Source organism: Pseudomonas sp. W3I7, assembly GCF_030816095.1.
Classification (GTDB): Bacteria; Pseudomonadota; Gammaproteobacteria; order Pseudomonadales; family Pseudomonadaceae; genus Aquipseudomonas; species Aquipseudomonas salomonii.
In genome coordinates this window covers 4,455,185-4,512,080 of the sequence record NZ_JAUSXP010000001.1, presented here as the reverse complement: position 1 = coordinate 4,512,080, position 56,896 = coordinate 4,455,185, and the positions used below count along the sequence as shown (strand labels likewise).

Here is a 56,896-nt window from a genome sequence, read left to right as displayed (position 1 = left end):
GACCGTGCTTTCCTGCAGAGCCTGGCAACGCGCATCCTCGAACTGGACCGTGGCGGCCTGATCGACTGGAACGGCGACTACGCCAGCTTCCTGGTGCACAAAGAAGCCTCCCTGGCCGCTGAAGAAACCGCCAACGCGCTGTTCGATAAAAAGCTGGCCCAGGAAGAAGTCTGGATCCGCCAGGGCATCAAGGCCCGTCGCACCCGTAACGAAGGCCGTGTACGTGCCCTCAAAGCCCTGCGTGTTGAGCGCAGCGAGCGTCGCGAGCGCACCGGCAAGGCCAATATCCAGCTGGACACCGCCGACAAGTCGGGCAAGCAGGTGATGGTGCTGGAGAACGTCAGCTTCCACCACCCGGACGGCCCGTTCCTGATCAAGGACTTCTCGATGGTCCTGCAGCGCGGCGACCGTATCGGCCTGCTGGGCGCCAACGGCACCGGCAAGACCACCTTGCTCAAGCTGATGCTCAATGGCCTGCAACCGACCAGCGGCACCGTGGAAGAAGGCACGCGCATCGACGTGGCCTACTTCGACCAGTTGCGCCATCAGTTGGACCTGGAAAAGACCGTGATCGACAACGTCGCCGAAGGCCGCGACTTTATCGACATCGACGGTCAAAGCCGCCACGTGCTGAGCTACCTGGGCGACTTCCTGTTCAGCCCGCAGCGTGCGCGTACGCCGGTCAAAGCCTTGTCCGGGGGTGAGCGCGCGCGCCTGCTGCTGGCCAAGCTGTTCAGCAAGCCGTCCAACCTGCTGGTACTCGACGAGCCGACCAACGACCTCGACGTGGAAACCCTCGAGTTGCTGGAAGAGGTGTTGCTGACCTTTAACGGCACCGTGCTGATGGTCAGCCACGACCGGGCATTCCTCGACAACGTGGTGACCAGCACCCTGGTTTTCGAAGGTGAAGGCAAGGTGCGTGAATACGTCGGTGGTTACCAGGACTGGATCCGCCAGGGCGGCTCGCCGCGCCTGTTGGGCGTGACCGAGAGCAAGTCCGGCAAGGCCGACCTGACCTCGGCAGTCGTGGCGCCTGTGGCCGCTGCTGCTGCACCGGTTGCGGAAGCTGCGCCGGCGGCCAAGAAGAAGCTCAGCTACAAGCTGCAACGCGAGCTGGAAGCCCTGCCGGGTGATATCGACGCCAAGGAACAGCAGATCGCTGCGGTAGAAGCAGACATGGCTGACGCGGGTTTCTACCTGCGCCCGGCGGCGGAAACCGCCAAGGTGATTGCTTCCCTGGAAACGTTGAACCAGGAGCTGGAAGTGCTGATGGAGCGTTGGGCTGAGCTGGATGCCTGAGTGATTCGCTGGCAATAAAAAGCCCGGCGCTCGTTTCTATGAGCGCCGGGCTTTTTTATATGAAATGCGATTCAAAATGTGGGAGCTGGTTTGTGTGGGAGCTGGCTTGCCTGCGATAGCCTCACCTCGGTCTGCCTGAAGCACCGAGGTGTCTGCATCGCAGGCAAGCCAGCTCCCGCATTAGAGCTTCATCGGCCTTACGAGCTTTTTACCAGCTTGACCGCCAGCACATCACAGGGCGCGCCATGCAGCACGTCATTGGCGGTAGAACCCAGCAACAACGCCAGGCCATGACGACCATGGCTGCCGACCACGATCAGGTCGCAGTTCTGCTCTTTGGCCAGGTGATGGATTTCCTGGCGCGGCTGGCCGTAGGTGAGGTGGGAGTTTTCCTTGGTCACTTCCGGGTATTTGAGGATCAAGCGATCCAGGCGCTCTTTGGCTTGGTCAAACTGCTGTTGCTGCAACTGGGAAAGGTCCATGGGCACGTCGCCACCAAAGGCCATGGCCATCGGCTCGACGATATGCACGAGTGACAGCTTGGCGCCGTTGGCGATTGCTGAAGCCTGAGCGCGCTTGATAACCGGGTCGCACTCTTCGGTCAGATCGACGGCGACCAGGATATGTTTGTAGGAATGTTCGTTGGGCATGGCGCGTTCCTCCAGGAGACTGCAATAAGTTCAGTATGGCTGGTTTCAAGCGGATGGGGTTGCGTCAGCTCAAATCCGCGCATCTAGAAATTCGGGAGTACACATATGACGGTCTGGATAGTGGTGTCAATCCTTCTGGTGGTTCTGAGCCCCCTGGCATGGCTGCGCCCGTCGCGCCATCAGAGCGGGCGCATGGCCCTGCGTATGGAGGCGCGCCGCATCGGTTTGGCCATGCAATTGGCGCCACAGGAGTGGCCGCACTGGCTCGCGCAAGAGCCGCCGAGCCCCTGCGCGCAGTACTGCAGGCCACGGCGGGGCAGCACGCCGGCGCTGTGGAGTTATTGGCAAATGTCGCCAGGCGTGTGGGTCAATCAGTGGCGTGAAGTGTGTGAGGATGAAAAGTTGTTGCCGCATTTTGCGACGTTGCCGGCCAACGTCTACAAGGTCGAGGCCGACAAGCAAATGATCGCCTTGTATTGGGGCGAGAAGGGCGAGGCCAGCGTGCTGAAGGACATCGATGCGCTGCTCAAGGCCCTGGCATGACGCCATTGCGGTTATAAAAGCCAGGCATTAAAAAGCCCGACATCATCATCGGGCTGGAGTTGGCCAGGCAGGCCGGTAATTCTGTGTTCCTCGCGCCGGGTGTTCATCACGGGCGCTTTGCGGTTGTCGCAAGCCTAGCGGCCTATCCGATTCTGTACAGCCTTTTCCCACATCTTTTTTATTATTGATTCTGTGAATATTTGAATATTGACAGGGCGCAGGCGTGGGCGTGGAGTTCTGAACTGACTGGAAAGTCGCGTTTTTCCTGGCCTTTCGAGCGATTGACAATTGCCCTGAATTGGATGAAGGTGACGTACCCAAATCAAACGGGCGTATGAATTGAGCGTTTGTCTGTCAGACGACTCATACAGAACCCCGACTAGCGCATTGGCGGGTGTGCCTGGCGGATTGGCATGAGCATTGACCCAACTATCAATGTCCAACCAATAGGCCAGCGTCCAGTGTGTACTGTTCAGCTTCCATATCGTGGAGATCAGTTGATGATTTACGAAGGTAAAGCCATCACGGTTAAGGCTCTTGAAAGTGGCATCGTCGAACTGAAATTCGACCTCAAGGGTGAGTCCGTCAACAAGTTCAACCGTCTAACCCTGAACGAACTGCGTCAGGCCGTAGACACCATCAAAGCAGATGCTTCGGTCAAGGGCGTGATCGTCTCCAGCGGCAAGGACGTGTTTATCGTCGGCGCTGACATCACCGAATTCGTCGACAACTTCAAGCTGCCCGATGCAGAGCTTGTGGCCGGCAACCTCGAAGCCAACAAGATTTTCAGCGATTTCGAAGACCTCAACGTGCCAACCGTGGCTGCCATCAATGGCATCGCGTTGGGCGGCGGCCTGGAAATGTGTCTGGCTGCAGACTACCGCGTCATGTCGGCCACCGCCAAAATCGGCCTGCCTGAAGTCAAACTGGGCATCTACCCAGGTTTCGGTGGCACTGTGCGTCTGCCGCGCCTGATCGGTGCTGACAACGCAATCGAGTGGATCGCCGCCGGTAAAGAAAACCGTGCCGAAGATGCGCTGAAAGTCGGCGCCGTCGACGCTGTGGTCGCCCCGGACAAACTGGCTGAAGCCGCCCTGAACCTGATCAAAGGCGCCATCAGCGGCGAATTTGACTACAAGGCCAAGCGTCAGCCGAAGCTGGAAAAACTCAAGCTCAACGCCATCGAACAAATGATGTCGTTCGAAACCGCCAAAGGTTTCGTCGCAGGCCAGGCCGGCCCGAACTACCCGGCGCCGGTTGAAGCGATCAAGACCATCCAGAAAGCTGCGAACTTCGGTCGCGACAAAGCCCTGGAAGTGGAAGCCGCCGGCTTCGTCAAACTGGCGAAAACCTCGGCTGCCCAAAGCCTGATCGGCCTGTTCCTGAACGATCAGGAACTGAAGAAAAAGGCCAAGGCCTACGACGAGATTGCCCGCGACGTGAAACAGGCGGCCGTACTCGGCGCCGGCATCATGGGTGGCGGTATCGCTTATCAGTCGGCGTCCAAAGGCACGCCGATCCTGATGAAAGACATCAACGAGCACGGCATCGAGCAAGGCCTGGCAGAAGCCGCCAAGCTGCTGGTGGGCCGCGTTGATAAAGGTCGCATGACCGCCGCGAAGATGGCTGAAGTGCTTAACGGCATTCGTCCTACGCTGTCCTACGGCGATTTCGGCCACGTCGACCTAGTGGTCGAAGCGGTAGTCGAAAACCCGAAGGTCAAGCAAGCCGTACTGGCTGAAGTGGAAGCCCAGGTTAAAGACGACACCATCCTGGCCTCGAACACCTCGACCATTTCCATCTCGCTGCTGGCCAAGGCCCTCAAGCGTCCGGAAAACTTCGTCGGCATGCACTTCTTCAACCCGGTACACATGATGCCGCTGGTGGAAGTGATCCGTGGCGAGAAGTCCAGCGAGCTGGCCGTGGCCACTACCGTTGCCTACGCCAAAAAAATGGGCAAGAACCCGATCGTGGTCAATGACTGCCCGGGCTTCCTGGTCAACCGCGTACTGTTCCCGTACTTCGGCGGTTTCGCCAAGCTGGTCAGCGCCGGTGTCGATTTTGTGCGCATCGACAAAGTCATGGAAAAATTCGGCTGGCCTATGGGCCCGGCGTACCTGATGGACGTGGTCGGTATCGACACTGGCCACCATGGTCGTGACGTAATGGCTGAAGGCTTCCCGGACCGCATGAAAGACGACCGCCGCTCGGCGATCGACGCGCTCTACGAGGCCAAGCGCCTGGGCCAGAAGAACGGCAAGGGCTTCTACGCCTACGAGGCTGACAAGAAGGGCAAGCAGAAGAAAGTGGCCGACCCGTCGGTGCACGAAGTACTCGCGCCCGTCATCTACGAACAGCGTGAGGTGTCCGATGAGGACATCATCAACTGGATGATGATCGCCCTGTGCCTGGAAACCGTGCGTTGCCTGGAAGACGGCATCGTTGAAACCGCCGCCGAAGCCGATATGGGCCTGGTGTACGGTATTGGTTTCCCTCCATTCCGTGGTGGTGCGCTGCGTTACATCGACTCGATCGGTGTGGCTGAGTTCGTTGCCCTGGCTGACAAATACGCTGATTTGGGCCCGCTGTACCACCCGACCGCGAAGCTGCGTGAAATGGCCAAAAACGGCCAAAGCTTCTTCGGTTAAGCGCCCAGACGAATAGAGCGAGAATATTTATGAGCTTGAATCCAAGAGACGTGGTGATTGTCGACTTCGGTCGCACGCCAATGGGCCGCTCCAAGGGCGGCATGCACCGCAACACTCGCGCCGAAGACATGTCGGCGCACCTGATCAGCAAGTTGCTGGAGCGCAACGTCAAGGTCGACCCTAACGAAGTCGAAGACGTGATCTGGGGTTGCGTCAACCAGACCCTGGAGCAGGGCTGGAACATCGCGCGCATGGCGTCGTTGATGACCCAGATCCCGCACACCGCAGCTGGCCAGACTGTCAGCCGCCTGTGTGGCTCGTCGATGAGCGCGCTGCACACCGCAGCACAAGCGATCATGACCGGCAACGGCGATGTGTTCGTGGTCGGCGGCGTGGAGCATATGGGCCACGTCAGCATGATGCACGGCGTCGACCCGAACCCGCACATGTCGCTGTACGCGGCAAAAGCCTCGGGCATGATGGGCCTCACCGCAGAAATGCTCGGCAAAATGCACGGCATTACCCGCGAAGCCCAGGACGCATTCGGCGTGCGCTCCCACCAACTCGCCCACAAGGCGACCGTGGAAGGCAAGTTCAAGGATGAAATCATCCCGATGAACGGTTACGACGAGAACGGTTTCCTCAAACTGTTCGACTACGACGAAACCATTCGTCCGGACACCACCCTGGAAAGCCTGGCGGCCTTGAAACCCGCCTTCAATCCAAAGGGCGGCACCGTGACAGCCGGTACGTCGTCGCAAATCACCGACGGTGCTTCGTGCATGATCGTGATGTCGGCGCAGCGTGCCCAGGACCTGGGCATTCAACCGATGGCGGTGATCCGTTCGATGGCAGTGGCAGGTGTGGACCCGGCAATCATGGGCTATGGTCCAGTACCGGCCACACAAAAAGCCTTGAAGCGCGCGGGCCTGACCATCTCCGATATCGACTTCTTCGAGCTCAACGAAGCTTTCGCCGCACAGGCCCTGCCAGTGCTGAAAGATTTGAAAGTACTCGACAAGATGAACGAGAAGGTTAACCTGCACGGCGGCGCGATTGCCCTGGGCCACCCATTCGGTTGCTCCGGTGCACGTATCTCCGGCACTTTGCTTAACGTGATGAAGCAAAATGGCGGCAACCTTGGGGTTGCAACCATGTGCATTGGTCTTGGCCAAGGCATTTCCACCGTCTTCGAACGTATCTAAACGTTTCGCTGACGGAAGCCGGGGCCCAGTGCCCCGGTTTTTGTTTTTTGGAATTTTTAATATTTTTTTTCAACAAATTTTGCACGAGGGCCAAAGCATGAAAGTCGAACCAGGGCTCTACCAACATTACAAGGGCCCGCAGTACCGTGTTTTTAATGTGGCGCGGCACTCCGAGACCGAAGAAGAAGTGGTGTTTTACCAAGCACTGTATGGCGATTACGGCTTTTGGGTGCGCCCATTGAGCATGTTCCTTCAGACCGTCGAAGTTGACGGCGAGCAGGTCCCGCGCTTTGCTTTGGTGCAGGTCGAACCCAGTCTTTTTTCAGGGCAATAACGGCAGGCCGCGCAGAATGCTGCGCTTGACCTCACCTTGTTGCCACTATATATAGCGTTGCCGCGACAGGCGCCAACTGCCTTTCACTTCTCGAATTCAGGAATTTTCCGATCCATGGGCAAATCGCTGGTCATTGTGGAATCCCCGGCTAAGGCCAAGACCATCAACAAGTACTTGGGCAACGAGTACGTGGTGAAGTCGAGTATCGGCCATATCCGAGACCTGCCCACCAGCGGTTCGGCTAGCGCCAGCAAGGAGCCTGCCGCCAAGCGCGGCAAGGCCGCTGCGGGCGAAGGTCCGGTGCTCAGCCCTAAAGAGAAAGCGCGCAAGCAGCTGGTCTCACGCATGGGTGTGGACCCGGATCATGGCTGGAAGGCCAAGTACGAAATCCTTCCGGGCAAGGAAAAGGTCATCGAAGAGCTGCGCCGGCTCGCCAAAGATGCCGACACCATCTATCTCGCGACGGACTTGGACCGCGAAGGGGAAGCCATTGCCTGGCACCTGCGCGAAGCCATCGGCGGTGATGACAGCCGCTACAAGCGTGTGGTGTTCAACGAAATCACCAAAAAAGCCATCCAGGAAGCCTTCTCCAAGCCGGGCGAGCTGGATATCGACCGTGTTAACGCCCAGCAAGCGCGTCGTTTCCTCGACCGCGTGGTGGGTTACATGGTCTCGCCACTGCTGTGGGCGAAAATCGCCCGTGGCCTGTCCGCCGGCCGTGTGCAATCGGTAGCGGTCAAGCTGGTGGTGGAGCGTGAGCGTGAGATCCGTGCGTTCAACCCCGAAGAATACTGGGAAGTCCACGCCGACCTGGGCACTGCCAAGGGCGCCAACGTGCGCTTTGAAGTGGCCCGTGAGAAGGGCGAGGCTTTCAAGCCGCTGAACGAAGCCCAGGCCATGGCCGCGCTGGAGAAGCTCAAGGCTTCCAGCTACAGCATCGTCAAGCGCGAAGACAAGCCGACCAGCAGCAAGCCGTCGGCGCCGTTCATCACGTCCACCTTGCAACAGGCCGCGAGCAACCGCCTGGGCTTTGGCGTGAAGAAGACCATGATGATGGCCCAGCGTCTGTATGAAGCCGGCTACATCACGTATATGCGTACCGACTCCACCAACCTGTCGCAAGACGCGGTGGCGATGGCGCGTACTTATATTGAAAGCGAGTTCGGCAAGAAGTACCTGCCGGAGAAGCCGAACGTCTACAGCAGCAAGGAAGGCGCACAAGAGGCTCACGAAGCGATTCGTCCTTCCGACGCCAACACCGAGCCAAGCAAGCTGAGCGGCATGGAGCGTGACGCTGAGCGCCTCTACGAGCTGATCTGGCGCCAGTTCCTGGCTTGCCAGATGCTGCCGGCGCAATACCTGTCCACCACCGTCAGCGTGGGCGCAGGCGACTTCGAGCTGCGTGCCAAGGGCCGTATCCTCAAGTTCGACGGCTATACCCGCGTGATGCCGCAAATCGCCAAGCCTGGCGATGACGACGTGCTGCCGGACATGGCCCAGGGCGACACGTTGAAGCTGATCAAGCTCGACCCGTCCCAGCACTTCACCAAGCCGCCGGCGCGTTACTCCGAAGCCAGTCTGGTAAAAGAGATGGAAAAGCGCGGTATCGGTCGTCCTTCGACCTATGCGGCAATCATCTCGACCATTCAGGACCGTGGCTACGTAGCGCTGCACAACCGTCGTTTCTACTCGGAAAAGATGGGCGATATCGTCACCGAGCGCCTGTCCGAGAGCTTCTCCAACCTTATGGACTACGGCTTCACCGCCGGCATGGAAGAGAACCTCGATGACGTGGCCCAGGGCGAACGCGACTGGAAAAACGTGCTGGATGAGTTCTACGGCGACTTCAAAAAGAAACTCGAAGTAGCCGAAAGCCCTGATAGCGGCATGCGCGCCAACCAGCCGGTGATGACCGACATCCCGTGCCTGACGTGCGGCCGTCCGATGCAGATTCGTACCGCATCCACGGGTGTGTTCCTCGGTTGCTCGGGCTACAGCCTGCCGCCCAAAGAGCGCTGCAAGGCCACCGTCAACCTGGTGCCAGGCGATGAGATTGCCGCCGACGACGAGGGTGAGTCCGAGTCGCTGGTACTGCGTGGCAAGCACCGTTGCCCGATCTGCAGCACGGCGATGGACGCCTACCTGCTCGACGAGAAGCATAAGTTGCACATCTGCGGTAACAACCCGGATTGCAATGGCTACGAGATCGAAGAAGGCACCTACCGCATCAAAGGCTACGAAGGTCCGAGCCTGGAATGCGACAAGTGCGGCAGCGAGATGCAGCTCAAGACCGGCCGTTTCGGGAAGTTCTTCGGCTGCACCAACCCGACCTGCAAGAACACGCGCAAACTGCTGAAAAGCGGTGACGCGGCGCCGCCGAAGATGGACCCGGTGAAGATGCCTGAACTCAAGTGCGAGAAGGTCAACGACACCTACATCCTGCGTGACGGCGCTTCGGGCCTGTTCCTGGCGGCCAGCCAGTTCCCGAAAAACCGCGAGACCCGTGCCCCGCTGGTGATGGAGATTGTGCCGCACAAGGACGAGATCGATCCGAAGTACCACTTCCTGTGTGAAGCGCCGAAGAAGGATCCCGACGGTCGCCCGTCCGTGATCCGCTACAGCCGCAAAACCAAGGAGCAGTACGTGCAGACCGAAGTGGACGGCAAGCCTACCGGCTGGAAAGCCTTCTACGACGGCGGCAAGTGGAAGGTCGAGGACAAGCGTCAGGGCGCTTGATCGGCTGATCTTTCAGAGGTCTGGGGGCCGGCTTGCTGTGGCGAGGGAGCTTGCTCCCGCTGGACTGCGCAGCAGGCCCCGGCTTTAGGGGGGCGTTGCGCACTGGAGCGCCAGCCCGGCCCAGCGGGAGCAAGCTCCCTCGCCACAATGTTCAGCCAGCATCACGCTTATTTCGTTGTGGAGACTGCCGTTATGGCCAACGAACTCTATACCCGTACCAATCAGAAAATTTACTTCGCGGGTTTGTCCCTGGAAGCCCTTGGCCGTGCCGAGGAAGGGAAGGAGATGAATGCCATCGCACTGGTCCAGGCCGGGCGTGAGGCGGCGTTGTTCCACCTCTATGGCGCTTTGCTGGGCCTGTGCCATGAAATTGCCGGGTTCTACCGCTTGCCCCAGGCGGGCGCGCCCCGAGCAGAAATGATCATGAGCCGCGAAGTGCTCGAGGCAATGGCAATTCCGGAGTTGGCTGAGCTGGTGGAAATGGCGCAGAGCCCGGACAGCTGGGTCGCCCGCTTGCTCAAGGCCCACGCAGACATGTTCCAGCCGCCGCGTGTTCCCCATGTGCCCAAGGGCGATGTGACACAGCCGCTGATCGTGGCCGTTGCGCTGGAAGAGGATGAGCCCAAGCCGCTGAGCCGTGAGGAGCTGGAAAGCTGGCGTCAGGCGCTGAAGAAGATGGCTTTGCGGTTTCGCGAAGGTTTGAACGAGTGCTGAGGCGCTATTGCTGATGCACACGAATCAAAAACTGTGGGAGCGGGCTTGCTCGCAAATGCGGTGGGTCTGTAATGACTTCTTTACTGAAACTCCGCATTCGCGAGCAAGCCCGCTCCCACATTTGAACCAAGTAGGCAGAAAGTGCGGCGTAGGCCTCAATAAGCACCATTCATCAAGCCGTCAAGAAACCTTTCCAGATCCTCTGCGAGGCTGGGTGGATGACTGATATAATCCCGGCCTTTCGTGGAGAACAGACTTATATGCCAACGTCCTTTCTGGAAATTGTTGAACTGCCTGACGGCCGAATCGAGCTGCGTCGGGCTGAGGACGAGGGTTCTCTGGTTATTTTGGATTTTTCCGAGGACGCAAAAGCGTTCCTGCAAGGCCAGCACGTGGAAGTAGCAAAAGCCATGTTGAGCGTAGGTGTGCAGATGGCTGGTCGCCTGGCCGAAGGCGAGCCGGAGAAGGAAGATGGGCCGCGGGTGCTTCACTGAGTCTTCACGATGAGCGTGCTTGCGTGGTGAGCAGGCTTTTTGTGGCGAGGGAGCTTGCTCCCGCTGGGCTGCGGAGCGGCCCTGAATAGAGTTAATGCGCTGTATCAGGTATTCCACGGTGCCTGGTTTCTGGGGCCGCTGCGCAGCCCAGCGCGAGCAAACTCGCTCGCCACAACAAGCTCGCTAACCACAACAAGCTCGCTCGCCACATTAAGCTCACCTGCCACATTAAGCTCACCTGCCACAACAAGCTGGCCTGCATCAGACCCCATTACCCCAATCGAATATTCAAACTCTGCGCATCGCCCGTGCGCGCGGCGCTGACCAGCTGTTGTTTGGCGGCCGCATTCAGCGGGTTCAACCAGCTCACCACCGTATGGCTACGCCCCAGGCGCAAGGCCTCGCACGTCAGCTGCTGAGCACTTTGCGCGCCGCGTGGTTGCAGCAGCAGGATGCGCTCACGGTTGAGGCCGGCGTCCCGCAGCCAGGCCTGGGTCAGGCTGGCGGGTGGGGCGATCAGCGTCAGCCAGCGTGCGTCCTGCTCCTCGCTCAATTCGCGAAGGATCGGCGCCAGCAGGCTCAGGCAGCTCCCGGCAGCACCGCGCAACGACAGCTCACTGAACGCCTCAGGTTCGGAGCCCCACGGGGCTTCGACCGTTTCCTTGAGGATGGGCGCAAGGGGTTGGGCCATAAAGGCCTCGAACAGCGACAGTTGTGTGTGTTGCGGGGTGTGCACGAGCTGCATGGTGCCTCCTTTAGCGGCGAATGACGCCGACGCTCAAGCCTTCGATCACCAGGTCCTGATCTTTCAGGTTCACTTCAATCGGGGCGAACTCAGGGTTCTCGGCCATAAGCCAGACCTTGCTGCCTTCACGCTTGAAGCGTTTGACGGTGACTTCATCGCCGATACGGGCGACGACGATCTGGCCATTACGGGCTTCGCGAGTGGTGTGGACGGCCAGCAGATCACCGTCGAAAATGCCCACGTCCTTCATGCTCATGCCGTGTACGCGTAACAGGTAGTCGGCACGCGGATGGAAGAACGTCGGGTTGATGTTGCAGGACTCTTCGACGTGCTGCTGCGCCAGGATCGGCGCACCGGCAGCGACACGGCCGATGATCGGCAGGGTCGATTCGTCGGCCTTGGCTTCAAAACCAGGGATACGAATACCGCGTGAAGCACCCGGGGTCATCTCGATCGCGCCTTTGCGGGCGAGGGCCTTGAGGTGTTCTTCGGCGGCGTTGGGGGACTTGAACCCCAGTTCCAGCGCAATTTCCGCTCGCGTCGGCGGGTAGCCGTTGTCGTCGAGGCAGCGCTTGATAAAAGCCAGAATCTCAGCTTGGCGTGGCGTCAGTTTTAGCATGTTGATCGCTCTGTCTTTTTATACAGTGACTGGGATTATATACAGTGAACTGCGCTTGGCAATCATCCTTTTTTGGCACTCCGCTGGACGGTCGTCTGTCACGCTTCCTACAAGGCATAGACAGCGCTGCCTACAGGGCGCGAAGGATGTGATTAAATAGCGATGAGATAGATGACTGCCCGGCCGGAAAACGGACTCGCAGGCTTGACAAGACACACCCTGAAACGTATGTTTCAAACAAGTGTTTGTCAGGCGGAGTAGCCATGGCCCAGTCGGAAACCGTTGAACGCATTCTCGATGCTGCCGAGCAATTGTTCGCGGAAAAAGGATTTGCTGAAACTTCATTGCGGCTGATCACCAGCAAGGCTGGGGTTAACCTCGCCGCCGTGAACTATCATTTCGGCTCGAAAAAAGCCCTGATCCAGGCGGTGTTCTCACGCTTCCTGGGGCCGTTCTGCGCCAGCCTCGACCGTGAGCTGGAGCGTCGCCAGACCAAGCCGGAAAACAAGCCAAGCCTGGAAGATCTGCTGGAAATCCTGGTTGAGCAAGCGCTGGTGGTTCAACCGCGCAGCGGCAATGACCTGTCGATCTTCATGCGCCTTTTAGGGCTGGCCTTCAGCCAGAGCCAGGGCCACTTGCGCCGTTATCTGGAAGACATGTACGGCAAGGTGTTCCGCCGTTACATGTTGCTGGTTAACGAAGCCGCCCCGCGTATTCCGCCGATCGAACTGTTCTGGCGTGTGCACTTCATGCTCGGCGCCGCCGCCTTCAGCATGTCCGGCATCAAGGCCTTGCGCGCGATTGCCGAGACCGATTTCAGCGTCAACACCTCCATCGAGCAAGTGATGCGCCTGATGGTGCCGTTCCTGGCCGCCGGCATGCGCGCCGAAACCGGCGTGACCGACCCGGCCATGGCCGCCGCGCAACTGCGCCCGCGCAGCAAGTCGACGCCGGCCGTCGCCAAGGCGTGATTGCCCCAGGTGTGCGCGGCGGCTAAGCTAGCCGCCATGCCGATTTCAGCTATTTACTCGCAACCCGTTGTGCTCACCGCGCTTTTCGCGCCAGGTGAGGGCAACGGGTTGTGTGCGTTATTTAAGGAAGGTTTATGACTGCTGCCCTGCAAGGTTCGTTAATGGTCGATGTGGCCGGCACTTGGCTGACGGCCGAGGATCGCCAGTTGTTGCGCCAGCCTGAAGTGGGCGGGTTGATCATTTTTGCGCGCAATATCGAGCATCCACGCCAGGTGCGCGAGCTGAGCGCGGCGATTCGCGCGGTTCGCCCCGACCTGCTGCTGGCCGTCGATCAGGAAGGCGGTCGTGTGCAGCGCCTGCGTCAGGGTTTTGTACGCCTGCCGGCCATGCGTCTGCTGGCGGATAAGCCGAATGCCGAATACCTGGCCGAGCAGTGCGGCTGGATCATGGCCACTGAAGTGCTGGCGGTCGGCCTTGACCTGAGCTTCGCCCCGGTGCTTGACCTCGACTACCAACGCAGCGCCGTGGTCGGCACCCGTTCCTTCGAAGGCGACCCGGAGCGCGCTGCCGTGCTCGCGGGTGCCTTCATGCGTGGCATGAACAGCGCGGGCATGGCGGCCACCGGCAAACATTTCCCGGGCCATGGCTGGGCCGAGGCGGATTCCCACGTCGCGATTCCAAACGACGAACGCAGCCTGGAACAGATTCGCGCAAATGACCTGGTGCCTTTCGCACGCCTGAGCAAGCAATTGGCGGCGGTGATGCCAGCTCACGTTATTTACCCGCAAGTGGACGCCCAACCCGCCGGCTTCTCGCGTCGCTGGTTGCAGGACATTCTGCGCGGCGAGTTGCAGTTTGACGGGGTGATTTTCAGCGATGACCTGTCCATGGCGGGGGCGCATGTGGTCGGCGATGCCGCCAGTCGAATTGAGGCGGCGCTGACAGCCGGTTGTGATATGGGCTTGGTGTGCAATGACCGGGCGGCTGCGGAGCTGGCGCTCACGGCGGCGCAGCGCATGAAGGTCACACCATCGGCACGGATTGCGCGGATGCGTGGGCAGGCGATTGCGTCGACGGAGTACAAGCAGGATCCGCGTTGGTTGATGGCGCTTACCGCGTTGCGCGATGCTCAGTTGATCGACTGAACACCGCGTTGCTGCCATCGCAGGCAAGCCAGCTCCCACCTTTGATGTGTGAATGCATTCAAGGGTGGGAGCTGGCTTGCCTGCGATAGCGATCTAACCGTCAGCGCTTCTCTTGCTTGTTGGGCAACGGCGCAAACAACGCCTCAATGTCCTCATTACCCAACTGCCAATCCCCGGTCGTGCGCCCATCCAGCACACCCGCCGCCAGGTCAGACTTTTCCTTCTGCAGGTGCTGGATTTTCTCCTCCACCGTGCCTCGCGCAATCATCTTGTAGACGAACACCGGCTTCTCCTGCCCGATGCGGTACGCGCGGTCGGTCGCCTGGTTTTCCGTCGCCGGGTTCCACCACGGGTCATAGTGGATCACCGTGTCGGCCTCGGTCAGGTTCAAGCCGACGCCGCCGGCCTTCAGGCTGATCAGAAAAATCTGCAGTTTGCCGCTCTGGAAATCCTTCACCGGCGTGCGCCGGTCGCGGGTCTGGCCGGTGAGTAATGCGTAGGGCACGCCGCGTTTTTTCAGCTCGGCTTCGATCAGGCTCAGCATCGAGGTGAACTGCGAGAACAACAATATCCGGCGCCCTTCGGCGAACAGCTCTTCGAGCATCTCCAGCAGGCTGTCGAGTTTACCCGAGCTACTGCCACGGGCGGGCAGGGTGGCGTCGTTGACCAGACGCAGGTCGCAGCATACCTGGCGCAGTTTGAGCAGCGCCTCAAGAATGATGATCTGGCTGCGCGCCACGCCCTTGCGGGTGATTTCGTCGCGCACCTTCTTGTCCATGGCCAGGCGCATGGTTTCGTACACGTCGCGCTGGGCCTCGTTGAGGTCGACCCAGTGGATGATCTCGGTCTTGGGCGGCAGCTCGGTGGCCACCTGCTCTTTGGTGCGGCGCAGCAGGAAGGGTTTTATCCGACCGTTGAGGTGCTGCAGTCGCACCTCACTGGCGCGCTTTTCGATGGGCACGCGGTAATCGCGGTTGAAGCTTTTGACGTCTCCCAGCCAGCCCGGCAGCAGGAAGTGGAACAGCGACCACAGCTCGCCCAGGTGGTTTTCCAGCGGCGTACCGCTCAGGCACAGGCGCTGGCGCGCATTGAGCTCGCGCGCGGCCTGGGCAGCCTTGCTGTTGGGGTTCTTGATGTACTGGGCTTCATCGAGGATCAGCACATGCAAGGGCTGGGCGGCGAGGGTGTCGATGTCCTTGGGCAGCAGCGCGTAGGTGGTCAGCAGCAGGTCAAAGTCCTGCAGATGGGTGAAATGTTTCTTGCGACCAGCGCCGTATAGCGCCTGCACCCGCAGTTGCGGTGTGAAGTGCGCCGCCTCATCCAGCCAGTTGGGAATCAGGCTGGTGGGCATCACCACCATGCACGGCCGGTCGAGGCGCCCGGCGGCTTTTTCGCTGAGGATATGCGCCAGGGTCTGCAGGGTTTTGCCCAGGCCCATGTCATCGGCAAGAATCCCGCCCACATCAAGCTGACGCAGCGACTGCATCCAACTCAAGCCTTCCAGCTGATACGGGCGCAAGGTCGCGTTCAAGCCTTCGGGCGCCACGCAGGTGAAGTCCTTGATGTCGCGCAGGCGCTGGGCGAAGTTGCGGATCTTCTCGCCGCCTTCCCATTGCAGCGGCAGGTCTTCCAGCGGGTTCAGGCGAATGGCATCGGCCTTGGCCAGACGCAAGCTGGTGGTGCCGGTTTCCTGTAGGTAAAACTCGCCAAGGGTGGCCAGCACCGGCTTGAGCCGGCCGTAGGGCAACGCCACTTGCAGCGGGCCATGGCCGTTGGGCAGGCCGGGAATATTCACCAGGATCAGCTCGTCATCACGGCGCCGGGCGAGTTTCTCCGGGTTGAGGATTTCGGTGTGGGAGCGCATCAAGTTGAGCAAAATCGGCAACAGGCTCAGGCGCTCGCCATTGACGATAATCCCCAGCTCCAGGTCGAACCAGTCGCGCTCAGGGCCTTCATCGACGGTGGCGTACCAGTCATCGACGGCACTAAGGTCGAAACCGAAATCTTCTTCTATTTGCAGCTCCCAACCCTCGGCGCGCAAGGTCGGCGAGGCGTTGAGGGTGAAGTTCAGCCACGCACTGTCGTTGACCAGTTCGAACAGCTCGCCGGCACTCTCCGGCAACGCCTTGCTCTGGCGTGTGGCGATCTTGAAGCCCAGCAGGCGCAGTTGTTCGCGATAGGGTTGCTCCAGCTCCGGATGGCGCTTGATGCGCAGGCTCTGGGTTTCCTGGCGCACGATGATGTCAGCGTTTTTCTGCCCGCTGACATAGTTGCCCAAGTAATTGAACGACAGCGCCGCACGGTGCTGGATATAGCGCTGCATCTTGCCATTACGCGGTTCAAACGCACTGAACTCCACGCTGGCCAGCCACAGGCGCGGCACCGGCCGCACCTCTTCCATGACCACTTGTGGCAGCACCACGCGGTTATCCAGCACGGCCTGGAGCTTTTCCAACAGCTCGGCATCTTGCGCGGCGGCCGGGTAGGCCAGGGTTTCCTGGACCTTGAGCAGCACGGCCGCGATGTGTTTGCAGTTGGTGTGTACCGGGCAGGTGCAGCGGCTGTCCACCAGAATCAGCGTGCCCTTGGCCGATTCGCGCAGCGAGATGGTTTGTCGGTAAACATTGCCGCCAGAGCCTTCGCAGCTGGCAATGATGGTGCTGTCGCCGGACTCGACGATGCGCACGCGGTTTTCCAGGGCGTAGCGCCGCCCGCGCTCAAGGCTTTGCTCTTTAAAGCGATTGGCCCACGAAGGGGCCAGGGGTTTGGTCAACGACGACGTCAGGGGCATGGCGCTGGATCAGTCCTGAATGTCGGGCGGTGGCGCACTGGGTGGTTTGGCGGTCAGCGACGTGATCTTGATCAGCAGCGCCAAGTGGCCGCCATCCAGGTAATTGAGTTGGTTGTTCTTGGTGCGCACGTCTTGCTGGCTCAAGTGTTCGCTGGCAATCACGCTGCCGTTGGCGTCGAACCGGTTGATCCAGAAATCCGCGTCGATATCGGTAAAACGCCCCAGCTGCAGGTTCAGCGTGCCTTCGATGGGGAACTGGCCGAACTGCTCCTGGCCGTCGGTAATGGCCAGCTTCACCGGTTGCTCGCCGAGGTTCTGATCCCAGGCGCGGTGTAGCAATACGGTGTAACTGTTGTCCGCACTCAGCTTGTCGACGATGTTGCCCAGCCGCGGTGGGCTCAGTTTGTCGGTCGGCAGCCGCGCCGCACCGGCATCCCAATTTTCCGGCGCGGCGCGGCTATTGATCACCGGCTCGGCGTTCTGGCGCACCAGGATCATTTCCACCAGGTACGGGCTGTCGGCAAATGCCGAAGGAGCGACCACCACCAACATGAAGCTCAGAATGCGGAACAGGCGCATGGGGGCGTCCTTCAAGCAGATTTCGGGATGAGGCGCTCAAACAGCGCCTCCAGGGTATTGAAGCGTTCTTCGGCACGCTCCATCGGCACCATGAATTTGAACAGCGTAGCCCCTTCGAACTTGTAGCGGTTGGGTTGGCCCTGAATCAGTTTGATCAGCACCAATGGGTCCACCGGCGTTTGCGCCTCGAACTCGATGCGCCCACCCTGCGGCCCGGCGTCGACCTTCTTGATGCCCAGCTGTTCGGCCTGCAATTTCAGCAGCGTCAGGCGCACCAGGTTCTTGGTTGGCTCGGGCAGCAGGCCGAAGCGGTCGATCATCTCGACTTGCAGGTCCTTGAGGCCTTCTTCGTCGGTGGCCGAGGCGATGCGCTTGTAGAGAATCAGCCGCGCATGCACGTCGGGCAGGTAGTCTTCGGGAATCAACGCCGGCAAACGCAGGTTGATTTCCGGGCCGCCGCCCAAGGGTTGGTCGAGGTTCGGTTGTTCGCCTTTGCGGATGGCTTTTACCGCGCGTTCGAGCATCTCCATATACAGCGTGAAACCCACCGCCTGGATCTGCCCGCTCTGGCCGTCGCCGAGCAATTCGCCGGCGCCACGGATTTCCAGGTCATTGGTGGCCAGTACAAAGCCGGCACCGAGGTCCTGGGTATTGGCGATCGCTTCCAGGCGCTTTTCGGCATCGGAGGTGATCTGTTGGCGCGGCGGTGTCAGCAGGTAGGCATAAGCCTGGTGGTGGCTACGGCCCACACGGCCACGCAGCTGGTGCAATTGCGCCAGGCCGAACTTGTCGGCGCGCTCGATGATGATGGTGTTGGCGCTCGGCACGTCGATGCCGGTCTCGATGATGGTCGAGGCGATCAGCACGTTGAAGCGCTTGTGGTAGAAGTCGCTCATGACTTGTTCGAGTTCACGTTCGCGCATCTGCCCGTGGCCGATGGCGATGCGCGCTTCCGGCACCAGTTCGGCAAGGTCGGCGGCGCATTTCTCGATGGTCTTCACGTCGTTGTGCAGGTAGTAAACCTGCCCGCCGCGCAGCAGTTCACGCAACAAGGCTTCCTTGACCGTGCTTTTGTTCTGCTCCATCACAAAGGTGCGCACCGACAACCGCCGTGCGGGTGGGGTGGCAATGATCGACAGGTCGCGCATGCCCGACACGGCCATGTTCAGCGTGCGTGGGATCGGCGTTGCGGTGAGCGTCAGAATGTCGACTTCGCTGCGCAGGGCCTTGAGCTGTTCTTTTTGACGCACACCAAAGCGGTGCTCTTCGTCGATGATCACCAGGCCCAGGTTCTTGATCTTCACGTCGTCCGACAGCAGCTTGTGGGTGCCGATCACGATATCAATCTTGCCCTCGGCCAGATCGGCGATGGCGGCGTTGACTTCCTTGGCGGATTTGAAGCGGCTCATCACTTCCACGCTCACCGGCCAGTCGGCAAAGCGGTCGCGGAAGCTGTTGTAGTGCTGCTGGGCGAGTAGGGTGGTTGGCACCAGAATCGCTACTTGCTTGCCACCGTGCACGGCAATAAAGGCCGCGCGCATGGCCACTTCGGTTTTGCCGAAGCCCACGTCGCCGCACACCAGGCGGTCCATTGGCTTGGGCGCGAGCATGTCGGCGCGCACCGCTTCGATGGTGGTTTGCTGGTCCGGGGTTTCTTCGAAGGCAAAACCGGCGCTGAAGGTGGCGTAGTCGGCTTTCGGGTCGGCGAACGCATAGCCTTCGCGCGCAGCACGGCGGGCATAGATGTCGAGCAACTCGGCGGCCACGTCGCGTACTTGTTCGGCGGCTTTGCGCTTGGCTTTCTGCCAGGTCTCGGAGCCCAGGCGGTGCAACGGCGCCAGCGCGTCGTCGCTGCCGGTATAGCGTGCGATCAGGTGCAGGCTGGCCACTGGCACGTAGAGCTTGGCGCCTTCGGCGTATTCCATGGTGAGGAATTCGGCGGCCTGGTTGTCGATCTCCAGGGTCTGCAGGCCCAGGTAGCGGCCCACGCCATGGTCGATATGCACCACGGGCGCGCCTTCGCGCAGTTCGGTGAGGTTCTTGATCACCGCGTCGTTGTTGGCGTCGGCGCGTTTTTCACGGCGCCGGCGCTGCATCACGCGCTGGCCGAACAACGGGGCTTTCGGCGATCAGTGCCAGGGCCGGGTCGTCCAGCAACAAACCTTCGTCCAGCGGTGCGATGGTGATGGCCAGGCGCTCTTTGCTTTTGACAAAGTCCGGCCAGCTGTCGACGGTTTTCGGGCGCAGCTTCAAGCGTTCCAGCAGCTCCAGCAGCACTTCGCGACGGCCGGCGGATTCGGCGGTAAACAGCACACGGCCTGGGAAGTCGCCAAGGAAATTCGACAGTGCTTCCAGTGGCTGGGTGGCTTTGGCCTGAATCGCCAAGTCCGGCAACGTGCTCGCCGGGAAACGTTCGCGACCACTGCCGGCGTCCATGTCCTGCTGGCTGGCGACCACCCGTGGCCAGTTTTTCAGGCGGGCGAAGCAGTCTTCCACCGGCAGGAACAGTTCGGCGGGCGGCAATAAAGGCCGCGACGGGTCGACGCGGCGCTCTTCGTAGCGGTTGCGCACATCGTTCCAGAAGTTTTCTGCGGCCTGCTCGATGCCCGGCAGCGAGAACACTTGGGTGTCTGCGGGCAGGTAATCGAACAGCGTGGACGTTTCGTCGAAGAACAGCGGCAGGTAGTACTCGATACCGGCCGGGGTAATCCCGCTGCTTAAATCCTGAAAGATCGGGCAGCGGCGGAAGTCGACGTCGAAGCGTTCGCGAAAGCGTGCCTTGAAGCGCGTGACCGCGTCTTTTTGCAGCGGGAATTCCCGCGCCGGCAGCAGCTTGATCGACTCTACTTTGTCGATGGAGCGCTGGTTGTCCGGGTCGAAGGTGCGCAGCGTCTCGATTTCGTCATCGAACAGGTCGATGCGGTAGGGCAGTTTGCTGCCCATCGGGAACAGGTCGATCAACGCACCACGCACCGCAAACTCGCCGTGTTCGTACACGGTGTCGACGCAACGGTAGCCGCTGGCTTCCAGGCGCGTGCGCATCTGCTCCACATCGAGCTTCTGGCCGACGTCCAGCACCAGGCTGCTGCCGAGCAGAAACTTGGTCGGCGCCAGGCGGTGCAGGGCGGTGGTGATCGGCACCACCAGCACGCCGTGGGCCAGTTCCGGCAGGCGGTAGAGGCTGGCGATGCGCTGGGAGATGATGTCCTGGTGCGGCGAGAACAGGTCGTAGGGCAGGGTTTCCCAGTCGGGGAAATGCAGCACCGGCAAATCGGGGGCGAAGAAGCTCAGCTCCTGCTCCAGCCGCTCGGCACTTTGGCTGTCGGCGGTAAGCAGCAGGGTAAAGCGCTTGGCTGCGCTGGCAGCCTCGGCAATGGCCAGGCTCAGGGCGGCACCGGGCAGGTTGCCCCAGTGCTGTTTACCTGCCGCGGCAGGGAGAAGCGGTAGACGCAGAACGGGCACGGAAGGTTGAGCTCCAAGCGTTGCGACAAAGTCGGTAATTGTAGCGGTCCAAGGTGCCGCCTGTCAGTTGCTGACTGAGCCTATTACGGTTTGCGGGAAATGTAGTGGCTAAGACAAACAATGGCGGGTTTTGACTCAATATGTAGTGCCATTTTGCGTGGATGTTTCGGAGGGTTACGGACAAGTTGGCACAATCGCGGCATGGGCGGCCTGCTGAAACCCCCGTGTTTCCTGGCTTGTAGCGGGGTGGTATTTTTTTGCAAGGGCTTTTTGTTGTGCTCGGCGCATTGCTCAACGGGCAGTCGGACGACATAATGTAGCCCCTTTTTTCTGCCCCTACATGTGGAAGGTTCCCGTGACTCAGAAGCCCGACCAGTGTCTTGGTGAATGGATCGACCGTGAAGCACTCGCTGAAGCGATGATTCCGCTTATCGGTCAGCTGTACCGCAATAACAATGTGGTGAGCTCGATCTATGGCCGCAGCCTGATCAACCAGTCTGTCATCGCGATTCTCAAAGCCCACCGCTTTGCGCGTCACCGTTCCGCCGACGACAGCGAACTCTCCGTCCACGAAACATTCCCACTGCTCAAAGCCATGAGCGAGCTCAAGCTCGGCGCGGCTTCGGTAGACCTGGGCAAGTTGGCTTACAAGTTCCGCAAAGAAGGTGCCGGCCGCAGCGCCGAGCAGTTCGTGCGTGAAGAAATGGCCGACGTGGTTGGCCAGCAAAACGCCGCTGCCCGCAAAGGCACCGACGTGGTGTTGTACGGCTTCGGTCGTATCGGCCGCCTGCTGGCGCGCATCCTGATCGAAAAAACCGGTGGCGGCGACGGCCTGCGCCTGCGTGCCATCGTGGTGCGCAAAGGCGCCGAGAACGACCTGACCAAGCGCGCCAGCCTCTTGCGCCGCGACTCGGTACATGGCCCGTTCAACGGCACCATCGTCATCGACGAAGAAAACAACACCATCACCGCCAACGGTAACCTGATCCAGGTGATCTACGCGAAGAACCCGGCCGAGGTGGATTACACCCAGTACGGCATCAAAGACGCGCTGCTGGTGGACAACACCGGTGTATGGCGTGATGCCGAAGGCCTGGGCCAACACCTGGCCTGCCCGGGTATCGACCGCGTTGTGCTGACTGCGCCTGGCAAGGGCAAGCTCAAGAACATCGTGCACGGTATCAACCACGGCGAAATCACCGCTGACGACAAGATCGTGTCCGCCGCTTCCTGCACCACCAACGCCATCGTGCCGGTGCTGAAGGCTGTGAATGACAAGTTCGGCATTGTTAACGGTCACGTTGAAACGGTTCACTCGTACACCAACGACCAGAACCTGATCGACAACTTCCACAAAGGCGATCGCCGTGGCCGTAGCGCCGCGCTGAACATGGTGATCACCGAGACCGGTGCTGCCACCGCTGCTGCCAAGGCCCTGCCTGAGCTGGCCGGCAAGCTGACCGGTAACGCGATCCGTGTACCGACGCCGAACGTGTCGATGGCGATTCTCAACCTGAACCTTGAGAAAGCCGCCACCCGTGAAGAGATGAACGAGTACCTGCGCTACATGGCGCTGCACTCCGACCTGCACAAGCAGATCGACTTCGTTAACTCGCAGGAAGTGGTTTCCACTGACTTCGTAGGCTCGCGCCACGCCGGTGTGGTGGACGCTGAAGCGACCATTACCCAGGACAACCGCGTTGTACTGTACGTGTGGTACGACAACGAGTTCGGCTACAGCTGCCAGGTGGTTCGTGTGATGGAAGACATGGCCGGGGTCAACCCGCCTGCGTTCCCGCGCTAAGCCTTTGCGCTAAATGAAAAAGCCCCGACTGGTTCGGGGCTTTTTTGTGTCTGTTGGTTTTGTGGTGAATGTCAGGGCCTCATCGCAGGCAAGCCAGCTCCCACATTTGAATTGTCAACACAGTCAAATGTGGGCGCTGGCTTGCCTACGATAGCGGACTATCAGGCACTACCCACCACCGAAGCCTGCGCCGTGCGCAATTCATGCCGATTGCCTTTAAACAGCACCAGCGTCGCAATCAACCCCAACACCGCCGCACCACTCAGCCAAATCCCCGGCGCCGCTTTGTTATCCAGCACATGGATCAGATAAGTACAGGCCGCCGGCGTAAACCCACCAAAGGTCGCCGTCGCCAGGCTATAAGCCAGCGAAAACCCGGTGGTGCGCACTTCAATCGGCATGATCTCGGTAAGCGCCACCACCATCGCCCCGTTGTACGAGCCATACAGGAACGACAACCACAACAGCACGATCAGCAGATGGCTGAAGCTCGGATTCGCCACCAGCCACGACAGCGCCGGATACGCCGTAAGAATCGCCAGAATCGTCGCCCCCAGCAGTAAGGGTTTACGTCCGATCTTGTCGGACACCGCGCCCATCACCGGCAGCCAGATGAAGTTGGAAATGCCCACGCACACCGTCACCAGCAATGCATCGAAGTCGGACAGGTGCAGTTCGGCCTTACCGAAGGTCGGGGTGTAGGCGGTGATCAGGTAGAACGACACGGTGGTCATCACCACCAGCGCCATGCCGGCAATGACAATGCCGAAGTTCTGGCCGATCGAGCGCACGATTTCCTGCAGGGTAGGGCGGTGTTTGCGCGCCTGGAACTCAGGGGTTTCTTCCAGCGAGCGGCGAATCACGAAGATCACCGGCACAATCAGGCAGCCGATCAGGAACGGTACGCGCCAGCCCCAGTCGCCCATCTCTTCGGGGCTGAGCCAGTGGTTGAGGCCCACGCCGAGCAAACCGGCGAACACCACCGCAGCCTGCTGGCTGGCGGACTGCCAACTGACAAAAAAGCCTTTGCGGCGCGGCGTGGCGATTTCCGCCAGGTACACCGACACACCGCCCAGCTCGACGCCGGCGGAGAAGCCTTGCAGCAAGCGGCCAAACAGCACCAGCAACGGTGCCGCAACGCCCAGGGTGGCGTAGCCGGGCACACAGGCAATCAGGATGGTGCCCGCAGCCATCAAGGCCAGGGTGATGACCAGACCCTTTTTACGGCCGTGGCGGTCGATGTAGGCGCCGAGGAAGATTGCGCCCAGTGGCCGCATCAGGAAGCCGGCGCCGAAGGTCGCAAGCGACAGCATCAGCGAGGCAAAGGCGCTATCGCTGGGGAAGAAGGTTTTGGCAATGGCCGTGGCGTAGAAGCCATAGACCATGAAGTCGAACATCTCGAGGAAGTTGCCGCTGACAACGCGAAAAATCGCCTTGCCCTTGCCCGTGGTAGTGGACATGTCATGCACTCATTTTGGCTATCTTATTAATGATCCCTGGTCATCATTCGTCCTTGCTGCAGTTTTGTAACCATATGTGTATTAGCCACTACCGGCAATAAAAATTGATAGCAAGCTGACTAAATGCGCGAAGGTCATTGGTGCTGGAGATCACTGTGGGAGCTGGCTTGCCTGCGATAGCGGTGTGCCAGCCAGCAAATGAATGGCTGACCCACCGCTATCGCAGGCAAGCCAGCTCCCACATGGAGTTTTTGGGGTTTTTGAGAGGGGTGGTTAATTCAGGAGGGAATTGCGCAGGCTGTCCGACAGGCCTTTCGGTGCCAGCCAGATACCGAGGTAGGCTTTTGCCAATGCCTCGTCACGGCTGCTGAACACCACCTGCTCATTGATCTCCAGGTTCAGCCCACGCCCAGGGCGAAAATCCAGGGCATAACGATCGCCCGTGCGGATGTTGCGGAAGCTGGCGTGCAGTGGGTCCAGCTCTGGCTTCAGGCGGGCGAGGGTTGCAGCGGATTGCTGGCGTTCGAGGGTGGCCGTAGCGGCCTTGATCACATCATTGCGGTCGATGTCGCGAAAGTAATACAGCGCCAGGCGCACCTCGTTTCGCTGGGTCCAGGCCTGTTTGGCGCTGACGTCTGCCGGGGCATACAGCGCGGCCGCGTACACATCCGCCCAGAGATACACCAGCACCGCCTGGTTTTTCAGCGCCAGTTCATGAGACTGCGCCGGGAAGCCAGCCTGTTTGAGCCGGTCCGCCTCATTGGCATGCGCCGCAAACGAAAAAATCATCATTAAACACAAAACCACATGCCGCATAATGGCCCCGCCTGCGAAGGTGCGTGTCAGCAGTGTAATGCCAGTTTGCAGTTCCTGTAGTTAAGGCAAGACTGGCCTACGACGCGACCAAGGGTTAATGTGCGCGGCGTTGAGCCTTATATAGACTGTGCCCCGGCTCACACACTTGAGCCAAAAATTTCCTTCATGCCCGCTGGCCGCGGCATGATTTAGCCAGGCGTCCAACCGTACGCCTGGCCTGTTCTGAGGAGTACGCATGGCTGTCTACAACTACGACGTAGTGGTACTGGGTTCCGGCCCGGCTGGAGAAGGTGCGGCAATGAACGCCGCCAAAGCGGGGCGCAAGGTGGCGATGGTCGATAGCCGTCGCCAGGTCGGCGGTAACTGCACCCACCTGGGTACCATCCCGTCCAAGGCCTTGCGTCACTCGGTGCGCCAGATCATGCAGTTCAACACCAACCCGATGTTCCGGGCCATTGGTGAGCCACGCTGGTTCTCGTTCCCGGACGTATTGAAAAGCGCTGAAAAAGTTATCTCCAAACAAGTCGCTTCGCGTACCGGCTACTACGCCCGTAACCGCGTCGACCTGTTTTTCGGCACCGGCAGTTTTGCCGACGAGCAAACCGTCGAAGTGGTCTGCGCCAACGGCGTGGTCGAAAAACTGGTGGCCAAGCACATCATCATCGCCACCGGTTCGCGCCCGTATCGCCCGGCCGATATCGATTTCAACCACCCGCGTATCTACGATAGCGACACCATCCTGAGCCTGGGCCACACCCCGCGCAAATTGATCATCTATGGCGCCGGCGTGATCGGCTGTGAATACGCCTCGATCTTCAGCGGCCTGGGCGTGTTGGTGGAACTGGTCGACAACCGCGACCAGTTGCTGAGCTTCCTCGACTCGGAAATCTCCCAGGCGTTGAGCTACCACTTCAGCAACAACAACATCACCGTGCGCCACAACGAAGAGTACGAGCGGGTCGAAGGCCTGGACAACGGGGTGATTCTGCACCTCAAGTCCGGCAAGAAGATCAAGGCCGACGCCTTGCTGTGGTGCAACGGCCGTACCGGCAACACCGACAAGCTGGGCATGGAAAATATCGGGGTCAAGGTCAACAGCCGTGGCCAGATCGAAGTGGACGAGAACTATCGCACCTGCGTGCCGAACATCTACGGTGCCGGTGACGTGATCGGCTGGCCGAGCCTGGCCAGTGCGGCCCATGACCAGGGCCGTTCGGCCGCCGGCAGCATTGTCGACAATGGCAGCTGGCGCTACGTGAACGACGTGCCGACCGGGATCTACACGATTCCCGAGATCAGCTCGATCGGCAAGAACGAACACGAACTGACTAAGGCCAAGGTGCCTTACGAAGTCGGCAAGGCGTTCTTCAAGAGCATGGCGCGTGCGCAGATCGCCGGTGAGCCGCAAGGCATGCTGAAGATTCTGTTCCACCGTGAAACCCTTGAGGTTCTCGGCGTGCATTGCTTCGGCTACCAGGCCTCGGAGATCGTGCACATCGGCCAGGCGATCATGAGCCAGCCAGGTGAGCAAAATACCCTCAAGTATTTTGTAAACACCACGTTCAACTACCCGACCATGGCCGAAGCCTATCGGGTAGCGGCCTACGACGGCCTCAACCGGCTTTTTTGAGCGGCTCCGGCCGGTGGCCTGAGCCGGCCGGGGAGACCGATTTCAGTAATTCTCGAGGGTGGCAGTGGCCAAACCGGGAAAGTCTGTAATCAGGCTATCTACGCCGAAGTCGGCGAGCCTGCGCATCAGCGCAGGTTCGTTGACCGTCCACACGGACACGTGCAAACCCTGGCGCTGGGCTTTTTCCAGACGCTCGGGGGTGCACAGCGTCCAGTTCAATGCCAGGTATTCACAGCCGTAGTTCTGCGCGACCTTCAACGGGTCTAGCCAGGCGTATTCGGCCACCAGACCGCGTGACAGGTCCGGGGTGAGTTCCACCGCTGCTTTTAATACTTCCCGCGAACTTGAAGTGACGGTGACCTTGTCCATCAGGCCATGCCGCACCGCCATCTCGCGGATCGCCAACACAGTGGTCGCGGCGCGGGTGCGGGAGGCGCTTTTGACTTCCAGCTGCCAGTGATCGAAGTCGCACTGTTCGAACAGTTCTTCCAGGCGCGGAATCGGGCACGGTTTGACCCAGCCTGGGCCACCTTTGCGCGCGTCCATCTTCGTAAGGTCCGCCGCCGAATACTCGACGACTTTGCCGCGCCGGTCGGCGGTGCGCTTGAGGGTCGGGTCGTGGATCACCATCAACTCGCCGTCCATGGACAGGTGCAAGTCCAGTTCGCAACGGCGTACACCGTGCTTGAGGCACTCCTGAAAGCTGGTCAGGGTGTTTTCCGGTGCTTCGCCTTTGGCACCGCGGTGGCCGTAAATCAGGGTCACAGTTGCTCCTTTGCGCCAGATAGCCTGGCGTAGTCAATACGTATTCAGAGATCGTCGCTTTGTTCCCGCGCCAGACGGCGTTCCTGGGCCTGTTTCTGCAGGATATAGCGCGCCAGCAACTGGCGTTGGGCGTCGGTCATGGATTCGAACTCCGTGCCCACGTCAAAACCATCGCCCTTGGGGTCGCAATGCGTCACGCGTGCGCGCAGCAGCAGGCCGAGCGCCTGGGGCATCAGCACCAGTTTGACCGCCAGATGCGCGCCGGGCGCCAGGGGCGTGGGGTGCTGGAAGTCGATGCCGCCTTCGGAGATGATCACCGGCTGCGGCGCGCCGACCTCGTCCAGCAGACCACGGGCCATGATCTGGCTGAGCAGATCCACGCGTTTGTTCTGGACTTTGAGGAAGGCCGCCAGGCTGCGATCTTTCTCGCTGATCTGGCGCAGCAGGTGCTGGGCTTCGAATTCGCTGAGGTGCAGTTCGCTGAGCAGATTGAACAGCGGGGAATCATCCAGCAACACTTCCTTGCTCGCCGCTTCCGGGTCAGACAGCGTGCTGATTTGAAGTGCGATCATGTCGTCGATACGGTAGTATTCGCGGCGTTCTTCTTCATCTAATGTCGACATGGCGAACCCAAAGTAGCGGTAATGGTCTGAGTGTAAAGCTGCTTACCTGACCCCGCCACCGGGACGTCTTCTTTTCCTCCGAACAAGCCCCGACATGTTCAGACCTCTCTTCGTATTTATCGGCACGCGTTATACCCGTGCAAAGCGCCGCAATCATTTTGTGTCGTTCATTTCCCTTACCTCGATGATCGGGCTCGCCTTGGGCGTGGTCGTGATGATCGTGGTGCTGTCGGTGATGAATGGCTTCGATCATGAGATGCGCACCCGCGTGCTGGGCATGGTGCCCCACGCGACCATCGAGTCCGATGAACCCATCAACGACTGGCAAAGCCTGGCCGCCAAGGTCAAGCAGAACCCCAAGGTGGTGGCCGTTGCGCCTTTTACTCAGATGCAGGGCCTGCTGACCAACGACGGCAAGGTGCAGAAGATCCTGCTCAATGGCGTTGACCCGGCCCAGGAACGTAACGTGTCGATCATCGACAAGTTCATGTTGCAGGGCAAACTCGACGACCTGGCGCCCGGCAGCTTCGGCATTGTGATCGGCGACAAGGCCGCGGCCAAGCTCGGCGTAGGCATCGGCGACAAGCTGACCTTCGTCGCGCCGGAAGTCACCGTGACCCCGGCGGGCATGTTCCCGCGCATGAAGCGCTTTACCGTGGTCGGCACCTTCCACGTCGGCGCCGGCGAAATCGACGGCTACCTGGGGCTCACCAACCTCACCGACCTGGCGCGCCTGCATCGCTGGCAGCCGGATCAGGTGCAGGGCCTGCGCCTGAAGTTCAACGACCTGTTCGACGCACCGCGCGGCGCCTGGGAAATCGCCCAGCACTTGGGCGACTCGCAGTACTACGCCCGTGACTGGACCCGCACCCACGGCAACCTCTACCAGGCCATCCGCATGGAAAAAGCCATGATCGGCCTGCTGTTGCTGCTGATCGTCGCCGTGGCCGCGTTCAACATCATTTCCACCCTGGTAATGGTAGTGAATGACAAGAAGGGCGATATCGCCATCCTGCGTACCCTTGGTGCCACGCCGGGGCAGATCATGGCGATCTTCATGGTGCAAGGCACCGTGATCGGCGTGGTCGGTACCTTGATCGGCACCGCCGTCGGCATTCTGGCCGCGCTGAACGTCAGCGCCGCCATCGCCGCGCTGGAAAAAGTCATCGGCCACAAGTTTCTCAACGCCGACGTCTACTTCATCGACTACTTGCCGTCCCAGGTTCAGGCCCAGGACGTGTTGATGGTGGGCGGCGCCGCGTTGCTATTGAGTTTCCTTGCCACCCTGTATCCAGCCTGGCGCGCGGCACGCACCCAGCCAGCACAGGCCTTACGTTATGAGTGAATCGGGCATGAGTGAAAAAGCTATTTTGAGCTGCCGCAACCTGGGCAAATCCTACGAGGAAGGCCCGGAATCGGTGGTGGTGTTGTCCAACCTGCAGCTGGAACTGCACCCGGGCGAGCGCGTGGCGATCGTCGGCAGTTCCGGTTCCGGCAAAAGTACCTTGCTTAACCTGTTGGGCGGCCTGGATACACCTTCCGAGGGCAGCGTGTGGCTGGCCGGTGAAGAACTGTCGGCACTCGGTGAAAAAGCCCGTGGCCAACTGCGCAACCGTTCGCTCGGTTTTGTGTACCAGTTCCACCATCTGCTGCCGGAATTCACCGCACTGGAAAACGTGTGCATGCCGCTGCTGATCGGCAAGACCGCGATCCCCGAAGCCCGCCAGCGCGCCAAGGCACTGCTGGAGCGCGTCGGCCTCGGCCATCGCCTGGAGCACAAACCGGCTGAACTGTCCGGCGGCGAGCGCCAGCGTGTGGCCATTGCCCGTGCCCTGGTGAACAACCCCGGCCTGGTGATGCTCGATGAGCCGACCGGCAACCTCGACTCGCACACCGCGCAAGGCATCAAGGACTTGATGCTGGAGTTGAGCACCCAGATGCGCACCGCGTTCCTGGTGGTGACCCATGACATGAGCATGGCCCGCCAGATGGACCGCGTGTTGCACCTGCAGGAAGGTCATCTGGTCGCCATCTGACCCGTTTCAAGCCTGGCTTTTTAAAGCCGGGCTTTTTCATTTTTTTAAACGGTGCCCGCGAATGTTCAGACCGTTATCGATTTTTATCGGCACGCGCTATACCCGCGCCAAGCGCCGCAACCGTTTTGTCTCGTTTATCTCGATGACCTCGATGATCGGCCTCGCTCTGGGCGTATTGGCGATGATCGTGGTGCTGTCGGTGATGAACGGCTTTCAGCGTGAAATGAGCACGCGCATTCTCGGCATGGTGCCCCACGCCACCATCGTCGGTGTAAACCCGATTGACAACTGGCAGCCCGTGGCCGCCGCCGCGCTGAAGAACCCCGAGGTCACGGCTGCGGTGCCATTCACACAGATGGACGGCATGTTCTCCTACAAGGGCGCGATGCAGCCGATCGAGATCATTGGCGTTGACCCGGCCCAGGAAGGCAAGGTGTCGATCGTGGCCCAGCATATCGTGCGCGGCAAACTCGAAGACCTCAAAGCCGGCGAGTTCGGCGTAGTGATCGGCGACATCACCGCACGGCGCTTCCGCCTGAACGTCGGTGACAAGCTGACCCTGATCGTGCCGGAAATCAGCACGGCCGCACCGGGTGGCATCACCCCGCGCATGCAGCGCTTGAACGTGGTCGGTATCTTCAAGGTCGGCGCCGAGCTGGATGGCTCCATGGCCCTGATCAACATGGCCGACGCCGCCGAGATCCAGCATTGGCAGCCGAACCAGGTGCAAAGCGTGCGCCTGGCGGTGAAGGATTTGTACGCCGCGCCCAAGGTTTCGGCGGACATCGCCGCGAGCCTCGGCGCCGGCTACAAGCCGGATGACTGGACCCACACCCAGGGCAGCCTGTTCAGCGCCATGAAGATGGAAAAGACCATGATCGGCCTGCTGTTGCTGATGATCGTCGCCGTCGCTGCATTCAACATCATCGCCACGCTGATCATGGTGGTGAACGACAAAGGCGCGGACATCGCGATTTTGCGCACCATCGGCGCCACGCCACGGCAGATCATGGCGATCTTCATGGTGCAGGGCACGGTGATTGGTATCGTCGGCACCTTGATCGGCGGCGTGCTGGGTGTGATTGCGGCGCTGAACGTGAGTGAACTGGTGGGCTGGCTGGAGCGCGTGACCGGGCAGCATATCTTCAGTTCGGACGTGTACTTCGTCAGCAACCTGCCTTCCGAGCTGCAAGGTGGTGATGTGCTGCTGATTTGTACGGCGGGGTTTGTGTTGAGCTTTATGGCGACGATTTACCCGGCGTATCGGGCGGCGAAGATTGAGCCGGCGCATGCATTGAGATATTCGTAAACTTTAAGACCGCTATCGCAGGCAAGCCAGCTCCCACCTTTTGATGTGTGAATACATTCGAATGTGGGAGCTGGCTTGCCTGCGATAGGGCCGGCCCAGCTTGCATCAATCCCCCCTGGGCAACTCAATCACAAACCGCGTCCACCCAGCTTCAGATTCACAATAAATCCTCCCACCATGCGCCCGCACAATCGACTGGGTAATCGCCAACCCCAGCCCCGCATGCTCACTGCTGCCTTCACGGCGCGCCGGGTCTGCCCGATAGAACCGATCAAACAATTTAGGTAATAAAGCCGCTGGAATACCTTCCCCGGTATTAGCGACAGTCAGCGTCACAGCCTGTGCGCTTTCCATAATCCGCACCCGTACCTCGCCACCCACCGGGGTAAACCGCAGCGCGTTATCCAGCAGGTTCGACACGGCCCGGCGCAACATGCCGCGATCGCCCGCCGTTCGGGCCGTGCCCTCGCACACCAGATTAACCTGCGCGTCTTCGGCCAACAGCGCAAAAAACTCCAGCAACGCCTCCACTTCATCGTGCAGCGCCAGCGCTTCGCGCTTGGGCATCAGCAGGCCATGGTCGGCTTTGGCCAGGTACAACATGTCATTCACCAACTGCGCCATCCACTGCAACTCCTCCAGGTTGCTGTGCAGCGCCTCGCGATAGTCCTCCAGCGGGCGCGGCTGGGTGAGGATCACCTGGGTGTGGGTCAGCAGGTTCGACAGGGGCGTGCGCAGTTCATGGGCGATATCGGCGGAGAAGGCCGAAAGGCGCTGAAACGCATCGTCGAGCCGCCCCAGCATCGCGTTAAACGCCTGGGCGAGTTCGGCCAACTCCACCGGCATGTGCGCCTGGGGCAAGCGTTGGGTCAGGGAGTGGGCCGACACGCCGGCCGCCACTTCACTCATGCGCCGCAACGGCCGCAGCCCGCTGCGCGCAGCCCACGCACCGAGCAGCGCGGTGGCCAGGGCGGACAAGCCGACCGTGAGCCAGATCAACCGCTGCATGCGTTGCAGAAAGTGCTGGTGGTGCGTGATGTCGAGGATCAGCGACAGTTGCGGCGAACCGGGTTGGCCCGCCAGCAACGGCGCGTTGTAGACGCGGTAGTCGGTGCCGGCGTTTTGCAGGCTGTGCAGGCCGGGCGCCGCGGGCAGCGTGACGCTCGGCGCGCCATCAAACCAGCGTTGGCTGGCGGCGCTGATGCGCAAGGCGAGGTCCGGCTGGCGGCTGAGTTCGGCACGCAGTTGCGCTTCTCGCTGAGTAAAGGCCGCCAGTGAGTCGACACCCTGCAAGGTGCTGCGCAGCGCGATCAGTTTGCCGTCGAGCTGCTGCTGGTCCAGTTCGATAAAGTGCGCTTCGCTGGCCTGGTTAAACAACACGCCAGCGATGAGCGAGACCACCGCTGTGCAGCCGGCAAACAACAATGCCAGACGGCTGGCCAGGGACAGGCGCGCAATCAATTGCACCGTTCCTCCAGCACATAGCCCATGCCGCGCACGGTGTGGATCAGCTTGGTGGGGAAGTTGTCGTCGACTTTAAGGCGCAAGCGGCGGATCGCCACTTCGATGATATTGGTGTCGCTGTCGAAATTCATGTCCCACACCTGGGAGGCAATCAGGCTCTTGGGCAGCACTTCACCCTGGCGGCGCAGCAGCAGTTCGAGCAAGGCGAACTCCTTGGCGGTGAGGTCGATGCGCTGGCCGTCGCGCTCGACGCGGCGGCGGATCAGGTCCAGGCGCAGGTCGGCCAGTTGCAGCGCGGTTTCCTGCGGCGTGCTGCTGCCACGGCGCAACAGGCTGCGCACCCGCGCCAGCAGTTCGGAAAAGGCGAAAGGCTTGACCAGGTAGTCGTCGGCGCCCAGCTCCAGGCCATGCACGCGGTCTTCCACGGCGTCGCGGGCGGTGAGGAACAACACCGGGATTTCCAGGCCGGCACTGCGCACGGCGTGCAGGATTTGCCAGCCGTCGCGGCCGGGCAGCATCACGTCGAGGATCAGCAGGTCGTAATCGCCGGTCAATGCCAAGTGCTGCCCGCTCGTGCCGTCGGCCACCAACTCGGTGGTAAAGCCAGCCTCGGTCAGGCCCTGGCGCAGGTAGTGGCCGGTTTTCGGTTGGTCTTCAACGATCAGCAGTTTCATGGGCAACTCTTGGCAACAGGTGACGATGGGCTTTATACCGTGGGTGGCAGCCTCAGGGCGCAACCTGACAAAGTTGTAATCTAGCAGTCAGCTGGCTGGCAGCAGGGCCATCTTAAAGTGCTGACCAAGCTGGACACACTTTTTTGGAGAAGCGTCATGGCGTTGCGTACACCTTTGTTTATGGCGGGCTGTTTGTTGGCATTGAGCGTTAATGCAATGGCCGATGAGGCCCACACCTATGCGTTTGGCCACCCGGCACCGGCTGATAAAGCCACGCGCACGGTGGAAGTGACCTTGCAGGACATTTCCTTTTCGCCCAAGGCTCTGGACGTAAAGGCCGGTGAGACGGTGCGCTTTGTGCTGGTCAACAAAGGCCAGTTGCTGCACGAGTTCAACCTGGGCGATGCGGCAATGCACGCCGAACACCAGAAAGAAATGCTCAAGATGCAGGCCAGCGGCATGCTCACGGCCACCGGCATGGGCAAGATGGACCACGCCGCCATGGGGCATGGCGATATGGGCGAGATGGGCGGCATGAAGCATGACGATCCCAACAGTGTGCTGGTGGAGCCGGGCAAGACCGCCGAGCTGACCTGGACCTTCACCAAAGCCACCGGTCTTGAGTTTGCCTGCAATATTGCGGGGCATTATCAGGCGGGCATGGTCGGCAAACTGACCGTTGAGTGAGGCGATTCTTAAGGGCGGGAGCAAAGGCTGGTAGACTGGCGCGGTTTATTTAGCCAGGTTTCCGCCATGCATCCCGCAGCCGAACATTCGCCGCTGGGCAAGTCCAGTGAATACATCTCTACCTACACACCTTCGTTGCTGTTCCCTATCCCTCGCGCGGCCAAATGGGCCGAGCTGGGCCTGACTGCCGAAACGCTGCCTTATAAAGGCGTGGATTTCTGGAACTGCTTTGAACTGTCGTGGTTGCTGCCCTCCGGCAAGCCGGTGGTGGCCATCGGTGAGTTCAGCATCCCGGCCGAGTCGCCGAACATCATCGAGTCCAAGTCGTTCAAGCTGTACCTCAACTCGCTGAACCAGACCGCGTTTGCCGACACGCAAAGCCTGGAAGCCACCTTGCGCACCGACCTCAGCGCCGCCGCCGGCTTGCCTGTGAGTGTGCGCATCCGCAGCCTGGCCGAGATTGAGGCCCAAGGCGTGATGGCGTTGCCGGGGGCGTGCATTGACGACCTGGACATCAGCGTCAGCAACTACGAACACCCGCGCCCGGAACTGCTGCGGTGCGATGACTCGCGCACAGTTGAGGAGAGCGTGCACAGCCACCTGCTCAAATCCAACTGCCCGGTCACCAGCCAGCCGGATTGGGGCAGCGTGGTGGTGGACTACCGTGGTCACGCGCTGGATCACGCCAGTTTGCTGGAATATATCGTGAGCTTCCGCCAGCACTCGGACTTTCATGAGCAGTGCGTGGAGCGCATCTTTCTGGACTTGCAGCGGTTGCTCAAGCCGGAGAAATTGACGGTGTATGCGCGTTATGTGCGGCGCGGTGGGTTGGATATCAACCCGTATCGCAGCACCGAGAATGTGCAGTTCCAGAACGTGCGGCTTGCACGTCAGTGAAACGGGTAAACCGTGATGGATGCGATGGCGCAAAGGTTTCTTTGCGCCATACCTTCATCGACACCCGCTTGGTGAGGATGAAGTACTTTTACTGTCAGTATTGAATTTGTTGAGGTGGAAGGGCGTTGTCGTCACGGATTACGTCGAGCCGATCTTTCGACCTTTCTCCGGGGATGTCCTTGCCTGGCTCGCCATGTGCTGACTCAGCAATTTCCCTCGGGAATGTGTCCAGACCTGGGACGCCACTTGGTGATTGCGGGGTAGCTGGGCTTATTGCGCTCATTGTAGGAAAAACCTCATGAATTTAATGAGAAGAGGATTCTTCTCGCAGCCTGGGTGGCCAATTCACTCGGCTTGGTTCCGTCGCCTGGAAAAATTCCTGCAATAACGGGCGTGTACGTTGGCGTCGCAAACTAATGCGGCCGCAAAGTTGTGCATCGGTCCGATAGCCATGAAAGCCAAATAAAAAATCCGATGCCAGTGGGGTCATCGGATTTTTTGCAAATAGGGCTTTTGTTATCAGATCCCGATATTGCCCAGGGTCACCACAATATTGCGCAAGGTCCCGGCGATGCCTGGGTGGTCCAGCTCGAAGCGTTCCACCGCCAGGTTCACACCATCGGCAATGCTTGGGTCCTGGATCGCGCCTTCCAGCGGTTCCTTAACTTCCAGTTCGGCAATCAATGTTTCCAGCTCGTCGCGTTTCTCCGCCGACATCAGCGGGTCGCTATTCAATTGCTCGCGCAATTCTCTGACTTGGTCTTTCAGCTGTTCGCGGGCAGGCATGACGTTCTTCCTTTTATCGATAGGCACTGGCATAGACCGCGGCTCGCCGTGAAAGGTCTACGGGCTGACCTTTAGATTAATCCACCGGCGCCTTGAGTGCATGATCTCTATCAGGGCTTCTCGCCTTTAAGCTGGCGCAGGCTGATATCCGCCAGGCACGTGCCCAGCTCGCCAAGGTGATCAATCACCGAATGCACGCCCAAGCCATACAACGCCACCGTGGCTTTGCCGCGCTTGTGTTCGCGTTGCTGCTCGGTCAGCGCCAGCCATTGTTCCGGCGACAGGCCGCACAGCGAGCCGCAGGACGCCAGGCCGATGGTCCACAACCCGGCATTGAGGCCCGATTGCAGCAAACGCGGCTCGCCGCTGACCAGCACACAGCCTTCGAGGCGTTGGATATTCAGTTCCATCAAGGCTTGCCAGCAAGCGTGCGGCGCCGGCCAGCGGATCGAGGAGGGTGGCGTGGCTTTGAGCCAAGAAGGCAGGGCAGCCGCCAGCGGGGTGGTGACCGAGGCGGGCAGTTCATCCACCCAGGCGCAGGGCACGCCCTGGTCCTTGAGGCTGCGCAGAATCTTCAGCGCGCCGGGGGTGGCCTGGGAGTCGGGGCAGGGCGAGTCGGTGCGGGCCTGGGAACCGAAATCCACTAGGCAGCCACTCAGGCCAAACAGCACGGCAGTCAAGGTGGGGGCGCTGGCTACGGCAATTTCGGCGTGAGGCATTTCGACTTCCCTGAAATAACTTCCTTGAAATAACTATCCTGAAACAGCGACGACGCTATCCGAGCTGCATGACAAGCGGATGACACTGACCTGTTTGTAGGAATTTTGTGCATTTTGCGTATGTCGATTCCTCGTTACTGCCTAAATCCACCCATCCGTCATATACTGACAGTCTTATTCAGGGCATAGCGCCCATGACAGACCATTCAAGGAGCCAAAGCTATGCGCTGGAGCCAGTACTTCGCTCAGCTATCTGTGTGTGCAACCATCCTGCTCGCCCCGTTCGCGGCCCAGGCTGCGTCCGAAGACGATCCATGGGAAAGCGTCAACCGCCCGATCTTCACCTTCAACGATACCGTTGATACCTACGCCCTCAAGCCGATTGCCCAGGGTTATCAGTTTGTAACCCCGCAATTTGTGCAAGACGGCGTCCACAACTTCTTCCGCAACATCGGCGATGTCGGCAACCTGGCCAACAACGTGCTGCAGCTCAAGCCGCACGCCGCCGGTGTAGACACCGCGCGCCTGTTGATGAACACCACCTTCGGCGTGCTCGGCTTTGTTGATGTCGGCACCAAAATGGGGCTGCAACGCAGCGATGAAGACTTCGGCCAGACCCTCGGCTACTGGGGCGTCGGCAGCGGTCCTTACGTGATGCTGCCGCTGCTGGGCCCAAGCACCCTGCGTGATGCGCCGTCCAAATACGTCGACAGCTACACCCAACCGTACCGTTACATGAACGATATCGGCTGGCGCAACAGCACCTTCGGCCTGAACATCGTTGATACCCGTGCCAGCCTGCTCGACAGCGAGAAGCTGATCACTGGCGACAAGTACACCTTTATCCGTAACGCTTACCTGCAGAACCGTGAGTTCAAGGTAAAAGACGGCAAGGTCGTCGACGACTTTTAAGCCGTGACGTTTTGAAATGAAAAAAAGGCGACCTCTATAGGTCGCCTTTTTTGTGCGCGTTTTTCAACGCATTTTCAGGATCCTGAGGCCCAGGTGCTGGCGCTCGCCTTCGCTTTTGGCCCACACCACTTCGGTGTCCGCTTCCAGGCCCGCGAGGGCGGCGTGCTCCGACTCGATGCGCACGGTCAGTTGGTCTCCCACCTGAAACTGGCGAGGGGCCTTAACCTGCATGCCGGAGCTGGAAAGGTCCACGCAAACCCCGGCAATCTCTTGCCCGGCGTGGATCAGCGCCACATGGGCATCCACGCGCATGCGGATGAAATCGCGTTTTTCGTCGTAGCCGCGCTCATGTTCGCTCACGGGTTCCATCCTTACTTTGTGTTGTGGTGGTGACTGTTCTTATAACTCTCGGTGATTTGCGGTGTAAAGACGCCCGGCGACCATCGGCATGAGCTTGAAACCCCTGACGGATGGGAGTACCGTCTGCGCCTTAGAAGGGCACCTCTGCTTTACCATTGTGCATGGGAGAAATCCCAATGCTTTGTAGGACAGAGAGGCTAGAAAGCGAATCCAGTACGTGAGCCCGGCCATTGCCGAGCCGCCTACGCCAACCTAATTCTGGCGCCGTTTGCCCACATGCAAAAAACCAGTGCCACGCTGCTGATAATCGATGACGACGAAGTAGTGCGCGCGAGCCTTGCGGCCTATTTGGAAGACAGTGGCTTCAGCGTCCTGCAGGCCAGCAATGGCCAACAGGGTCTACAGGTGTTCGAGCGCGACAAGCCCGACCTCGTGATCTGCGACCTGCGCATGCCCCAGATGGGCGGCCTTGAGCTGATTCGCCAGGTAACCGAGCGTGCGCCGCAGACGCCAGTGATTGTTGTGTCCGGTGCCGGCGTGATGAACGATGCTGTCGAGGCCCTGCGTCTGGGCGCTGCCGACTACCTGATCAAGCCCCTGGAAGACCTGGCGGTGCTGGAGCACTCGGTGCGCCGCGCGCTGGACCGTGCTCGCCTGCTGCTGGAAAACCAGCGCTATCGCGAAAAGCTCGAAACCGCCAACCGCGAACTCGAAGCCAGCCTCAATCTGCTCCAGGAAGACCAGAACGCCGGTCGCCAGGTGCAGATGAACATGTTGCCGGTGAGCCCGTGGACCATCGACGAATTCAATTTTGCGCACCAGATCATCCCGTCGCTGTACCTGTCGGGTGATTTCGTCGACTACTTCCGCGTCGATGAGCGACGTGTGGCGTTCTACCTGGCCGACGTGTCCGGCCACGGCGCCTCTTCTGCTTTTGTGACCGTGTTGTTGAAGTTCATGACCACACGGCTGTTGTTCGAATCCAAGCGCAATGGCACCTTGCCGGAGTTCACGCCCTCCCAGGTGCTCGGCCACATCAACCGGGGCCTGATCAGCTGCAAGCTGGGCAAGCACGTGACGATGGTCGGCGGCGTTATTGATGAAGAAACCGGTCTTTTGACCTACAGCATCGGCGGTCACCTGCCGATGCCGGTTTTATACACTCCCGACAGTGTGCGTTACCTGGAAGGCCGTGGTCTGCCGGTGGGCTTGTTTAACGAAGCCACCTACGAAGACCACATCCTGGAACTGCCGCCGACGTTCAGCCTTACGCTGATGTCCGACGGCATCCTGGACCTGCTTCCAGAGCCTACACTCAAAGAGAAAGAAGCCGCCTTGCCCCAAAAGGTCAAGTCGGCGGGCGGCAGCCTGGATGGTCTGCGGCAGGTTTTTGGATTGGCCACGCTAGGGGAGATGCCGGATGATATCGCCCTATTGGTGTTGAGCAGGAATCTTTGATGAGTACCGGAAGAATCCAATTCGCCGAGCAAGACGGGACCTTCGTCCTGAAGTTTGTGGGTGAAGTGCGCCTGACCTTGTGTTCGGCGCTGGATGCGACGATTGAGCGGATCTTCACCGCGCTGAACTTCTCAGCGATCGTGATCGATCTGACCGAAACCCGCAGCATCGATAGCACCACCCTTGGCTTGCTGGCCAAGTTGTCCATTCTGTCTCGGCAGAAGGTCGGCCTGTTGCCGACCGTCGTCACCACCCACGAAGACATCACCCGGCTGTTGCAGTCCATGGGCTTTGATCAAGTGTTCAACATCGTTGACCGCCCGATCCCGTGCCCCGAATGCCTGACCGACCTGCCTTCGCAAGACCAGTCCGAGGAAATCGTACGGGTCAAGGTGCTGGAAGCGCACAAGATCCTGATGGGCCTGAACGAGTCCAACCGCGAAGCCTTCCACGACCTGGTCAACGCGCTGGAACGCCACTAGGCCCCAGACTTGAAACCCAATCCAAATGTGGGAGCTGGCTTGCCTGCGATAGCGGTGTGTCAGCCACCTATTCATTACTGACCCACCGCTATCGCAGGCAAGCCAGCTCCCACAGTTTGAATTGGGTTTGGTTTGAAGTCGGCGAAACACAAAAAAGGGCGGCACCCTCACAGGTGCCGCCCTTTTTGTCGCCGCCTGCCTTACAGCTTGGCAGTCAACAACGCCTCCAGCTTCTCCTGGTCGCGAGCAAACTGACGAATCCCTTCCGCCAGCTTCTCAGTCGCCATCGCATCCTCGTTGGACTCCCAACGGAACTGCGCTTCAGTCAAATGCACCCGCGCTTCACCGGCATGGCCTGGCGACAGCTTGCGCTCCAGCTTGCCTTCATCGGCCGCCAGTTTCTCCAGCAGGTCCGGGCTGATGGTCAGGCGGTCACAGCCGGCCAGCTCTTCAATCTGGCTGAGATTACGGAAGCTTGCACCCATGACCACGGTTTTATAGCCATTGGCCTTGTAGTAGTTGTAGATGCGCGTTACCGACTGCACGCCCGGATCTTCCGAACCGGTGTAGTCGTTGCCGTTGGCCTTCTTGTACCAATCGTAGATACGGCCCACGAACGGCGAAATCAGGAACACACCGGCTTCGGCGCAGGCCACGGCCTGAGCAAACGAAAACAGCAGCGTCAGGTTGGTCTGAATGCCTTCTTTTTCCAGCTTCTCCGCCGCGCGGATGCCTTCCCAGGTGGAGGCGATCTTGATCAGCACGCGGTCACGGCCGACGCCGGCTTTGTCGTACAGGTCGATCAGGCGGTGCGCACGCTTGAGAATCGCGGCTTCATCGAACGACAAACGCGCATCCACCTCAGTGGAAATACGCCCCGGCACCACTTTGAGAATCTCTTGACCCACCGCCACCGCAAAACGGTCGCTGGCCAGGCCCACGTCACCGTTGCAGTCCTTAACGCACTCATCCAGCAGCTTGGCATAGCCTGAGATCGAAGCGGCCTTGAGCAGCAGGGAAGGGTTGGTGGTGGCGTCTTGCGGCTTGAGCTTGGCGAGGGTGGAGAAATCGCCGGTATCGGCTACAACGGTGGTGAATTGCTTGAGTTGTTCCAGCTTGGAAGTCATGGGCGTGCTCTGTCCTGTGGGTCTGATGACATTACCCGAGCGCCGACAAGCGCTCAAGGGCGCAAATAGATTCGGTCGTTTGCGCGGGCAACAACCTGAAAACAGCCGTTTGAATCACCGGCCATACTGCTAAATAGGAGACCAAAACCCCCGACAGGTTCAACTCAACTGCCCCACGACCACCATCTCAAAATGTGGGAGCTGGCTTGCCTGCGATAGCGGCCACAAAGCCACCACCCGCTTCCAGCCATACATCAACCCAACTGTGGGAGCGGGCTTGCTCGCGAAAGCGGCCTGTCAGCCTCCAAATAAACCAACTGACACCCAACCCCTCACCGCCCCTCCAACAACTCCCCAGCCTGATCCAACAACGCCAACGAATCACTCGCCTTATGAATATCCACCGACAACAACTGCCTGAATCGACGAGCCCCCGCAAATCCAGTCCCCAGCCCCAACACATGCCGAGTAATGTGATGCATCGCACCACCACTGGCCAAATGCTCCGCAATATAAGGCCGCAACAACGCCAACACCTGCGCCCGACTCACCACCGGCGCCGCACTGCCAAACAACTGCTGATCCACCTGCGCCAACACATACGGATTGTGATAAGCCTCCCGCCCCAACATCACCCCATCAAACACCTGCAAATGCGCCTGGCACTCCTCCAGCGTCTTGATCCCGCCGTTCAGCACAATCTCCAACGCCGGGAAATCCTGCTTCAACTGCGCCGCCACGTCATACCGCAACGGCGGAATATCCCGATTCTCCTTCGGCGACAACCCCTCCAGAATCGCAATCCGCGCATGCACCGTAAAACTGGTACACCCCGCATCCCTCACCGTGCCAACGAAATCACACAGCTCGGCATAACTGTCGCGCCCATTAATCCCGATACGATGCTTCACCGTCACCGGAATCGACACCGCATCCCGCATCGCCTTCACGCACTCCGCCACCAGCGCCGGGTGCGCCATCAGAATCGCGCCGATCATATTGTTCTGCACCCGATCACTCGGGCAGCCGACGTTCAAGTTCACTTCATCGTAACCGGTAGCCTCAGCCATACGCGCGCAGGCGGCGAGATCGGCGGGGACACTGCCGCCCAACTGCAGCGCGAGTGGGTGCTCGGCCTCGTTGTGACGCAGGAAGCGGTCGTGGTCGCCATGCAGGATCGCGCCGGTGGTGACCATCTCTGTGTAGAGCAGGGCGTGCTTGGAGAGCAGGCGCAGGAAGAACCGGCAGTGGCGGTCGGTCCAATCCATCATCGGGGCGACGGAGAAGCGGCGGGAGAGTGGAGCGGCTTGTAGGGGCATGGGGGATCTGAGTTGGCGAGACGAATGGGGTGCAGTTTATCAGGGATGCTTATTGGGTGTAGGAGAGGCGTGTGCTGCACCTTGAATCGCCTCTAGTTTCGTATACACCCCTCGGCTGCTTTTGGTCGATAGCTGCTGGCTGGCGGGTGCGGCTGTTGAACACGCAGTTTCAGACGTAAGCAGGCAACCAAGGCTCTTGCTCGATTGCTGCAACGTCTCCCTCGGCCAATAGACGCCACAACTCCAGGATCTTCGCCTCTGGAACGTGCTTCATGTGACGAGGCTCGCCGGACTCCAGATTTTCAAAGGTCACGATTCCTGACAGGTGCACAGAAATGCACCAGTCTGCCTCGTTGGTTACCGAAACCTCACCGTGTTCCTCATCTTCCGGGCGAGTTTTCAGTTCGGCGAGAAGCTCAGGGAATGTGTGTACACCGGGATTCGAGCTCATGGCGCCGTATCTGTGTGTGACGTGATAGCTCATGTTTACCTCGTGACTATTTAGTGGTCTGACCCCGATATTTTCAAGGTGATAGCTATTTCGTATATCGTGGGCTGATCACAATCTCCCCTTGCAAACACTGACGCCCTGCGAGTCTGCCAGCCCTAATGCCGCTAGAGCTGGATGATTGGTAAAAACTATTATTCAGGAACGAGCAAGTTTTAGATTTTTGCCTGAAAACTTCAGCCTGGAAGTAGGCTGTTCAATAAAGCGGAACGTCAGGTAGGCGGTCGCTAGCGAAGCCAACAGAACAAACCAGGCAGCGTTAAAGCTGCTCATGTTGTAATAGAGGGCGCCAATTATAAAGATGGGATGAAACAGGTAAATGCTGAAGCTGAGTGTTCCCAATGTTCTCAAAGGCTTGGTGGAAAGTGCTTTTTTCAATAACCCATTATGGTTTACTGACGCCAGCAGAACCAACGACCAGACTGCGGAGTACAAGATAAAATCTTTGTGGAAGTAATTGCTCTCCACAGGAGCAGTGATAAGAGAATACACCGTGGGTGTCATGATTATCACAGCCGCTATGCCAACATAGCCCAGGTACTGGCACAACGTTGGAAACCAGGCTTTGTCCTGCAGTGCTTCTTGCAAAAACGCGACAAAGATTCCCGTGATGAATATCGGCAGGTAGGGCATGAATCGTGGGTCGTTAAGCAAGGATTCGCCTTCCGGTGATATCCACTGGGAAAGCAGAATCAGGCAGACGTAAAGCGCTGAGCACGCAATGAGCCCTTTCTTTTTGGCTACCAAAAACATCCCGGCCAGAAAAGGAAGTACGAAGTAAAATTTGAATTCTACCGCGATGCTCCACGTGAGCCCTTGAGATTCGGTGAGTATGAGTTGGTTGAAAAGCCCATACAGGTCAAGATTGAAGGGCTGCCCGTAGCCAACGCCATAGTACTTCAACGATGCCCAAGTGGTGACCAGAGCCAGTAATAGATAAAAGGTGTACAAAGGGTAAATTCTGAAGAAGCGTCTTTGCCAATAGTTCAACATGAACGCGCGGGTGAATATTTTATTGCTGGTTGTAATGATTTGACGGGTCAGCAGGAAAGAACTGAGCAAGAAAAAAAGAAACACGCCCGATTTTCCTATGCCCCTAAAGTCCAAAGAAGGAAAGAAAAACATATTGAGGTTGCTGGTATGGCTCAGCACTACAATTAATGCAGCCAACCCGCGCAAACCATCTAGAGCGTCAATCTGGAGCAGTTTATTCGATATCGCTCTATGTATCATTGTCAGGTTTGCTTCCCTGTGGCGCTAATAAAGAACCGGTCAGGAGTTTATAGACTGCTGATGGGATTCGCTTAAAGAGGCGAAATTGTAGCGGAATACCCGGTCCCACGCATCAGGTCGGCATCCTGCAATCAACCTGCTGTGGATTGAGGGAAAGCTATCGGCAGCTTGGCGTAGCCTACGCTGAGAATCTGGGCTAGCTGAAGTGTACACAGCGCTACGAACGTCCTCATACCTTCATGGATCCACCTTACTGGCAGACCGCGGATTACGGAGTGCGAAGTATCGTGGTCTGACCCCGATATCTCGCCGTTTTTTACCCCCTCCCAACCCTCGCGCACTAACTTGGTGCGAAACCCATGGGACTGCCATGGGACTGAGAAAGCCGATTTTTTAGAGCGAGAGCATCGCTGCAGCCCGCGTAAACCGGGCACTTGCATAATGAAAGTGACTTTGCGGGTAGTTTCGAATCTCTCCTTCACCGCCACAATCAGTAAACGCTAATACGTGATTCCCTGAAGAAATTCGGATGTTTTCGGTTTCTGAGGTCTGAAAAAGGGCCAAATGGGACAGATGCGCCATTTGGTGCGATAAAAAGCTTGATGAACGAATGCTTAGGTCAATGTGATCCGGCGGAGTGAACTAGGCTTTTCAAATCCATCGCTCAAGGACGATTTCTATGCCTGATAACTCAGACTCCAACATCGCAACGGCAGATGCGCTGACATTGCTCCTGCACAACCCTTATGCCCAGGCGGCGGCAATAAAGGAGGTCAACGTATGGCTTTCAGCAAATGGAGTAGAGGGTGTTGCAGATAACGCGGTCGCGGCCATGGAAACCCTGGAAGTAAAGCCAAAGCGGTTACAGAGGCGATTATGCGACTATGGCAGTTATAGGGAGTCACCCTGGCAGGCAGCAATCGGCAAATAGCGGACTTGCGCCTGACCAAGGTGGTACTGCTGCTAACGACCGTTTTGCCGGATCAACTTTTAACCGTGTCCCGCTGTATCTCACATGATCTTCCCATCAGGAATCGATACGCCGCCCGCATAGGTTAGAGGTGATAGGAATCATTGTCTCGCATGCATATGAAAATAATACGCCCGAAAGCTAGTATCAATAACCCTGCTAAGGTGAGTAATATGCCCTGCGTTGCACCGTCCAAACTTTCCCAGCGAGTTTTGCTTAGTCGCCTGCCATCAACCCATACCCAATCTGCAACGCCACGATATATTAAGCTGCCATCTTCTTCAGCTTTTCCGACGATATTTCCATTGTAAAAAGAGAATTCATGCCCGTCCGTATTTTCTACTACTTCTCCGTTTAGTCGTAAATATTTAATGTTGCCGCTAATTGTTAAGCCCTGCATGGAGCCTTGAGAGATCAAGTCACTGATTCGCTCAGGCTTAATGTTACTAACTGATAACCAACCTTCGAATCCAGTAAGGCTGAAAGAGTTCTGCTTAGAAAAGCTATACACCTTGTTTATCCGGGTTTGATGCATCTCAAGACTAATTTTTATTATGCCAGCCTTTGAGGTATTCAAAGGTAAAGTTGATCCGGATAAGTTGAAGGGGGCGCAGATACCTGGCGTGGCTCTCGATTCTATAGGCTTGAATGTGAGCGAGTAGATCTTTCCGTTCAAATTAAGCTTTATTGTCTTTTTTACGGTTGTTATTTCGGAAGCGTCATTGGTAGACAGAAGTGGAAACTGAATTATAAACTTTTTTGATGTCTCATTTGACCAGTACTCAGTCAAGTCGTTAGTCATCAAAAATCGATTAAATTCGTGCCCTTTATCATCCTTGAAATGCCATGTGGGTGCTACCATTGAGTGAGGAGCTTCAATGTTTCCCTCACCTGTTTTAGATCCTAAGATCACCACGCCCTTATCTAATGTGATGGAGAACTCTTTTAATTTTGTAACTTTTAATGCTTTCGATGTATCTATGCTTGTTTTCAATAAATCACCAGATGTGCAACCATCGAAGGCGGCGATAGTAATTTCAAACTCATCAGAGTTAGTGGCTTTCCAGCCTAACTTCGCATTGTCTGCATTACCTTGAAAGGTAAGGCTTCCGTCAAACTTACCCTTCAAAAATTCAAAATCATTTTGAGTGTTTTTTTGAGGTTCGCAGTCGCACTCGGATGCATTTTTTTGCAGCTGCCGCTCTTTCATTTCTTGATTTATAATATACATTGCGCCCGATCTGGGTGATGTTTTTGCTTCTATGTTAGTTGGGGTTGGGTTGAAAACCAAAGTCAATGCGTAGTATTGAAATAAGAAGACGAGTAGCCCCAGAACCGCCGGTAATAATGAGGATAAAAGTTCCGCTAATTTCACATGTTCGACCATGCTTTTCTTAAAGCGCTCCGAGCCCCAAAGAATTACAATCAAAAGAAATGATGTTAATGGGGCGCCCACTATATTGCTAGCTATGCTTTCTAGAAGTTGAGGCCCTGTGAACGTCTTATGCCAAAAGAATGATCCTATATCTAAGAGGGACATGAAGGCGAACGAAGTGACGGAGGTCAGGATGATTGCTCCCCGCATCGAGCGACTTCGATAAATGCTTATTGTCAAGGTCGCAGCCCCAACGCTGTAAAGCAAATAATTATTTCCGAAAATCCACTCTTTAAAGCTAGGAAAACTTATGAGCGCATCCTTATAAACGCTTTGATAAAGACTCGAGCTAGGACTGGTTAATAGAGCTAGTCCATGTTGCTGAAATGAGGGGCCTAAAGTAAGCAGAAGAAGTGCGCAAAAGAAAATTGACACTAAGGCTGTATATTTTGTTACTTGACTAAATTTAATTGTCAGCAATTTATTCTTGAGTCCGTTCAGGATGGGAGTAGGACCACGCAGGGGTGAGGCAAAGCATACCGTACGGGTATAAAGACCGGCGGAAAAGTATTCCGGGTAGGAGGTAGATCATTCCACACGGGCCGAGCGGCCGCTAGGGTATGGAGCAAAGGTAACCACACAACTAGGTTGAATCGGAGTGAGGCGGTGATGCAGCAATTTCTTTGAGGGTAATAAATACTCGCTTGCCATGGCGAGTGGCTCCTGATTTAAAGAAATCAGGCATAGCAGCAGGAATATGATTGCTACCGCCAGCGATTAAGGGCGGGGCTTCGTTTCAGAAGGGGTGATGGTACTAAAGTGGTACGGGGTTTTCTGATCAGCTCTGAAACAGGCGGCCTACAGGGTCTATAGGGTCAGTAGTTCCAATCCATCATTGAGACGATTAACTCAGCTTGAGTGATCTCGACAGCGGGCTAAAATTCACAAGGAAATTTCCCACACTTTTCTCAGCTTGCCCCTCAGACCACCCCTAGCTAACCTCCCCAAACCGCTGGAAACCCAGCGGCCGGATGTGGAAGTCCGTACCAAGCTAAGACGCAATCGTCACAAACACCTACCGGCGTTTTTTTACGTCTGTATCATGTGTTTCGGCGGCTGTGCGCGGGGCACTTCGGTGCGCCGGGTCCTTAGCCCTGGTCTTCCACACCTGCGTACGGCTGCCACCCTCATGTGGAAGTGAGATTGGCAGTTCCTGAACAGTTAAGGAGCTTCGCCATGCACAAGGTCACACCGAATCCGCCTCATGCCTCAAACGCTGAACCCACTGATGCCAAGCTTCAAGCTGCGGCTCAGCGTGCTATTCATCATTACTTGCCGCCATCTGACGACGATGCAATCTCTGAACCCACACCCGGCAACCTTTTCCGCGTCAGCCCCAACATCGACACCGAAACCCTCCTAGCCAACGCCGCCGAGCACCTCGATTCCGCCAACCAAATAACCGCCACCCTGGCCTTCGACCTCGAAGACCCGCACCGCGCCATCATCCTCGGCATCCAGCAACTCATCGACCTAAGCGCTCTGCTCGTCGCCCGCGCCCAAGAGCAGGTCGCGCCCGCCGCCAACCCAACCACCGCCTGACCCCCAACCCCGCCGCCTTACCCCAAGGCGGCAACCTGAACCCGTGCTGTCACCGCGCAAAATTTCATAATCCCCAGCGCCTTTGAGGTCTACGATCCTCTTCAGGAGAGGACCCTCGCGCCTCCAGCCCACAGGGAACTGAAAACATGATCTCGAACCTGGTTAAAGTCGCGTTGATTGCTGGCACGTTGCTGTTGGGCGCTTGTTCGACGGGGTCGTCGGGCGGGAGTGGTGACCCTTGTTTTACTGGCGGATGCCAGGCGTTTGGGGACCATAGCCCGAGCAAGGCGGCCAAGATGAATTTTGGCGGGAGTGGGTTGGGGAGTAGTTATGGGGAGTATGGGTCGGGGTTGTTGCACGACGATTGAACCGTGATGTGCAGGGGGGGCGATAGTGCGAGTTGGGTGTTGCGCTAAAAGAACGCCAGTTACGTCACTGCCCGTTTCTACGCAGCTGGCGTATTTAACTTGCCGTTAATTTTACCTCCTCAGTAAATTCGAACCCAATTCACATTCTTGGGATTTGGAGAAGGGACCGGGCCGTTGATGCCGGAGTGATGGCCATAGATCGCTGTGTTGGCCCACACTTTGTTGGCTTCGGCGCACAGGCGCACGGCTGCGGCGAAGCCGGCGATGTCTTCGCCGCAGGTTGAGATGTAAACGGCGCCCGGTGCTTGCCCAGCTTGCATATTGCCCTGTACTGTCGCCAGGAAGGCAGGCGCTTCAATGGAAAGCGTCGGGCCCTCATCGCCGATATGCTCGTTAGTGCCGTGTGCAATGACGACAATGACCGCGCCGCCGGCAATGTTCAGGTTCGTGTTGCGCACCGCTGCCCAGTGATGACGTGCAGTCACAGCAGGCCAGTCGACATTCAGAGGAGTGGCGAGGATGTCTGCATCGGTACTCATTTCAAAGACAATAGTCATGATTTATTCCTTATTAATCTGAGCTTGAATGGCGTTAAATCCTTCAGGGCTGAACGACTCAAGCACTGTTCGCCAGTGCTGCAGTGAAAACTTTCTTTACACGTTTTACGATCGCGCCACCGTCGAAGTTATCTGACTCTGCCGTGAGCGCTGGCGTGGCATCATTTACAGCGCCGTTAGCAGGGGCGCCGATGGCTTTCAGCTTTTTGCCGATGGCCTCCAGGCGTGTATTCAGAACATCGCTGATACCTGTGTACTTGGCGAGCGTGGCCAGATAGCCGTCGACAGTGGGGTCGAGTTTGCTGACCACTTTGTCGATTTGCTTTAATTGATTGCGCATGGACTGTTTCTGATTTTCGTACGCCAGCAAGTCGTTCAACTTGGTAACCGCCTTGCCCTCTTTGATGGAGAAGCGTACGTCGAATAAGAACAGCGTCTGGACAATCGATTCGTCGTTCAAAAAGTCTTTGCGGTGATAAGAGTTCTCCATCACCGTAATGAACAACGTCATGCCGGGTGCCAGCGGCTTTTTATCGGTTTTTACGGTAATGCCGGTTTCAGTTTTTGAGCCTGCGCTGGTCAGCAGCCCCTGAATGACGTCAAACGCTGCGTTAGCGATCAACAGGTCCAGGTTTGTCATCGCCTCAATCGCCTCAGTGACTTCAGCAGTGGGTGTGTCTTTCTTCGCATTGTCGGGCAACTTTTCGCCAAATATTGCCTTGCGGCACGCGTCGATCATCACATTGATTGAGGCCAGCGACCACTCGCTGACGGTCGTCAGGTGCTGGTAACTGCTTGATATCATGGATGAGTCGTCATTGTACTTACTGTAATGCTCTTTGATTTTTTCATTCAGTCGGGTGGTTTGTGTGGCCAGGCTTTTATCAAGATCCTCGCGCATTTGATCCACGTAAGCCTGGAATTTGGTGTTGAGCTTTTGTTGCTCTTCGATCGTATTTGACTGTCCCATGTCTAGCTCCAAGTGTTGGATGAAGTCGGACTTTCTTGTGCGCTACTGCTCTTTCCGTTTCCTTGTGCGCATCAAGAAAGTTGACAGCTAGAACATGATCTTGAACTGGGCATAGCTCAACGCATTCAAGTTGAGCAGCGTGCAAGGTTTTGGGTAATGACTTGCGCAGCGCTCAAATGCAGGGTGAATTGATCGCCGCGAGGAATTTTTCCAAGTGCTCAATGGCGTCGTCAGGAAGGGTGGACAGGAATTTACGTGCGTGTTGGCCAGGGGCGCCTTTGAGGGTATGGTGCATATCCATCGTGCCGCGGCCTAACAGCAGCCAGTCGGCGGAAACATCCAGCAACTCAGAGAGCGCGATAATGTTTCCGACGGTTATCTTGCCGTTCTTTCTCCAGCGAGATACGGCACTTTCTGTGACGTCCAGCGCGACTGCGACGGCGTAAAGTTTGGACAGGTTTCTGCGCTCCATTGCCTCACAGATTCGTACTCCAAGTGTTGATTGCATAAAGTCACTCCATGCTTGGAAAGTTGGATAACTGACTGTATGCAGTGCAACGTTAGGCGTTCCAGGGATATGCCATTTGGAGAACACTTGTCTGGACGCTGAATGTGTAAGAACGCAGCCAAATCAGTCAGGGCCTGCGTTCTTTCCTTGCGACTTAATGTCCACCTTTCATGCGGCGGGCGATGAGGTAGATGCCCAGGCCGACCAGTGCGGTGGCGGCGCCGATGTAGCCGGTGCTGGTCCAGCCATATCCCGCTGTAATTGCCATTCCGCCTAACCATGGGCCCAGCGCGTTTGCCAGGTTGAACGCTGCGTGGTTGGACGCTGCCGCGAGGCTCGGGGCTTCGTGGGCGATGTCCATCAGGCGGATTTGCAGCGGCGCGGCCATGGCAATCATGGTGCCGACCAGGCCGATGCCCAGCAGTACGCTCCACAGCGAGCTGGCGGCGAAGGTGAAGAAGATCAGCACGGCCATCGACCACACCATGATCCAGCCCACGGCGCGAAATTGCAGGCGGTCGAACAGTTTGCCGCCGGCGATGTTGCCGATGATGCCGCCGACGCCAAAGGCGGCGAGGCCGAAGGGGATCCATTGGGGCGAGACTTTGGTCACTTCAAGCATGGTCGGGGCGAGGTAGCTGAACACGCAGAACATGCCGGCAAAGCCAATCGCGCCGATGGACAGGGCCATCCACACTTGGGGTTTGGTGAAGGCGCGCAGTTCTTTGCGCGGGTCGCTGCGCGGTTCGTCGTGGCGGTCGGGGACGAATTGCCAGACGAGGGCGATGGTGCACAGGGCGATGGCGCTGACCAGCGCGAACGCCGAGCGCCAGCCCAGGTGTTGGCCGAGGAAGGTGGCGATGGGGTTGCCGAGCAACATGGCGAGGGTGAGGCCCATCATCACGCGGGCCACGGCGCCGGCGCGTTTGTCGTTGGGCACCATGCTGGAGGCGACGACGGCGGCGATGCCGAAGTAGGCGCCGTGGGGCAGGCCGCTGATAAAGCGGAAGGCCACCAGCGAGCCGAAGGTCGGGGTGAAGGCGGTGGCGAGGTTGCCCAAGGCATACAGGCCCATCAGCAACAGCAGCATGTGTTTGCGCAGCAGTTTGGCGCCGAGGATCGCCAGCAGTGGCGCGCCGACCATCACGCCGAGGGCGTAGGCGCTGATGGCGTGGCCGACTTGGGGTTCGCTCAAGCCCAGGTTCTGGGCGATGTCGGGCATCAGGCCCATGATGGCGAATTCGCCGGTGCCGATCGCGAAGGCGCCCACGGCCATGGCCGCTTCCATTTTGGCGGCGCTGCGCGCGGGCAGTACGTGCCCGGGTGTTTGCTGGGTAGTCATGGGTAACTCTGTAGGAAAAAAGTGCACGAAGGACAGTGGCCGATGCTACGCAAGCTGCCACGAAAGTGTCTAGAACAGCGTTTTGCGCGAGCGTTCAGTTTGATTAAACACCCTGTGACCCCAGGTCGCGGCTGCGACGCTTGACACCTGGGGGTTAAAAGCCGCGATTTAGCGCTGTCAATTGGCCAAACGGCGCATAAATGCGGTTCAGCGTGATATTCTGCGCGCCGTCTTGGTCTAGTCTTTCCCCGGTGCGTACACCCGTATACGTCCCGGCGGTTGGCTGTCGCCCAGGTAGCTGAAGCCAATAATGATAAGAAGTCAGCGCAGAAGGGACAAAAACAGTGAGGTCGCTACGTCGGCCTTGTGTGCCCACCCTACGGTCTGCAAAGTCAGGGGCGGTAGGGCGGATGGCGTTTTATCATAGGTGCTACTGATGTTTAAGAAAGTAAACACTGCCCTGCTGGGGCTGGCTTTGTCGATGGGGATCACGTCCGTTCACGCGGAAGAGGCAAAGAAAGTCGATGTGCTGCTGATCGGCGGCGGCATCATGAGTGCGACCCTGGGTGTGTGGCTCAACGAGCTGCAGCCGGACTGGTCGATGGAGATGGTCGAGCGTCTTGATGGCGTGGCCGAAGAAAGCTCCAACGGCTGGAACAACGCCGGTACCGGTCACTCGGCCCTGGCCGAGCTGAACTACACCCCGGAAAACAAGGACGGCACCGTTGAGATCCCGAAAGCGGTCGAGATCAACGAAGCGTTCCAGATTTCCCGTCAGTTCTGGTCCTGGCAGGTGCAGCAGGGCGTGTTGAAGAACCCGCGTTCGTTCATCAACTCCACACCGCACATGAGCTTTGTGTGGGGCGATGACAACATCAAGTTCCTGAAAAAGCGCTACGAAGCCCTGCAAGCCAGCCCGCTGTTCGCCGGTATGCAGTACTCCGAAGACCCGGCGCAGATCGCCAAATGGGTTCCATTGATGATGGAAGGCCGTGATCCGAAGCAGAAGATCGCCGCCACCTGGACCCCGATCGGCACCGACGTGAACTTCGGCGAGATCACCCGCCAGTTCGTCGCGCACCTGCAAACCACGCCGAAGTTTGATCTCAAACTGTCGAGCGAAGTGCAGGACATCACCAAGAACGCCGACGGTTCGTGGCGTGTGAGCTACAAAAACCTGAAAGACGGCACCAAGACCGAAACCGACGCCAAGTTCGTGTTCATCGGCGCGGGCGGCGGTGCACTGCACCTGCTGCAAAAGTCGGGCATTCCTGAAGCCAAGGAATACGCCGGCTTCCCGGTTGGCGGTTCGTTCCTGGTGACCGATAACCCGGCCATCGCCGAGCAGCACATGGCCAAGGCCTACGGTAAGGCTTCGGTTGGCGCGCCACCGATGTCGGTTCCGCACCTGGACACCCGCGTGCTGGATGGCAAGCGCGTGATTCTGTTTGGCCCATTCGCAACCTTCTCGACCAAGTTCCTCAAAGAAGGCTCGTACCTGGACCTGCTGACCAGCACCACCACCCACAACATCTGGCCAATGACCAAAGTCGGTATTCGTGAATACCCACTGGTTGAGTACCTCGCTGGCCAACTGATGCTGTCTGATGACGACCGCTTCAAGGCGCTGCAAGAGTACTTCCCGAACGCCAAGCAGTCCGACTGGCGCCTGTGGCAAGCCGGCCAGCGCGTGCAGATCATCAAGCGTGACGAAGAGCAGGGCGGCGTCCTGAAACTCGGCACCGAAGTGGTCAGCTCCGCCGATAACACCATCGCCGGCCTGTTGGGTGCATCGCCAGGCGCGTCCACCGCGGCTCCGATCATGCTGACCGTGCTGCAAAAAGTGTTCAAGGACAAGGTCGCGACCCCTGAGTGGCAAGCCAAACTGCACCAGATCGTACCGAGCTACGGCACCAAGCTGAATGACAGCCCTGAGGCTGTTGCGAAGGAGTGGGCCTACACGGCCGGCGTCCTGCAACTGACCCCACCGCCTGCCATTCCGCAGCTGAACGCTCCAAAGGCAACCGAAGCCACCGAGGCTGCCAAGCCTGCGGCTGAGCCGAGCAAGCCGGCGTCTGACCTGGCGCTGTAAGCCAAGCCTGATGTTAAAAAGCCCGCTGAACCGGTAACGGTCAGCGGGCTTTTTTGTGGGCGTGTGTTCAGGTGTGGGAGCGTTCGGCGGGCGGCAGTTCCACCGTGCGCTCGGCGGCGGCCAATGCGGCCTTTAAACCGGCTTTATCCAGCGGCACGCAGTACGCAGGCTTGGCCCGCTCAAAGCGCCAGCTGTCATCCAGCGTTCCCGCGTCCACGGCGTCGAAACCCAGCCCGTCGAGCAGCGCAATCACGTGCGCCTTCGCCGTCGCATCATCGGCGGCCACCGGCAGGGCGCGGCGGCCAGGCGCGCCATGGGGGCGGGCATCGCGGTTGATGTCTGAGGCAAAGATCGCATTAAACACTTTGACCACCTTTGAGCCGGCAAAATGCTCGGCCAACAGGCGGCTGGTGGTGGTTTCAAAACGGTCCAGCACCGCGATATGCCCATCGCGCTCAGGGTAGTAATTGTTGGCGTCCAGCACCGTTTTGCCTTCCAGCCACTGCGCGGGCACGCTGCGGTAGTGTTCGAGGGGAATCGCCACCAGCACTACGTCGCCAAACTGCGCGGCTTCCTGCGCGCTGCCCACTTGCACGCCGGGGATGCCGCTGCGCACGCTGCTCATGGTCTGCGGGCCACGGGAGTTGCTCAGCATCACCGCGTGCCCGGCCGTCAGGGCCAGTTGGGCCACGGCGCGCCCGATAAAACCTGCTCCAATCACGCCGATCTTCATGGTCTTGCTCCTCGTCAGTCATCGAGCGGTTATGATGATTGGCAACTGGCTGGCGATAAATGAGCGTTTCGACGCGGGTGTTGTTACTGGGAGTGGGGAATGATGGACCGTCTTTCAAGCATGAATGCCTTTGTGATGGCCGCTGAGTTGGGCTCCTACGCCCGTGCCGCGGAGCGCTTGAACATGTCCGCGCAAATGGTCGCCAAGCATGTTACCGCCCTGGAGCAACGCCTCGGCGCGCGCTTGCTCAACCGCACCACGCGTCGGCAAAGCCTGACGGAGTTGGGGCACGCATACTACGAACGCTGCAAACATATCCTGACCGAAGCGGAGGCGGCCGATTCGCTGGCGCAGATCATGAATGACACGCCGCGCGGCAAGCTGAGAGTCACCGCCCCGGTCACCTTCGGTTCCTACAGCCTGATGCCGCTGATTACCGCGTTTTTGCGCGATAACCCGGACGTGGAAATTGACCTGCACCTCACGGACCGTTTTGTCGACCTGGTGGAGGAGGGCTATGAGGCGGCGTTCCGCATCGGCCCCCTGGCCACCACCGGTTTGACCGCGCGGCCGCTGGCGCCTTATCGCCTGGTGGTGTGCGCAGCGCCTGCTTACCTGGCGGCGCGGGGGACGCCACAGTGCCCGGCGGACCTTGCGCACCATGAATGCCTGGGCTACGCCTTTTGGTCACGCCCGGCGGACCGGGAATGGGTCTTCCACCAAGGCGCGACGCCCTACACGGTGCAGGTCGCCAGCCGCCTTCAGATCAACGAAAGCAGGGCGTTGATGTCGGCGGCACTGGATGGCTTCGGCATCGTGCTGGGCGCCGAAGACTTCCTGCGCCCGGCCTTGGCCCGGGGCGAGTTGGTGCGGGTACTGCCGGCATTTGAGGCGCCCAGCCGCCCCATGCACTTGGTCTACACCGCCAACCGACAGCGCACCGCCAAGTTGCGGCGGTTTATCGAGGCGGTGCTGGCGCGCTTCGGCTAAACGTGAGGGCTCAAATGTGGAAGCCCTGTTTAACCTGCGCATACAGATGCAGGGCCAGTGCATTGCTGCTATCGCACAGCAGGTACAGATGATGCACCGGCAGTGGGGGTAACTCGAACCCTGCAATCTTTTGCGTCAGCCCGCTGCCCATGCGGCTTTTCTCGATCAACCCCACCGCCACGCCGCTGCGAATGCAGGCCTCGACCGCCGTGGAGTTGGGGCTCTCCAGCAATACCCGGTGGTAAATCCCGTGATCCTTCAGCGCCTGCAACGCCGCCGCACGGTACGGGCAGCCGGCCACCGGCACGGTGATCGGCAGCGCTGCATTCGGCGCGCAACTGAAGCCCTCGGCCGCCACCCACAGCGGCTGCACCGGCCCCAGGCGTTCGCCCTGGGCCAGCGGTTGTGCGCTGACGGTGATGGCCAGGTCGAGCTGGTTGGCCATAAACATAGTCAGCAGTTCGCCGCTGGTGCGCGCTTCGACTTCCAGCTCCAGCAGCGGGTTGTCGGCGATCAAGCGGGGCAGGAACGCCTGCATGAACGCCGGTGCATAGGTGTCGGGAATGCCCAGGCGGATCTTGCCCTGCATGCGTTGCGGCATCAGCGCGATCAGCAGGCGGTCGTGGCTCTTGAGAAACTCGGTGGTTTCGCCCAGGAGCTTCTTGCCGTACAGGGTCAGCTCGACGCCTTGGTTGCTGCGGGTGAACAGGCGCTGGCCGATTTGGTCTTCGAGCTTTTGAATCTGTGTGGTCACGGTCGACGCGCTGCGGTGCACATGCTCGGCCGCCTCATTGAAGCGTCGAAAGCGGGCCACGGCGTGGAAGGTGCGCAGCAGGTCGATGTTCAGTTGTTTGGCCATGATTCCACTATTGCGGATTAGTAATCCAGGTAATTCAAATATACAGAAGCATGCGCGGCCCTTAGCCTTCAGTCAACGTGCACTGATGGGAGGCTTCATGACGCGATCAACCTTAAAGCGGCTGCTGTTGCAGGCGGCGTTTGTGCTCTCGTGGAGCTCCGGCTATATCGGCGCCAAGTTAGGTACTCAAGGCGGCGGGGCGTTCAACCTGCTGTTCTGGCGCTTCCTGTTGGTCTCGGTGTGCCTGGGGTTGTTTTTGAACGTGAGGTTGCTGACGGTTTCATGGGCTCAGATCCGCCATTACGCTGTCATCGGCTTTCTGTCGCAGTTCCTGTACCTGAGTTGCCTCTATGTGGCGATCCAAAACGGCTTGCCGCCCGGCATTGCTGCCATCATCGCAGCGCTGCAGCCGTTGATGACGGCGGCACTCTCGACCGGCAGCGCGGTGGAGCGCAGCGGCGGCTGGCAGTGGGTCGGGCTGATGATCAGCTTTGCCGGGGTGTCGATCGTGATTGCCGGGCAATAC

Annotated in this window: 50 protein-coding genes and 3 pseudogenes (2 of these 53 cut by a window edge); 27 read left to right on the top strand and 26 right to left on the bottom strand. The window is 58.8% G+C overall.

Annotation, left to right across the window (positions count from 1 at the left end; genetic code table 11):
* Positions 1 to 1,299, top strand: partial view of an ATP-binding cassette domain-containing protein gene (locus tag QF043_RS20790; RefSeq protein WP_307420013.1) — the 3' portion only. 624 nt of this gene lie to the left of the window's left edge; only the last 1,299 of its 1,923 coding nucleotides appear in the window; its start codon lies off the left edge, out of view; the stop codon is at positions 1,297 to 1,299.
* Positions 1,300 to 1,496: 197 nt separating this feature from the next.
* Here the strand turns inward: QF043_RS20790 and QF043_RS20785 are convergent, their stop codons facing one another.
* A complete protein-coding gene (locus QF043_RS20785) occupies positions 1,497 to 1,949 on the bottom strand; it encodes a universal stress protein (RefSeq protein WP_058419614.1) in 453 nt (150 codons plus the stop codon).
* A gap of 105 nt (positions 1,950 to 2,054) precedes the next feature.
* On the opposite strand from QF043_RS20785, the gene QF043_RS20780 reads away from it, so the two are divergent.
* From QF043_RS20780 to QF043_RS20750, 7 genes are all read left to right on the top strand, one after another.
* A complete protein-coding gene (locus QF043_RS20780) occupies positions 2,055 to 2,492 on the top strand; it encodes a hypothetical protein (RefSeq protein WP_307420012.1) in 438 nt (145 codons plus the stop codon).
* 500 nt (positions 2,493 to 2,992) lie between these two features.
* On the top strand, positions 2,993 to 5,140 hold the full coding sequence (gene fadB / locus QF043_RS20775) for a fatty acid oxidation complex subunit alpha FadB (protein ID WP_307420011.1): 2,148 nt from the start codon (positions 2,993 to 2,995) through the stop codon (positions 5,138 to 5,140).
* 29 nt (positions 5,141 to 5,169) lie between these two features.
* The gene (fadA, locus tag QF043_RS20770; protein WP_017137418.1) at positions 5,170 to 6,345 is read left to right on the top strand and encodes an acetyl-CoA C-acyltransferase FadA; all 1,176 of its coding nucleotides are present in this window, start codon (positions 5,170 to 5,172) and stop codon (positions 6,343 to 6,345) included.
* A 97-nt stretch (positions 6,346 to 6,442) separates the two neighbouring features.
* Complete coding sequence (locus QF043_RS20765) at positions 6,443 to 6,679, top strand: DUF1653 domain-containing protein (protein ID WP_056857286.1); 237 nt, start codon at positions 6,443 to 6,445, stop codon at positions 6,677 to 6,679.
* A gap of 114 nt (positions 6,680 to 6,793) precedes the next feature.
* A complete protein-coding gene (topA, locus tag QF043_RS20760) occupies positions 6,794 to 9,415 on the top strand; it encodes a type I DNA topoisomerase (RefSeq protein WP_099485639.1) in 2,622 nt (873 codons plus the stop codon).
* A 192-nt stretch (positions 9,416 to 9,607) separates the two neighbouring features.
* Positions 9,608 to 10,129: a DUF6586 family protein gene (locus tag QF043_RS20755; RefSeq protein WP_307420010.1), complete on the top strand. Its 522-nt coding sequence runs from the start codon at positions 9,608 to 9,610 to the stop codon at positions 10,127 to 10,129.
* A 260-nt stretch (positions 10,130 to 10,389) separates the two neighbouring features.
* Positions 10,390 to 10,623 carry a hypothetical protein gene (locus tag QF043_RS20750; protein ID WP_017254451.1) on the top strand — a complete coding sequence of 78 codons (234 nt, stop codon included), beginning with the start codon at positions 10,390 to 10,392 and terminating at the stop codon, positions 10,621 to 10,623.
* A 271-nt stretch (positions 10,624 to 10,894) separates the two neighbouring features.
* Here QF043_RS20750 and sulA read toward each other — a convergent pair whose 3' ends face one another.
* Together sulA and lexA are read right to left on the bottom strand one after the other, a co-directional pair.
* Positions 10,895 to 11,368 (bottom strand): SOS-induced cell division inhibitor SulA, encoded by a 474-nt coding sequence (gene sulA, locus QF043_RS20745; RefSeq protein ID WP_056857284.1) that lies wholly within the window; start codon positions 11,366 to 11,368, stop codon positions 10,895 to 10,897.
* A gap of 10 nt (positions 11,369 to 11,378) precedes the next feature.
* Positions 11,379 to 11,987: a transcriptional repressor LexA gene (gene lexA / locus QF043_RS20740; RefSeq protein ID WP_017137423.1), complete on the bottom strand. Its 609-nt coding sequence runs from the start codon at positions 11,985 to 11,987 to the stop codon at positions 11,379 to 11,381.
* A gap of 263 nt (positions 11,988 to 12,250) precedes the next feature.
* Between lexA and QF043_RS20735 the strand changes: the two genes are divergently transcribed.
* Positions 12,251 to 12,958: a TetR/AcrR family transcriptional regulator gene (locus QF043_RS20735; RefSeq protein ID WP_307420009.1), complete on the top strand. Its 708-nt coding sequence runs from the start codon at positions 12,251 to 12,253 to the stop codon at positions 12,956 to 12,958.
* Positions 12,959 to 13,092: 134 nt separating this feature from the next.
* Positions 13,093 to 14,103: a beta-N-acetylhexosaminidase gene (nagZ, locus tag QF043_RS20730; RefSeq protein ID WP_307420008.1), complete on the top strand. Its 1,011-nt coding sequence runs from the start codon at positions 13,093 to 13,095 to the stop codon at positions 14,101 to 14,103.
* A 100-nt stretch (positions 14,104 to 14,203) separates the two neighbouring features.
* Here nagZ and QF043_RS20725 read toward each other — a convergent pair whose 3' ends face one another.
* The 3 genes and pseudogenes from QF043_RS20725 to mfd form a co-directional block, all read right to left on the bottom strand.
* The gene (locus QF043_RS20725; RefSeq protein ID WP_307420007.1) at positions 14,204 to 16,894 is read right to left on the bottom strand and encodes a DEAD/DEAH box helicase; all 2,691 of its coding nucleotides are present in this window, start codon (positions 16,892 to 16,894) and stop codon (positions 14,204 to 14,206) included.
* Between the two features lie 9 nt (positions 16,895 to 16,903).
* The gene (locus QF043_RS20720) at positions 16,904 to 17,473 is read right to left on the bottom strand and encodes a CsiV family protein (RefSeq protein ID WP_065929183.1); all 570 of its coding nucleotides are present in this window, start codon (positions 17,471 to 17,473) and stop codon (positions 16,904 to 16,906) included.
* Between the two features lie 11 nt (positions 17,474 to 17,484).
* A pseudogene (gene mfd / locus QF043_RS20715) lies at positions 17,485 to 20,935 on the bottom strand (transcription-repair coupling factor).
* Between the two features lie 340 nt (positions 20,936 to 21,275).
* Between mfd and QF043_RS20710 the strand changes: the two are divergent.
* On the top strand, positions 21,276 to 22,739 hold the full coding sequence (locus QF043_RS20710; protein ID WP_017137429.1) for a glyceraldehyde-3-phosphate dehydrogenase: 1,464 nt from the start codon (positions 21,276 to 21,278) through the stop codon (positions 22,737 to 22,739).
* A 161-nt stretch (positions 22,740 to 22,900) separates the two neighbouring features.
* Here QF043_RS20710 and QF043_RS20705 read toward each other — a convergent pair whose 3' ends face one another.
* Both QF043_RS20705 and QF043_RS20700 read right to left on the bottom strand, forming a co-directional pair.
* Positions 22,901 to 24,199 carry an MFS transporter gene (locus QF043_RS20705; RefSeq protein WP_307420006.1) on the bottom strand — a complete coding sequence of 433 codons (1,299 nt, stop codon included), beginning with the start codon at positions 24,197 to 24,199 and terminating at the stop codon, positions 22,901 to 22,903.
* Between the two features lie 273 nt (positions 24,200 to 24,472).
* The gene (locus QF043_RS20700; protein ID WP_307420005.1) at positions 24,473 to 25,015 is read right to left on the bottom strand and encodes a chalcone isomerase family protein; all 543 of its coding nucleotides are present in this window, start codon (positions 25,013 to 25,015) and stop codon (positions 24,473 to 24,475) included.
* 235 nt (positions 25,016 to 25,250) lie between these two features.
* On the opposite strand from QF043_RS20700, the gene sthA reads away from it, so the two are divergent.
* Positions 25,251 to 26,645: a Si-specific NAD(P)(+) transhydrogenase gene (gene sthA / locus QF043_RS20695; RefSeq protein WP_307420004.1), complete on the top strand. Its 1,395-nt coding sequence runs from the start codon at positions 25,251 to 25,253 to the stop codon at positions 26,643 to 26,645.
* A 42-nt stretch (positions 26,646 to 26,687) separates the two neighbouring features.
* Here the strand turns inward: sthA and QF043_RS20690 are convergent, their stop codons facing one another.
* Both QF043_RS20690 and QF043_RS20685 read right to left on the bottom strand, forming a co-directional pair.
* Complete coding sequence (locus tag QF043_RS20690) at positions 26,688 to 27,410, bottom strand: glycerophosphodiester phosphodiesterase (protein WP_305458619.1); 723 nt, start codon at positions 27,408 to 27,410, stop codon at positions 26,688 to 26,690.
* 44 nt (positions 27,411 to 27,454) lie between these two features.
* Positions 27,455 to 28,033 (bottom strand): PilZ domain-containing protein, encoded by a 579-nt coding sequence (locus tag QF043_RS20685; protein WP_307420003.1) that lies wholly within the window; start codon positions 28,031 to 28,033, stop codon positions 27,455 to 27,457.
* Between the two features lie 94 nt (positions 28,034 to 28,127).
* On the opposite strand from QF043_RS20685, the gene QF043_RS20680 reads away from it, so the two are divergent.
* From QF043_RS20680 to QF043_RS20670, 3 genes are all read left to right on the top strand, one after another.
* Positions 28,128 to 29,378 (top strand): lipoprotein-releasing ABC transporter permease subunit, encoded by a 1,251-nt coding sequence (locus QF043_RS20680; protein ID WP_017137435.1) that lies wholly within the window; start codon positions 28,128 to 28,130, stop codon positions 29,376 to 29,378.
* 7 nt (positions 29,379 to 29,385) lie between these two features.
* Complete coding sequence (lolD, locus tag QF043_RS20675; RefSeq protein WP_020372695.1) at positions 29,386 to 30,069, top strand: lipoprotein-releasing ABC transporter ATP-binding protein LolD; 684 nt, start codon at positions 29,386 to 29,388, stop codon at positions 30,067 to 30,069.
* A gap of 61 nt (positions 30,070 to 30,130) precedes the next feature.
* Positions 30,131 to 31,378 (top strand): lipoprotein-releasing ABC transporter permease subunit, encoded by a 1,248-nt coding sequence (locus QF043_RS20670; protein ID WP_307420002.1) that lies wholly within the window; start codon positions 30,131 to 30,133, stop codon positions 31,376 to 31,378.
* A gap of 105 nt (positions 31,379 to 31,483) precedes the next feature.
* On the opposite strand, the gene QF043_RS20665 is transcribed toward QF043_RS20670, so the two are convergent.
* On the bottom strand, positions 31,484 to 32,839 hold the full coding sequence (locus QF043_RS20665) for a heavy metal sensor histidine kinase (protein ID WP_307421458.1): 1,356 nt from the start codon (positions 32,837 to 32,839) through the stop codon (positions 31,484 to 31,486).
* Positions 32,836 to 33,516, bottom strand: a complete 681-nt coding sequence (locus QF043_RS20660) for a heavy metal response regulator transcription factor (protein ID WP_058419626.1) — start codon at positions 33,514 to 33,516, stop codon at positions 32,836 to 32,838. Before QF043_RS20660 ends, QF043_RS20665 begins: the two co-directional genes overlap by 4 nt.
* A gap of 156 nt (positions 33,517 to 33,672) precedes the next feature.
* Here QF043_RS20660 and QF043_RS20655 point away from each other — a divergent pair, with 156 nt between their 5' ends.
* Together QF043_RS20655 and queF are read left to right on the top strand one after the other, a co-directional pair.
* On the top strand, positions 33,673 to 34,203 hold the full coding sequence (locus QF043_RS20655) for a cupredoxin family protein (RefSeq protein ID WP_307420001.1): 531 nt from the start codon (positions 33,673 to 33,675) through the stop codon (positions 34,201 to 34,203).
* 66 nt (positions 34,204 to 34,269) lie between these two features.
* Positions 34,270 to 35,100 (top strand): NADPH-dependent 7-cyano-7-deazaguanine reductase QueF, encoded by an 831-nt coding sequence (gene queF / locus QF043_RS20650; RefSeq protein WP_307420000.1) that lies wholly within the window; start codon positions 34,270 to 34,272, stop codon positions 35,098 to 35,100.
* 519 nt (positions 35,101 to 35,619) lie between these two features.
* Here the strand turns inward: queF and QF043_RS20645 are convergent.
* Both QF043_RS20645 and QF043_RS20640 read right to left on the bottom strand, forming a co-directional pair.
* On the bottom strand, positions 35,620 to 35,886 hold the full coding sequence (locus QF043_RS20645) for a DUF4404 family protein (protein WP_307419999.1): 267 nt from the start codon (positions 35,884 to 35,886) through the stop codon (positions 35,620 to 35,622).
* Between the two features lie 110 nt (positions 35,887 to 35,996).
* Entirely contained in the window at positions 35,997 to 36,605 is a 609-nt protein-coding gene (locus tag QF043_RS20640) for an HAD family phosphatase (protein ID WP_307419998.1), read from the bottom strand.
* Positions 36,606 to 36,827: 222 nt separating this feature from the next.
* Here QF043_RS20640 and QF043_RS20635 point away from each other — a divergent pair, with 222 nt between their 5' ends.
* On the top strand, positions 36,828 to 37,517 hold the full coding sequence (locus QF043_RS20635; protein ID WP_236373658.1) for a VacJ family lipoprotein: 690 nt from the start codon (positions 36,828 to 36,830) through the stop codon (positions 37,515 to 37,517).
* A gap of 63 nt (positions 37,518 to 37,580) precedes the next feature.
* Here the strand turns inward: QF043_RS20635 and QF043_RS20630 are convergent, their stop codons facing one another.
* A complete protein-coding gene (locus tag QF043_RS20630) occupies positions 37,581 to 37,877 on the bottom strand; it encodes a PilZ domain-containing protein (RefSeq protein WP_307419997.1) in 297 nt (98 codons plus the stop codon).
* Positions 37,878 to 38,153: 276 nt separating this feature from the next.
* Here QF043_RS20630 and rssB point away from each other — a divergent pair, with 276 nt between their 5' ends.
* Complete coding sequence (rssB, locus tag QF043_RS20625; protein WP_069788603.1) at positions 38,154 to 39,335, top strand: two-component system response regulator RssB; 1,182 nt, start codon at positions 38,154 to 38,156, stop codon at positions 39,333 to 39,335.
* Positions 39,335 to 39,817, top strand: a complete 483-nt coding sequence (rssC, locus tag QF043_RS20620) for an anti-sigma factor antagonist RssC (protein WP_010212025.1) — start codon at positions 39,335 to 39,337, stop codon at positions 39,815 to 39,817. The genes rssB and rssC overlap by 1 nt, the downstream gene beginning before the upstream one ends.
* A 200-nt stretch (positions 39,818 to 40,017) precedes the next feature.
* On the opposite strand, the gene tal is transcribed toward rssC, so the two are convergent.
* From tal to QF043_RS20600, 4 genes are all read right to left on the bottom strand, one after another.
* Positions 40,018 to 40,944 (bottom strand): transaldolase, encoded by a 927-nt coding sequence (gene tal, locus QF043_RS20615; RefSeq protein ID WP_058419631.1) that lies wholly within the window; start codon positions 40,942 to 40,944, stop codon positions 40,018 to 40,020.
* Between the two features lie 332 nt (positions 40,945 to 41,276).
* Positions 41,277 to 42,263, bottom strand: coding sequence for a tRNA dihydrouridine(20/20a) synthase DusA (gene dusA, locus QF043_RS20610; protein ID WP_307419996.1), 987 nt, complete (start codon positions 42,261 to 42,263; stop codon positions 41,277 to 41,279).
* 169 nt (positions 42,264 to 42,432) lie between these two features.
* Positions 42,433 to 42,747, bottom strand: coding sequence for a hypothetical protein (locus QF043_RS20605; RefSeq protein ID WP_307419995.1), 315 nt, complete (start codon positions 42,745 to 42,747; stop codon positions 42,433 to 42,435).
* 162 nt (positions 42,748 to 42,909) lie between these two features.
* Positions 42,910 to 44,004 carry an acyltransferase gene (locus tag QF043_RS20600; RefSeq protein ID WP_307419994.1) on the bottom strand — a complete coding sequence of 365 codons (1,095 nt, stop codon included), beginning with the start codon at positions 44,002 to 44,004 and terminating at the stop codon, positions 42,910 to 42,912.
* Between the two features lie 124 nt (positions 44,005 to 44,128).
* Between QF043_RS20600 and QF043_RS20595 the strand changes: the two are divergent.
* Positions 44,129 to 44,282 (top strand): annotated as a pseudogene (locus QF043_RS20595) (DNA adenine methylase); the annotation flags it as partial.
* A gap of 401 nt (positions 44,283 to 44,683) precedes the next feature.
* Positions 44,684 to 44,901 (top strand): annotated as a pseudogene (locus QF043_RS20590) (hypothetical protein).
* A gap of 158 nt (positions 44,902 to 45,059) precedes the next feature.
* On the opposite strand, the gene QF043_RS20585 reads toward QF043_RS20590, so the two are convergent.
* Positions 45,060 to 46,514, bottom strand: a complete 1,455-nt coding sequence (locus QF043_RS20585) for a hypothetical protein (protein ID WP_307419992.1) — start codon at positions 46,512 to 46,514, stop codon at positions 45,060 to 45,062.
* A gap of 1,071 nt (positions 46,515 to 47,585) precedes the next feature.
* Here QF043_RS20585 and QF043_RS20580 point away from each other — a divergent pair.
* Both QF043_RS20580 and QF043_RS20575 read left to right on the top strand, forming a co-directional pair.
* On the top strand, positions 47,586 to 47,951 hold the full coding sequence (locus QF043_RS20580) for a DUF6124 family protein (protein WP_307419991.1): 366 nt from the start codon (positions 47,586 to 47,588) through the stop codon (positions 47,949 to 47,951).
* A gap of 146 nt (positions 47,952 to 48,097) precedes the next feature.
* Positions 48,098 to 48,319, top strand: coding sequence for a hypothetical protein (locus QF043_RS20575; RefSeq protein ID WP_056857260.1), 222 nt, complete (start codon positions 48,098 to 48,100; stop codon positions 48,317 to 48,319).
* A gap of 119 nt (positions 48,320 to 48,438) precedes the next feature.
* On the opposite strand, the gene QF043_RS20570 is transcribed toward QF043_RS20575, so the two are convergent.
* The 4 genes from QF043_RS20570 to QF043_RS20555 form a co-directional block, all read right to left on the bottom strand.
* Positions 48,439 to 48,876, bottom strand: coding sequence for a hypothetical protein (locus QF043_RS20570; RefSeq protein WP_305458630.1), 438 nt, complete (start codon positions 48,874 to 48,876; stop codon positions 48,439 to 48,441).
* 58 nt (positions 48,877 to 48,934) lie between these two features.
* Entirely contained in the window at positions 48,935 to 49,846 is a 912-nt protein-coding gene (locus tag QF043_RS20565; protein WP_307419990.1) for a hypothetical protein, read from the bottom strand.
* Between the two features lie 172 nt (positions 49,847 to 50,018).
* The gene (locus tag QF043_RS20560; RefSeq protein ID WP_305458632.1) at positions 50,019 to 50,354 is read right to left on the bottom strand and encodes a helix-turn-helix domain-containing protein; all 336 of its coding nucleotides are present in this window, start codon (positions 50,352 to 50,354) and stop codon (positions 50,019 to 50,021) included.
* Positions 50,355 to 50,508: 154 nt separating this feature from the next.
* Positions 50,509 to 51,696 (bottom strand): MFS transporter, encoded by a 1,188-nt coding sequence (locus QF043_RS20555; protein ID WP_058422783.1) that lies wholly within the window; start codon positions 51,694 to 51,696, stop codon positions 50,509 to 50,511.
* A 436-nt stretch (positions 51,697 to 52,132) separates the two neighbouring features.
* Between QF043_RS20555 and mqo the strand changes: the two genes are divergently transcribed.
* Positions 52,133 to 53,788 (top strand): malate dehydrogenase (quinone), encoded by a 1,656-nt coding sequence (gene mqo / locus QF043_RS20550; RefSeq protein ID WP_138816174.1) that lies wholly within the window; start codon positions 52,133 to 52,135, stop codon positions 53,786 to 53,788.
* Between the two features lie 67 nt (positions 53,789 to 53,855).
* Here mqo and QF043_RS20545 read toward each other — a convergent pair whose 3' ends face one another.
* Entirely contained in the window at positions 53,856 to 54,521 is a 666-nt protein-coding gene (locus QF043_RS20545; protein WP_307419989.1) for an NADPH-dependent F420 reductase, read from the bottom strand.
* A gap of 99 nt (positions 54,522 to 54,620) precedes the next feature.
* On the opposite strand from QF043_RS20545, the gene QF043_RS20540 reads away from it, so the two are divergent.
* Entirely contained in the window at positions 54,621 to 55,511 is an 891-nt protein-coding gene (locus QF043_RS20540; RefSeq protein WP_307419987.1) for a LysR family transcriptional regulator, read from the top strand.
* Between the two features lie 10 nt (positions 55,512 to 55,521).
* Here QF043_RS20540 and QF043_RS20535 read toward each other — a convergent pair whose 3' ends face one another.
* The gene (locus tag QF043_RS20535; RefSeq protein ID WP_307419986.1) at positions 55,522 to 56,370 is read right to left on the bottom strand and encodes a LysR substrate-binding domain-containing protein; all 849 of its coding nucleotides are present in this window, start codon (positions 56,368 to 56,370) and stop codon (positions 55,522 to 55,524) included.
* A gap of 97 nt (positions 56,371 to 56,467) precedes the next feature.
* Here QF043_RS20535 and QF043_RS20530 point away from each other — a divergent pair, with 97 nt between their 5' ends.
* Positions 56,468 to 56,896 carry the 5' end (the start) of a DMT family transporter gene (locus QF043_RS20530; RefSeq protein WP_307419985.1) on the top strand. The gene runs 471 nt beyond the window's last position, so only the first 429 of its 900 coding nucleotides appear in the window; the start codon lies at positions 56,468 to 56,470; its stop codon lies beyond the right edge, outside the window.

Coding starts and splice junctions, on each gene's coding strand:
- QF043_RS20785 (WP_058419614.1), bottom strand. CDS start 1,949: ATGCCCAACGAACATTCCTACAAACATATCCTGGTCGCCGTCGATCTG.
- QF043_RS20780 (WP_307420012.1), top strand. CDS start 2,055: ATGACGGTCTGGATAGTGGTGTCAATCCTTCTGGTGGTTCTGAGCCCC.
- fadB (WP_307420011.1), top strand. CDS start 2,993: ATGATTTACGAAGGTAAAGCCATCACGGTTAAGGCTCTTGAAAGTGGC.
- fadA (WP_017137418.1), top strand. CDS start 5,170: ATGAGCTTGAATCCAAGAGACGTGGTGATTGTCGACTTCGGTCGCACG.
- QF043_RS20765 (WP_056857286.1), top strand. CDS start 6,443: ATGAAAGTCGAACCAGGGCTCTACCAACATTACAAGGGCCCGCAGTAC.
- topA (WP_099485639.1), top strand. CDS start 6,794: ATGGGCAAATCGCTGGTCATTGTGGAATCCCCGGCTAAGGCCAAGACC.
- QF043_RS20755 (WP_307420010.1), top strand. CDS start 9,608: ATGGCCAACGAACTCTATACCCGTACCAATCAGAAAATTTACTTCGCG.
- QF043_RS20750 (WP_017254451.1), top strand. CDS start 10,390: ATGCCAACGTCCTTTCTGGAAATTGTTGAACTGCCTGACGGCCGAATC.
- sulA (WP_056857284.1), bottom strand. CDS start 11,368: ATGCAGCTCGTGCACACCCCGCAACACACACAACTGTCGCTGTTCGAG.
- lexA (WP_017137423.1), bottom strand. CDS start 11,987: ATGCTAAAACTGACGCCACGCCAAGCTGAGATTCTGGCTTTTATCAAG.
- QF043_RS20735 (WP_307420009.1), top strand. CDS start 12,251: ATGGCCCAGTCGGAAACCGTTGAACGCATTCTCGATGCTGCCGAGCAA.
- nagZ (WP_307420008.1), top strand. CDS start 13,093: ATGACTGCTGCCCTGCAAGGTTCGTTAATGGTCGATGTGGCCGGCACT.
- QF043_RS20725 (WP_307420007.1), bottom strand. CDS start 16,894: ATGCCCCTGACGTCGTCGTTGACCAAACCCCTGGCCCCTTCGTGGGCC.
- QF043_RS20720 (WP_065929183.1), bottom strand. CDS start 17,473: ATGCGCCTGTTCCGCATTCTGAGCTTCATGTTGGTGGTGGTCGCTCCT.
- QF043_RS20710 (WP_017137429.1), top strand. CDS start 21,276: ATGTGGAAGGTTCCCGTGACTCAGAAGCCCGACCAGTGTCTTGGTGAA.
- QF043_RS20705 (WP_307420006.1), bottom strand. CDS start 24,199: ATGTCCACTACCACGGGCAAGGGCAAGGCGATTTTTCGCGTTGTCAGC.
- QF043_RS20700 (WP_307420005.1), bottom strand. CDS start 25,015: ATGCGGCATGTGGTTTTGTGTTTAATGATGATTTTTTCGTTTGCGGCG.
- sthA (WP_307420004.1), top strand. CDS start 25,251: ATGGCTGTCTACAACTACGACGTAGTGGTACTGGGTTCCGGCCCGGCT.
- QF043_RS20685 (WP_307420003.1), bottom strand. CDS start 28,033: ATGTCGACATTAGATGAAGAAGAACGCCGCGAATACTACCGTATCGAC.
- QF043_RS20680 (WP_017137435.1), top strand. CDS start 28,128: ATGTTCAGACCTCTCTTCGTATTTATCGGCACGCGTTATACCCGTGCA.
- lolD (WP_020372695.1), top strand. CDS start 29,386: ATGAGTGAAAAAGCTATTTTGAGCTGCCGCAACCTGGGCAAATCCTAC.
- QF043_RS20670 (WP_307420002.1), top strand. CDS start 30,131: ATGTTCAGACCGTTATCGATTTTTATCGGCACGCGCTATACCCGCGCC.
- QF043_RS20660 (WP_058419626.1), bottom strand. CDS start 33,516: ATGAAACTGCTGATCGTTGAAGACCAACCGAAAACCGGCCACTACCTG.
- QF043_RS20655 (WP_307420001.1), top strand. CDS start 33,673: ATGGCGTTGCGTACACCTTTGTTTATGGCGGGCTGTTTGTTGGCATTG.
- queF (WP_307420000.1), top strand. CDS start 34,270: ATGCATCCCGCAGCCGAACATTCGCCGCTGGGCAAGTCCAGTGAATAC.
- QF043_RS20645 (WP_307419999.1), bottom strand. CDS start 35,886: ATGCCTGCCCGCGAACAGCTGAAAGACCAAGTCAGAGAATTGCGCGAG.
- QF043_RS20640 (WP_307419998.1), bottom strand. CDS start 36,605: ATGCCTCACGCCGAAATTGCCGTAGCCAGCGCCCCCACCTTGACTGCC.
- QF043_RS20635 (WP_236373658.1), top strand. CDS start 36,828: ATGCGCTGGAGCCAGTACTTCGCTCAGCTATCTGTGTGTGCAACCATC.
- rssB (WP_069788603.1), top strand. CDS start 38,154: ATGCAAAAAACCAGTGCCACGCTGCTGATAATCGATGACGACGAAGTA.
- rssC (WP_010212025.1), top strand. CDS start 39,335: ATGAGTACCGGAAGAATCCAATTCGCCGAGCAAGACGGGACCTTCGTC.
- tal (WP_058419631.1), bottom strand. CDS start 40,944: ATGACTTCCAAGCTGGAACAACTCAAGCAATTCACCACCGTTGTAGCC.
- dusA (WP_307419996.1), bottom strand. CDS start 42,263: ATGCCCCTACAAGCCGCTCCACTCTCCCGCCGCTTCTCCGTCGCCCCG.
- QF043_RS20605 (WP_307419995.1), bottom strand. CDS start 42,747: ATGAGCTATCACGTCACACACAGATACGGCGCCATGAGCTCGAATCCC.
- QF043_RS20600 (WP_307419994.1), bottom strand. CDS start 44,004: ATGATACATAGAGCGATATCGAATAAACTGCTCCAGATTGACGCTCTA.
- QF043_RS20585 (WP_307419992.1), bottom strand. CDS start 46,514: ATGTCCCTCTTAGATATAGGATCATTCTTTTGGCATAAGACGTTCACA.
- QF043_RS20580 (WP_307419991.1), top strand. CDS start 47,586: ATGCACAAGGTCACACCGAATCCGCCTCATGCCTCAAACGCTGAACCC.
- QF043_RS20575 (WP_056857260.1), top strand. CDS start 48,098: ATGATCTCGAACCTGGTTAAAGTCGCGTTGATTGCTGGCACGTTGCTG.
- QF043_RS20570 (WP_305458630.1), bottom strand. CDS start 48,876: ATGACTATTGTCTTTGAAATGAGTACCGATGCAGACATCCTCGCCACT.
- QF043_RS20565 (WP_307419990.1), bottom strand. CDS start 49,846: ATGGGACAGTCAAATACGATCGAAGAGCAACAAAAGCTCAACACCAAA.
- QF043_RS20560 (WP_305458632.1), bottom strand. CDS start 50,354: ATGCAATCAACACTTGGAGTACGAATCTGTGAGGCAATGGAGCGCAGA.
- QF043_RS20555 (WP_058422783.1), bottom strand. CDS start 51,696: ATGACTACCCAGCAAACACCCGGGCACGTACTGCCCGCGCGCAGCGCC.
- mqo (WP_138816174.1), top strand. CDS start 52,133: ATGTTTAAGAAAGTAAACACTGCCCTGCTGGGGCTGGCTTTGTCGATG.
- QF043_RS20545 (WP_307419989.1), bottom strand. CDS start 54,521: ATGAAGATCGGCGTGATTGGAGCAGGTTTTATCGGGCGCGCCGTGGCC.
- QF043_RS20540 (WP_307419987.1), top strand. CDS start 54,621: ATGATGGACCGTCTTTCAAGCATGAATGCCTTTGTGATGGCCGCTGAG.
- QF043_RS20535 (WP_307419986.1), bottom strand. CDS start 56,370: ATGGCCAAACAACTGAACATCGACCTGCTGCGCACCTTCCACGCCGTG.